The sequence below is a fragment of the Actinacidiphila glaucinigra genome (assembly GCF_900188405.1).
Taxonomy (GTDB): domain Bacteria; phylum Actinomycetota; class Actinomycetes; order Streptomycetales; family Streptomycetaceae; genus Actinacidiphila; species Actinacidiphila glaucinigra.
In genome coordinates this window covers 1-52,147 of sequence record NZ_FZOF01000043.1, presented here as the reverse complement: position 1 = coordinate 52,147, position 52,147 = coordinate 1, and the positions used below count along the sequence as shown (strand labels likewise).

Here is a 52,147-nt window from a genome sequence, read left to right as displayed (position 1 = left end):
CAACCCCGATCTGGTGCTGGCCACCCTGAACGGCAAGGGCAAGCTGGAGATGGAGCTGACCGTCGAGCGCGGTCGCGGCTACGTCTCGGCCGTGCAGAACAAGCAGCAGGGGCAGGAGATCGGCCGTATCCCGGTCGACTCGATCTACAGCCCGGTGCTCAAGGTCAGCTACAAGGTCGAGGCGACCCGTGTCGAGCAGCGCACCGACTTCGACAAGCTGGTCGTCGACGTCGAGACCAAGCCCGCGATGCGTCCGCGTGACGCGGTGGCCTCGGCGGGCAAGACCCTGGTCGAGCTGTTCGGTCTCGCCCGTGAGCTGAACGTCGACGCCGAGGGCATCGACATGGGCCCGTCGCCGGTGGACGCCGCCCTGGCGGCGGACCTGGCGCTCCCGATCGAGGAGCTCGAGCTCACCGTCCGTTCCTACAACTGCCTCAAGCGCGAGGGCATCCACTCCGTGGGCGAGCTCGTTGCGCGCTCCGAGGCCGACCTGCTCGACATCCGCAACTTCGGTGCGAAGTCGATCGACGAGGTCAAGGCGAAGCTGGCCGGCATGGGCCTGGCCCTGAAGGACAGCCCGCCCGGATTCGACCCGACCTCCGCCGCCGACACCTTCGGTGCGGACGACGACGCCGACGCCGGCTTCGTCGAGACCGAGCAGTATTGATCAGACTGCCCCCGGGCGTCCGCCTGGGGGCCCTGACACCGGTACCTGACACGGCCGGTGCAGATTAGAGGAGAAACACCATGCCGAAGCCCGCCAAGGGTGCCCGTCTGGGCGGCAGCGCCGCGCACGAGCGTCTGCTTCTCGCGAACCTCGCGAAGTCGCTGTTCGAGCACGGCCGTATCACCACCACCGAGGCCAAGGCGCGCCGTCTGCGTCCGGTCGCGGAGCGCCTGATCACCAAGGCGAAGAAGGGCGACATCCACAACCGTCGCCTGGTGCTGCAGACGATCACGGACAAGAGCATCGTCCACACGCTCTTCACCGAGATCGCCCCGCGGTACGAGAACCGCCCGGGTGGTTACACCCGCATCACCAAGATCGGTAACCGTCGCGGCGACAACGCGCCGATGGCCGTCATCGAGTTGGTGGAGGCGCTGACCGTGGCCCAGCAGGCCACCGGCGAGGCGGAGGCCGCGACCAAGCGCGCGGTCAAGGAGGCCGAGACCAAGACCGAGGCCCCGGCCGAGGTCGAGGACAAGGCCGAGGCCACCGAGGCTCCGGCCGAGGAGTCCAAGGACGCCTGACGTCCCGACCGGACGGGCCCGCACCCAGATCGCTGGGGGCGGGCCCGTCCGCGTGTTTGAGAGGATCTGCGGGTGAGTGTGGCGAGCGATGACGTGGAGCCCGGGTACGTCCGGGTGCGGCTGGACCTGGCGTACGACGGGGCCGAGTTCTCCGGGTGGGCGAAGCAGCGCACCAGGCGGACCGTGCAGGGGGAGCTGGAGTCGGCCCTCCAGACGGTGCTGCGGCTGCCCGACCCGGTCGCCCTGACGGTCGCCGGGCGCACGGACGCCGGTGTGCACGCCCGGGGTCAGGTCGCGCACGTCGACCTGCCGGAGGAGGTCTGGGAGCTGGAGGGCGGCAAACTGCTGCGCCGGCTGGCCGGACGGCTGCCCTGGGACGTACGGGTGTGGAAGGTCTCGCGGGCCCCGGCCGGCTTCGACGCGCGCTTCTCCGCGATCTGGCGCCGCTACGCCTACCGGGTCGGCGACCAGCAGGGCGGGGTCGACCCCCTGCTGCGGGGGCACGTGCTGTGGCACGACCGGCCGGTGGACGTCGACCTGATGAACGAGGCGGCGCGCAGGCTCCTCGGCGAGCACGACTTCGCGGCCTACTGCAAGAAGCGGGAGGGCGCGACGACCATCCGCACCCTCCTGGAACTGCACTGGGAGCGGGACGCCTCGGGGCTGGCAGTGGCGACCGTCCGGGCGGACGCCTTCTGCCACAACATGGTGCGCGCCCTGGTCGGGTCGATGCTGCTGGTCGGCGACGGCCACCGGCCGGCCGGCTTCCCCGGCGAGGTCCTGGCGGGACGGGTGCGGCACTCGGCGGTCAACGTGGTGCGGCCGCACGGGCTGACCCTGGAGGAGGTCGGCTACCCGGCGGACGAACTGCTGGCCGCACGCAACCGCGAGGCCCGCAACATGCGTACGCTGCCGCTTCCCCGCGCCTGAGGGGCGGCCCCGCGGGCCCGCTTCCCCGCACCGCTCATCTGCGGCGGCGCAGTGCCGTGGCGACCTGGGTGAGGACGTAGCCCGAGCCCAGGGAGGTCAGCACCAGGGGGACCGGGCGGAGCCGGTCGTGGAAGGCGCCCCACCAGGAGAAGCAGGCGGCGGGGGCGAGCAGCAGCAGGTACAGCGCGCGGGTCGCCCACCAGCGGCCCGGCAGGCGCACCGCGGTGTCCCGCGGGGGGAGCGGCATCGCACCGTCCTCCGTGGTGAGGGTGTCCCTGACCCCGGAGAGGAAGCCGCGCGGGGCGAGCACCCGGGCGCCGGGCAGCCCGTCGAGCGCCGCGGGACGCTCCCCGAAGCCCTCCGGCAGCGCCGGCAGTCCGAGGGCCGTCACCGTGTCCGCGAGCCGCCGCCCGGGGGCGTCCATGCCGCGCAGCAGTGCGGTGAGGGGCCGTGTGTCGCGGACGCCGTAGGCCGTGGCGAGGGCGGCGGCGGTGGCACCGGCGGCCTCCAGGGACGGTACGGGCGCCCCCGGTGCCCATTCGTGCGCGGCGACCTTCCTGCCCTTGGCGTACAGCGTGATCCCGTAGCGGTCGCCCGAGCGCTGGAGGACGACCGCGGGCCACTTCTCGCCCGCGGTGAACAGGTCGACCGCTCCCGCCAGGCTGCCCTCCCCGGTCAGCTCGACATGGGTGAAGCCCGCCCCCGCCGGGGCCAGCCGCAGCCCGGTCCGGCACAGCAGCGCCGCCTGCGCGACGGCGGTCAGGGACGCGGACGCCACCGCCAGGGTGCGCGGCGCCCAGTCGGAGGCGCCGACGGGGACGGGGACGGCGGGCGGGGAGCCGAAGAACGGGGTGCGGGTGGCGACCTGCATGCGCACCGCGGTGCGGAAGTCCAGGAACTCCTGGCGGGGATCGGGGCCCAGGTAGGACCAGGGGAAGCCGGTGGCGTGCACGCCGATCTCACGGAGGACGCCCAGGGCCTCCCGCCAGCGGCCCGCGCGCGCCAGCATCAGCGCCAGGTGGTTGCGGAACCCCGCCGCCTCAGGGTCGCCGGGGTCGTACCAGCCGGACAGCTCCAGGGCGCGGTCGAGGGCGGCCGTGACGCGGGTCGGCGCGATCGCGTCCGCGCCGGAGGCGTCGTCGGCGGCGGGTCCGCCCGCGACGATCTCGTACTCGACGGCGGCGAGCAGCGGCAGCGCGTTGATCTTCGAACCGGGCAGGGCCTCCTCGGCGGCCTGCTCGGCGAAGTCGAACATCTCGTGGTGGGTGCCGTACCACTTGGCGCACAGGTACTGCAGGGCGGAGGCGTGGCAGCCGTAGTGGTGCGGGGCGCGTTCGACGGCCTCGGTCCAGTACGCGTCGAAGATCTCCCGCGAGGACTGCATGCCGCGCGCGTGGGTGAGCGCGACGCGCCACGGCACGGGGTCGGCGGGGTTGAGCTCGGCGGCGGCGCCGATCACCGGCACCGCGTCCTTGAGCAGGGTGAAGAAGGCCTTGAACTGCTCCGGCGAGACCTCCGAGGCGCGGGCGCCGCTGCGTATCTCCCAGGCCTGGTGGATGCACAGGTCGGCCTTGACCAGCGCCGCGTCCGGGTCGTCGGGCGCGGTGGCGAGCCAGGCGTCCAGCCAGCCGGGGTTGTGGAGGGCGAACTGCGCCAGCTCGGAGACGTAGGTGTCGCGCAGCTCCCACTGGCAGCCCAGCCGGGTCGCGGACAGCAGTTCCCGGGCGGGCCCGTGGTCGCCGCCGCCCGCCGCGGCGAGCGCGCCGCGCAGCGGGACGTCGGGTACGTCCAGGACGACGGCCTCGTCCGGTGGCAGGCCGACGCCGACGGCGGCGCCGTGGCGGAGCATGCGGGGCAGGGTCAGCAGCGTACGCAGGGAGGGCATGCCGTTCCGGTCCGGGTGGGGTGGGGTCAGTTGGCCGGTGAGGCGGCCTCGGAGGCCATCGCGGCGTCGGCCTGGTCCCTGCCGCGCTGGACGATGCGGTTGAAGGCGTAGTTGAAGCCGTCCTGGCCGGCCTGCCGGGAGGCGGTGTCGGAGCCGGTGGCGGCCTTGCCGCTCTTGGGGCCGGAGATGGTGAAGTACGCGTAGCGGCCCACGGCGCCGGACTTGGACCAGCACGCCACGGCGTGGCAGAAGTCGGCGACGCCGCCGCCGTTCAGCGGGCGCACGAACTTGTTGCTCTTGGCCAGCTTCTTCGCGGAGGCCGTGTCCTTGAAGACGGCCACGCCGACGGTGACCGCGGAGCCGCCGCGGGTGTACGTCACGCGCATCATGCGGGTGCAGCCGTTGCGGGTAAGGGCGGCGGCCAGCGAGCCGGTCGCGGCGTCGGCGCAGTCGCGGTTCTCCTTGGAGGCGCTCTTCACATAGGAGCGGCCGCCGGAGTAGTCCAGCTTCTTGCCGGGGAAGAGGGTTCCGGCGCCGAGCGGGGCGGTGTCCCTGGCGGCGGTGGAGAGGAAGTCGAGCGGGCCGTAGGTCGGGCCGGGGGAGACCTCGGAGAAGGAGGGCTCGGGGGGCAGGGCGACCTCGGAGGAGGGCGCCGAGGCGGTCACGGTGGGGGAGGGGCCGGGGCTGCCGCCGGAGCTGACCACGGCGACCGCGACGATCCCGGCGACGGCGGCGGCGGCGAGGACGCCGCCGCCTATGAGCAACAGCCGGCGGCGTCTGGCGCCGGCCTCCGCCTCGTCGGCGAGCGCCGACCAGTCCGGCTCCTCGGCGGCGCGCGGCGCGGACTGCGGCTGCGCGGGGCCCCGGGTGCCCTGACCGGGCTGCGGTGGCGCCCAGTCGGCCGGCGGGGTCCAGGCGGGCTGCTGGGGCTGGTGGTCGGGGCCCCCGACCACCTGGCCGCGGAGTACCTGGCGCTGTTCCCCGGGGGTGCCCGGGACGCCTTGCTGTCCCGGCGGTGCGGTCCATCCCTGGTTCGGGTTGTACGGCTGCTGCGGCCCGTCAGTCATGGCGCGGAGTCTATAGAGGAGAAAACCCGTTTGGCGGTGGGCGACCGCGCTACGAGAATCCACTCCATGGGACATGTGGACGTTGCGCATCTGGAGTACTACCTGCCGGACGGCCGGGTGTTGCTGGGCGACGTCTCGTTCCGGGTGGGCGAGGGCGCCGCGGTGGCCCTCGTCGGGGCGAACGGCGCCGGCAAGACGACCCTGCTGCGGCTGATCTCCGGCGAGTTGAAGCCGCACGGCGGCACGGTCACGGTGAGCGGCGGACTGGGTGTCATGCCGCAGTTCGTCGGCTCGGTGCGGGACGACCGCACCGTGCGGGACCTGCTGGTGTCCGTCGCGCCGCCGCGGATCCGCGAGGCCGCGGCGGCCGTCGACGCCGCCGAGCTGGAGATCATGGCGCAGGACGACGAGGCCGCCCAGCTGGCCTACGCGCAGGCGCTCAGCGACTGGGCCGAGGCCCGCGGCTACGAGGCCGAGACGGTCTGGGACATGTGCACCATGGCGGCGCTGGGCGTCCCGTACGAGCGGGCCCAGTGGCGCGAGGTGCGGACGCTGTCGGGCGGCGAGCAGAAGCGGCTGGTGCTGGAGGCGCTGCTGCGCGGCACCGACGAGGTGCTGCTGCTGGACGAGCCGGACAACTACCTCGACGTCCCCGGGAAGCGCTGGCTGGAGGAGCAGCTGCGGCAGACCAGGAAGACGGTGCTGTTCGTCTCCCACGACCGGGAGCTGCTGGCGCGCTCCGCCGAGAAGATCGTCAGCGTGGAGCCGGGGCCGGCCGGCTCGGACGTGTGGGTGCACGGCGGCGGCTTCGCCACGTACCACGAGGCGCGGCGCGAACGCTTCGCCCGCTTCGAGGAACTGCGGCGGCGCTGGGAGGAGGAGCACGCCCGGCTGAAGAAGCTCGTGCTGACCCTTCGTCAGCAGGCGGCGATCAGCCCCGACATGGCCTCCCGCTACCGGGCCGCGCAGACCCGGCTGCGGAAGTTCGAGGAGGCGGGGCCGCCGCAGGAGCCGCCGCGCGAGCAGGACATCCGCATGCGGCTGTCCGGCGGGCGGACCGGCATGCGCGCCGTCACCTGCGGCCGGCTCGAGCTGACCGGGCTGATGAAGCCGTTCGACCTGGAGGTCTTCTACGGGGAGCGGGTGGCCGTCCTCGGTTCGAACGGCTCGGGCAAGTCGCACTTCCTGCGGCTGCTGGCGGGTGATCCCGGCGTGCGGCACACGGGGGAGTGGAAGCTGGGCGCGCGGGTCGTGCCGGGGCACTTCGCGCAGACGCACGCGCATCCGGAGCTGATGGGGCGCACCCTCGTCGACATCCTGTGGACCGAGCACGCGCGCGACCGCGGCAAGGCGATGTCCGCCCTGCGGCGCTACGAGCTCGACCGGCAGGGCGACCAGCGCTTCGACCAGCTGTCGGGCGGGCAGCAGGCGCGCTTCCAGATCCTGCTGCTGGAGCTGGCGGGGGCGACGGCGCTGCTGCTGGACGAGCCCACCGACAACCTGGACCTGGAGTCGGCGGAGGCCCTGCAGGAGGGGCTGGAGGCGTACGACGGGACCGTGCTCGCGGTCACACACGACCGCTGGTTCGCCCGCAGCTTCGACCGCTATCTGGTCTTCGGCGCGGACGGTCTCGTCCGGGAGGTGCCGGAGCCGGTGTGGGAGGAGACGCGGGTCGTGCGGGAGCGGTGACCGGGGGCGCTCCCGCGGGCGGGGCAGGGCCGGGGACGGGGCCGCGGGCACGGCTCCGCGCCGGCTGTTTTGACCCGAACGGGCAGGCGCGGGTATTCTGCAGGTTCGTTATGCGTATTGGCTTGCTCGTTCTCACGTGAGAGGCCGCTACGCCGGTCCACCGGGCCGATGACCAGCGTTCGCCTCGCGGTTGCGTCACCGCAGGGCGACAGGGCTGTCGTGATCGTCCGGGTGGCCTTGTCAGTACCCACTCACTGAAGAAGCGAAGGCTACGACCGTGCGTACGTTCAGCCCCAAGCCCGGCGATGTCCAGCGCCAGTGGCACGTCATTGACGCGCAGGACGTCGTCCTGGGCCGTCTGGCGTCCCAGACCGCGTCCCTCCTCCGGGGCAAGCACAAGCCGATTTATGCGCCTCACGTCGACACCGGTGACTTCGTCATCATCATCAACGCCGACAAGGTGCACCTCTCCGGCAACAAGAAGCAGCAGAAGCTCGCCTACCGCCACTCGGGTTTCCCGGGCGGTCTGCGCTCCGTCCGCTACGACGAGCTGCTCGACAAGAACCCCGAGAAGGCCATCGAGAAGGCTGTCAAGGGCATGCTGCCCAAGAACAGCCTGGGCCGCCAGATGCTCTCGAAGCTGAAGGTGTACGCGGGTGCCGAGCACCCGCACGGCGCCCAGCAGCCCGTGCCGTTCGAGATCAGCCAGGTCGCGCAGGGCTAGTCCCGGCCACCATCACACAGAAAGCATCTGAGGAGAATCGTGGCCGAGACCACCGCTGAGACCCCTCTCGTCGAAGACGGCGAGATCGTGGAGACCATCGAGATCCCGGAGGAGTACACCTCCGAGTCCCTCGCGTCCCGCTTCGGCGAGCCCCAGCCGGCCGCCGGCACGGGCCGCCGCAAGGAGTCCATCGCCCGAGTCCGCATCATCCCGGGCTCCGGCAAGTGGACCATCAACGGTCGCACCCTGGAGGAGTACTTCCCCAACAAGGTGCACCAGCAGGAAGTCAACGAGCCGTTCAAGATCCTTGAGCTCGACGGCCGTTACGACGTCATCGCCCGCATCAACGGCGGCGGCATCTCCGGCCAGGCCGGTGCGCTGCGCCTGGGCGTCGCCCGTGCGCTGAACGAGGCGGACGTGGACAACAACCGCGGCCCGCTCAAGAAGGCCGGGTTCCTGACCCGCGACGCCCGTGAGATCGAGCGCAAGAAGGCCGGTCTGAAGAAGGCCCGCAAGGCGCCGCAGTACAGCAAGCGCTAAGCATCACGCGCGCTGCACTGCACGTACGCCCCGGAGGCACTTTGTGCGTCTCCGGGGCGTACGCATTCCGGGGGGTATAGACGTATAACCGGATGAACGCCCGACGGGTACGGGGCGGAGCACGGCAACATCTCGGAGGAAAACGTGGGACGACTCTTCGGTACGGACGGCGTGCGCGGTGTCGCGAACGCGGACCTGACGGCCGAGCTGGCGCTCGGACTGTCGGTCGCGGCGGCGCATGTGCTCGCCGAGGCGGGGACGTTCGAGGGCCACAAGCCGGTGGCCGTGGTGGGACGGGATCCGCGAGCGTCCGGAGAGTTCCTGGAGGCCGCGGTGGTGGCCGGGCTCGCCAGCGCCGGCGTGGACGTGCTGCGGGTGGGCGTGCTGCCGACCCCGGCCGTGGCCTACCTCACCGGCGCGCTCGGCGCGGACCTGGGCGTGATGCTCTCCGCGAGCCACAACCCGATGCCCGACAACGGCATCAAGTTCTTCGCCCGGGGCGGCCACAAGCTCGCGGACGAGCTCGAGGACCGCATCGAGTCCGTCTACGACGAGCACCGCACCGGTGCCCCCTGGGACCGCCCCACCGGCGCCGGCGTGGGCCGCGTGCGCGAGTACGACGAGGGCTTCGACCAGTACGTCGCCCACCTGATCGCCGTCCTGCCGAACCGCCTGGACGGACTGAAGATCGTCCTGGACGAGGCCCACGGCGCCGCGGCCCGTGTCTCGCCCGAGGCCTTCGCCCGGGCCGGCGCCGAGGTGATCACCATCGGCGCCCAGCCGGACGGCCTCAACATCAACGACGGCTGCGGCTCCACCCACCTGGACCTGATCAAGGCCGCCGTCCTCGACCACGGCGCGGACCTCGGCATCGCCCACGACGGCGACGCCGACCGCTGCCTGGCCGTGGACCACCAGGGGAACGAGGTCGACGGCGACCAGATCCTCGCCGTGCTGGCCCTGGCGCTGCGCGAGGCGGACCGGCTGCGGAAGAACACCGTCGTCGGCACCGTCATGTCGAACCTGGGCTTCAAGCTCGCCATGGAGCGCGAGGGCATCGACCTGGTCCAGACCGGCGTCGGCGACCGCTACGTGCTGGAGTCGATGAAGGAGCACGGCTACGCGCTCGGCGGCGAGCAGTCCGGCCACGTGATCATCCTCGACCACGCCACCACCGGCGACGGAACCCTCACCGGCCTCATGCTGGCCGCCCGGATCGCCGCCACCGGCCGTTCGCTGGCCGAGCTGTCCGCGGTCATGGAGCGGCTGCCGCAGGTCCTGATCAACGTGCGGGACGTCGACAGGAGCCGCGTCGAGTCCTCCACCGAGCTGTCCGCCGCCGTGGCCGAGGCGGAGGCCGAGCTCGGCACCACCGGCCGCGTGCTGCTGCGCCCCTCCGGCACCGAGCCGGTGGTCCGCGTCATGGTCGAGGCCGCCGACATCGACCACGCCCGCTCCGTCGCGAGCCGGCTCGCCGACGTCGTGAAGTCCGCACTCGGCTAGGCCGGTCGCGACACCGAACGCCGCCTGCGCTGCATCGCCCAGAAGCCCTTCTGGGCGAGCAGCGTCAGGACGCCCGCGATGACGATGCCCGCCAGGTTGACACCCAACTGCGCCGAGGAGCCCCACAGCTCGCGGTAGTCGCCGTAGGACAGCGCGAGAGCAGCGTTGGCTGCCGCCGGGACGGTCGTGACCGAGATCGCCACGCCGACCAAGGCGCCGGACTTGGCGGAGGTCAGTGAGAGGATCCCGGCGATCCCGGCGAGGAACGCCACTACGAAGGAGCTGGCGTCCGGCTGCCAGATGAACGCGGTCGACGGATGCGGCGCCGTGAAGTCGCTCACGCTGAAGACGCCGAGGACGTCCATCAGATAGTTGAAGCCGCCGGTGAGCACCATCGCCACCGGGAAGCCCACCAGCAGCGCGATCAGTGAGCGCCGGGCCAGCCGCGCGTGGCGCTGTACCAGGCCGGTGCACACGCCCGCCAGCGGTCCGAATTCGGGGCCCACGACCATCGCGCCGACGATCAGGATCGCGCTGTCCAGCATCACGCCGCAGGCCGCCAGCATGGTCGCCAGGGCCAGGAACGCCAGATAGGTGGCGGTGAGGGTGGACTCCTCGTGGGTCGCGTCGGTCAGCGACTCCCACAGCACGGCGTCCGCGCCCTCCCCGGGCGCCTCCTCCTCGGCCTTGTCGGCGCGGGCCGACAGCGACAGGTCGATGTGCTCCACCGCGATCGAGCCCGCGTCGGCGACGCCCATGCGCCGGAGGGCCCGCAGCAGTTCGTCACCCGCCTCACGTGCCACGTCGCACATGACGATGTCCCCGCGAGGGCTGCGGGCCGCTCCGGGCAGCACGGCGAGGTGGGTGGCGCCGACGGTCCCCTCGACGAGGGACACGACCTCGTCGGTGTCCCCCTGCGGGACGATCATCCGTAGATGCAGCATGCGGGGCAGGCTACCCGGAGGTCCGGGGACTACAGCTTGCGCAGGGAGAGCTTCTGCACCTTGTGGTCGGGGCCCTTGCGCAGGACCAGGGTGGCCCGGCCGCGGGTCGGGAGCACGTTCTCCAGCAGGTTGGGCTGGTTGATGGCGCGCCAGGTGTGGCGGCCGTACTCCATGGCCTCCTCCTCGGAGACCTCGGTGTAGCGGTGGAAGTACGACAGGGGGTTCTGGAAGGCGGTCTCGCGCAGCTGGCCGAAGCGCGCCAGGTACCACTGCTCGATGTCCTCGGTGCGCGCGTCCACGTACACGCTGAAGTCGAAGTAGTCGGCGAGCGCGACCCGGGTGCGGCCGTCCTTGCCCGGCAGGGCGGGCTGCAGGACGTTCAGGCCCTCGACGATGAGGATGTCCGGCCGCCGGACCACCAGCTCCTCGTCCGGCACGATGTCGTAGATCAGATGCGAGTAGACGGGCGCGCGCACCTCGTCCTTGCCGGCCTTCACGTCGGCCACGAAACGCGTCAGGGCGCGCCGGTCGTACGACTCGGGGAAGCCCTTGCGGGACATCAGCCCGCGGCGCTGCAGCTCGGCCTTGGGCAGCAGGAATCCGTCGGTGGTGACCAGTTCCACCCGCGGGTGCTCCGGCCAGCGGGCGAGCAGCGCCTGCAGGATGCGCGCGGTGGTCGACTTGCCGACCGCGACACTGCCGGCGACGCCGATGACGAAGGGCGTACCGGTCTGCGAGCCGTGGCCCTCGCCGGTGTCGTCGAGGAAGGTGTTGACCGCGCCGCGCAGGCCGTGGGTGGCGCCGACGTAGAGGTTGAGCAGCCGTGACAGCGGCAGGTAGACGTCGATCACCTCCTCCAGGTCGATGACGTCGCCGAGGCCCCGCAGCCGCTCGACCTCCTCGGCGGAGAGCGGCAGCGGCGTGCGGTCGCGCAGCGCGCTCCACTCGGCCCGCGTCAGGTCGACGTACGGCGTGGGCTCGGCGCGGCGGCGCGTCGGGTGGGGGGAAATGGTCGGCGGCACGGATTCATTGTTGCGCCGGGATGAACGGCGCTCACGCCGGGGTCGTCCGACCGCCGCCGGAACCCTCGTCAGCGGAATGTCAGCCCGTTGTCAGTGGCGTCCGGGACAGTGGTGCGCAACGGAACAACACCGAGCGAACCACGACGGGGAGGACATCGCGGATGAGTTACGCGATCCAGGCGGAGGGCCTGGTCAAAAGCTTCAAGGAGACCACGGCCCTGGCCGGCGTGGACCTGGCCGCGCGCAGCGGCACGGTGCTCGGCGTGCTCGGCCCCAACGGGGCGGGGAAGACCACGGCGGTGCGCGTCCTGGCCACCCTGCTGCGGCCGGACGCCGGACGGGCCCTCGTCGGCGGCCACGACGTGGTGCGGGAGGCGGGTGCCGTGCGCGCCCTGGTCGGGCTCACCGGGCAGTACGCGGCCGTGGACGAGATGCTCACCGGCCACGAGAACCTGCTGCTGATCGCCCGGCTGCTGGGCCTGCCGCGCCGCGAGGCCCGCGCCCGGGCGACGCGGCTGCTGGAGGAGTTCCGGCTCGCCGACGCCGGCGGCCGGGCCGCCAAGACCTACTCCGGTGGCATGCGGCGGCGCCTGGACCTGGCCGCCAGCCTGGTCGGCCGGCCGCGGGTGCTCTTCCTCGACGAGCCCACCACCGGCCTGGACCCGCACAGCCGCAACGAGCTGTGGGACATCGTCCGCGGCCTGGTGGGGGACGGCACGACGGTGCTGCTGACCACCCAGTACCTGGAGGAGGCCGACCAGCTCGCCGACGACATCGCGGTCATCGACCGCGGCCGGGTGATCGCGGAGGGCACCCCCGACGGGCTCAAGGAGCAGGTCGGCGGGCAGGTGCTGCAGGTGCGGCCGATGGCCGCGCAGCAGCTGGAGAAGGTCCACGCGATGGTCTCGGCGGTCGCCGGGCCCGCCACGAAGACCGAGTCCGGCCTGGTCACCGCTCCGGTCAACGACCCGGAGCTGATGCCCGCCGTCGTACGCCGGCTGGATGAGGCGGGGGTGCGGGTGAGCGAACTCACACTGCGCCGCTCCAGCCTCGACGAGGTGTTCCTGTCCCTGACCGGACACCGCGCGGTGGAGGAGACGACGACGGACGAGGACAAGACGGAGGCCCTGGTATGAGCACCGTGACCGTGACCGTGGACGTGACGCCGGCCGCCAAGATCCGGCCCTGGGACGGGCTGCAGCAGACCTGCACCCTCGCCTGGCGCAACCTGGTGCAGATCAAGCACAACCCGATGGAACTCATGGACCTCAGCGTCCAGCCCATCATGTTCGTGCTGCTCTTCACCTACGTCTTCGGCGGCCAGATGGCCGGCTCGCCGGACGCCTACCTGCAGTACGCGCTGCCCGGGATCATCGTGCAGAACGCCCTCTTCGCGACCATGAACACCGCGATGGGCCTCAACATCGACCTCACCAAGGGCGTGCTGGACCGGCTGCGCTCGCTGCCGATCGCCCGTTCCGCACCGCTGATGGGGCGGGTCGTCGCCGACCTCGGCAAGCAGCTGTGGTCGCTGCTGCTGATGCTGGGCCTGGGCATGCTCATGGGCTTCGACGTGGACGGCGGCGTGCCCGGTGTGCTGGGCGCGGCGGGCCTGCTGCTGGCCTTCGCGGTCGCCATGTCCTGGATGACGCTGCTGATCGGGATGCTGGTCTCCGAGCCCGAGAAGGTGATGACCTTCGGATTCGTGCTGGTCATGCCGCTCACCTTCACCTCCAGTGCCTTCGTGCGGGCCGACACCATGCCCGGCTGGCTCAGGGCGTGGGCGGACGTGAACCCGGTCACCCGCCTGGCCGACGCCGTACGGGGTCTGATGACGGGATCCGGCGCGGTCGCCGGGCCGGTGATGTGGTCGCTGCTGTGGGCCGCGGGGATCGCGGTGGTCTTCGTCCCGCTGGTCATGCGCGCCTACCGCGCGCGCAGTTGACCGCACGCCCGGGGTGCCCCGGACCGTCCCGGTCCGGGGTCCTGCGGCGTCCGCCGTCGGGTTCGACGTCCGCCGTTCGCCGCCTAGAGTTCTCCTCATGTGCGGAATCGTTGGATACGTGGGCGGCCAGTCCGCCCTCGACGTTGTCATCACGGGTCTGAAGCGGCTCGAGTACCGGGGATACGACTCGGCCGGTGTCGCCGTCCTCGCCGACGGCGGCCTGGCCTCGGCCAAGAAGGCGGGCAAGCTCGCCAACCTGGAGAAGCTGCTGGACGAGCGCCCGCTGCCGGCCGGCCTCGCCGGCCTCGGGCACACCCGCTGGGCCACCCACGGCGGCCCCACGGACGCCAACGCGCACCCCCACCTGGACAACGCGGGCCGGGTCGCCGTCGTCCACAACGGCATCATCGAGAACTTCGCCGCCCTGCGCGCCGAACTCGCCGAGCGCGGCCACGATCTGCTCTCCGAGACCGACACCGAGGTCGTCTCCCACCTCCTCGCCGAGGCCTACTCCTCCACCGGGGACCTCGCCGAGGCGATGCGCCAGGTCTGCGTCCGCCTCGAAGGCGCCTTCACCCTGGTGGCCGTGCACGCCGACGAGCCGGACGTCGTGGTCGGCGCCCGCCGCAACTCCCCGCTCGTCGTGGGTGTCGGCGACGGCGAGAACTTCCTCGCCTCCGACGTCGCGGCCTTCATCGCGTACACCCGCGACGCCATCGAACTCGGCCAGGACCAGGTCGTCGAGCTGCGCCGCGAGGGCGTCACCGTCACCGACTTCGAGGGTAAGCCCGCCGACGTCCGGCCGTACCACATCGACTGGGACGCCTCCGCCGCCGAGAAGGGCGGCTACGACTACTTCATGCTCAAGGAGATCGCCGAGCAGCCCAAGGCCGTCGCCGACACGCTGCTGGGCCGGATCGACGCGAGCGGCCTGCTGACCCTCGACGAGGTGCGCATCCCCGCCACCGTGCTGCGCGAGGTCGACAAGATCGTCATCGTCGCCTGCGGCACCGCCTTCCACGCGGGCATGATCGCCAAGTACGCGATCGAGCACTGGACCCGCATCCCCTGCGAGGTCGAGCTCGCCAGCGAGTTCCGCTACCGCGACCCGATCCTGGCCCCCCGCACGCTGGTCGTCGCCATCAGCCAGTCCGGCGAGACCATGGACACCCTCATGGCCCTGCGGCACGCCCGCGAGCAGGGCTCCAAGGTGCTGGCCATCTGCAACACCAACGGCTCCACCATCCCGCGCGAGTCCGACGCGGTGCTCTACACGCACGCCGGCCCCGAGGTCGCCGTCGCCTCCACCAAGGCGTTCCTCACCCAGGTCGTCGCCTGCTACCTCGTCGCCCTCTACCTGGGCCAGGTGCGCGGCACGAAGTGGGGCGACGAGATCCTCGCCGTCATCCGCGAGCTCTCCCAGATCTCCCGCCAGGTCGAGCAGGTCCTGGAGACCATGGAGCCGGTCCGCGAACTGGCCCGCTCCCTCAAGGACAAGAACACCGTCCTCTTCCTCGGCCGCCACGTGGGCTACCCCGTGGCCCTGGAGGGCGCGCTCAAGCTCAAGGAACTCGCCTACATGCACGCCGAGGGCTTCGCCGCCGGCGAGCTCAAGCACGGACCCATCGCGCTGATCGAGGAGGACCTCCCGGTCGTCGTGGTCGTCCCGTCGCCGCGCGGACGCTCGGTCCTGCACGACAAGATCGTGTCCAACATCCAGGAGATCCGGGCCCGCGGCGCGCGCACCATCGTCATCGCGGAGGAGGGCGACGAGTCCGTCGTCCCCTACGCCGACCACCTGGTGCGGGTCCCGCAGACCCCGACGCTGCTGCAGCCGCTGGTCGCGACCGTGCCGCTGCAGGTCTTCGCGTGCGAACTGGCCACGGCCCGCGGGAACGAGGTCGACCAGCCGCGGAACCTCGCGAAGTCCGTCACGGTCGAGTGATCACGCCGTGATTATCGGGGTGGGCATCGACGTCGCGGAGATCGACCGCTTCGAGCAGTCCCTGGAGCGCACGCCCGGCCTGGCCGAGCGGCTCTTCCTTCCCGGCGAGCTCCACCTCCCCAGTGGGGCCCGCCGGGGCAGCGCCTCCCTCGCGGCACGGTTCGCCGCGAAGGAGGCGGTCGCGAAGGCGCTGGGGGCGCCCGGGGGGCTTCACTGGTCGGACGCGGAGGTCGTCACGGAGGATTCGGGGCAGCCGCGGCTTGTCGTCCGGGGGACGGTGGCGGCACGGGCGGAGCAGTTGGGGGTACGGGTGTTCCACATCTCCCTCAGCCACGATGCGGGGGTCGCGTCGGCGGTGGTCATCGCAGAGGGGTGACCCTTCCGGGGTGCCCCGGGGTTGTGGTTGCGGTCCGTTGTCGTGTGCGGGTGCGTTGCGCCTGCGGCGGGCTGTCTCCCGCCCGCCCTCCCTCCCCCAGCCTTCGGCCGGGGGGACCCCCACCCGGATGGTTGGTGCGGGCCTCGCGCGGTTCGTGGTGGGCCGGGGTCGGGGCCCCCGGGGCTGGGCATTCTGTACCGCATATTTATGTGCATGGCGGGCACCCGCTCTTGCCGCCCCGGATGCCGCACAACAAATACACGTCAGCGTCCAGAACGCCCACCCTCCCCCAGCCTTCGGCCGGGGGTGCCCCCAACTCTCCCGCCCCCTCCGTATCGATGGGCGACAACGGCCGGAGGATGGTGATGGGAGGGCGCCCCTCTCAGCACAGTTGGCATCTGCCCCGCCAGAGGGGGTCCCCCGGCCGCAGGCCGAGACAGGGTGCGCGCACAGGTGGCCGGGGGCACGGCGAGCGCCGGGGTGGGGGCAGGATCGGCCCGAGCTCCCCGATAGCCCCTCTCGCCCACAGAGCGCCTGACGGCCGTTGGCGTTCGGTGAGGCGTGTGCGGCAAGCCCGGACCGCCTTCTCACCCCCCTCCGGTCGTCAGTCGCCCACACGACCGGAGGGGGTGTGGCGGGGTGCGCCCGGAAACGACGAGCGGCGGACCCGGCGCGGAATGATGTTGGGGTAAACCGCGAGCGTTCTGGGGGTCCCCCCGGCCGAAGGCTGGGGGAGTGCGCCGGCGCGGCCCCGACCCAGCCACACGGTGCGCGGCGGTCACTGACCGCGCCGGGCAATCGGGCGGGAGGGCGGGGACAGCCCGCCGCAGGCGCAAACAACCCGCACCCAACAACCGGCCGCAAGGGGCACCGGGACCGGAACCGCAAACGACCCGCACACACCCACCGGGCAGCCCGGCGCAGCCGCCCGCAGGCGCAAACAACCCGCACACGACAACCGGCTGCAACCACAACCGTGCCGCACACAGACGCCGCACCGCGCGCAACCGCGTGCCCGCGGTGGGAACATGGCCGCATGCGGGTGGCGTACAGCGTGGAGACCGTACGGGCGGCGGAGCGGGCGCTCATGGCGCGGGTTCCGGAGGGGGCCCTGATGCAGCGGGCGGCAGCCGGCCTCGCGGCGGCCTGCGCGAACGCGCTCGGCACCGGGGGCGGGGTCTACGCGGCCCGCGTCGTCGTGCTGACCGGGAGCGGGGACAACGGCGGCGACGCCCTGTACGCGGGCGCGCGCCTGGCGCGGCGGGGGGCGGGGGTGACCGCCGTCCTGCTGGCGCCGCAGAAGGCGCACCGCGGCGGCCTGGCGGCCCTGCGCGCCGCGGGCGGCCGTGCCGTCACCCCGGAGGACGTGGACGCGGTGGCCCTGGTCCACCGCGCCGACCTCGTGCTGGACGGCATCGTGGGCATCGGCGGCAAGGGCGGCCTGCGCCCCGGGGCGGTGCCGCTGGCGGAGGCCGCGCGCGCCTCCCGGGCGGTCGTGGTCGCCGTGGACCTGCCCAGCGGTGTGGACGCCGACACCGGCGAGGTCCGGGGCGCGGCGGTGCGTGCGGACATGACGGTGACCTTCGGCACCTACAAGCCGGGCCTGCTGGTGGACCCCGCCGCCGAACACGCGGGCGCCCTGCGCCTGGTCGACATCGGCCTCGGCCCCGACCTGGACGGCACGCCGCCCGCCCTGGAGGCGCTGCAGCACGCCGACGTCGCCGCCCTGCTGCCGGTCCCGGACGCGGAGAGCGACAAGTACCGGCGCGGGGTGGTCGGCGTCGTCGCGGGCTCGGAGCGCTACCCCGGGGCCGCGGTGCTCGCGGTGGCCGGGGCGCTGCGCGCGGGCGCGGGGGCGGTGCGTTACGTGGGCCCGGGGGCGCAGGCCGTGCTGGCCCGCTTCCCGGAGACGCTGGTGTCGGCGGGGCCGCCGCACAAGGCCGGCCGGGTGCAGGCCTGGGTGGTGGGCCCGGGGCTGGGCGACGGGCCGGAGGCGCGGCGCGCGGTGGACGACGTGCTCGCCTCGGACGTCCCCGTGCTCGTGGACGCGGACGGTCTGCGGCTGCTGGACCGGGACGTCGTGCGCTCCCGCACCGCGGGCACCGTGCTGACCCCGCACGCGGGGGAGGCGGCGGCGCTGCTCGGTGTGGCCCGTGAGGAGGTGGAGGCGGCGCGGCTGGACCATGTACGGCGCCTGGCCGGCGCCTTCGGGGCGACGGCGCTGCTGAAGGGCTCCACGACGCTCGTCGCGTCCCCGGAGCCGGGGGTGCCGGTCCGGGTCAACCCCACGGGGACGTCCTGGCTGGCCACGGCGGGCAGCGGTGACGTGCTCTCCGGGATCACCGGGTCCCTGCTGGCCGCCGGGCTCGCCCCGCGTGACGCGGCCTCGGTCGGCGCGTACCTGCACGGGCTGTCGGCGCGGGTCGCCGCGGGCCCGGTGGGCGCACCGGTCGCCGCGCACGACGTGGCCGCCGCCCTTCCCGGTGCCTGGCGCGACATCAGGTCCTGAGCCGCCGTCAACTGGGCGAAACGGGTGGAGTCCGGCGACGCGGCGTTCCGCCGGGCGCCCGCGGGTCAATTTGTGTGTTCATGGGAACGTATGCCAGAAGTAGGGTCCGGCTGCTCACCGCGGCGGTGATCGCCCTGGCGGCACTCGGTGCGCACACGACGGCCGTCGCGGACGACGGCGACCGGCCGGTGCCGGTCGACCGGCTCGTCCCCGGGGTCCCCTTCGGCCCGGTGGCCTCCCGGCAGGTCGACACCCCCGACCAGGGCGCCCCGCCCCGCCGGATCGGCATGCCGGCCGCCGAGCCCCAGCGCAGTGCCGCGCCCGCCGAGGACGAGGACGAGGACTGGGTGGACCCGCAACTGGTGGAGTTCGTGCCGGCCGAGGACGTCGAGCGGGCCCGGAAGTTCCAGGAGGAGCGGGCGGCAGCGGAGGAGAACCGGGACCCGTACTACGACGAGGAGGACGGGGAGAACCCGGAGGACGGCGAGTACTGCACGTCCTTCACCGGCCCCTACCAGCGCGAGGCGGAGAAGCGGCTGCGGCTGCCCGTGAACGGCGGTCAGTCCGCGGCCGACTGCGCGGAGATCCGGCACTTCCAGAAGTCCAAGGGCATCGTCCCCGCCACCGGCTTCGCGGGTCCCACCACCTGGGGCTACCTCCGCCTCGACGAGGCCACCAGGAAGGGCCCCAACGCCTCGCGCCGGTGCCCGGCCCCGGCACGGGGCAAGCGGATCGTCTGCATCGACCTCAACCGCCAGCTGCTGTGGGTGCAGAGCAGCAGCACCAAGGTCGTCTTCGGCCCGGTCGCCATCCGCAGCGGCCGCAAGGGCTACCTCACCCGCACCGGCCGCTTCTCCGTCTACTGGCGCCACAAGAACCACGTCTCGGACATCTACGACGCCCCGATGCCGTACAGCCAGTTCTTCAGCGGCGGCCAGGCGATGCACGCCACTCCCGGGAGCGTCTACAAGGCGCCCGGATCGCACGGCTGCATCAACCTCTCCAACCGCAACGCGCGCCTGCTGTGGAACGTCCTGAAGATCCAGGAGGCGGTGTACGTGTGGGGCGCCAAACCCGCCACGTGACGGTGGCACAGGGCCGGCCTGAGACACTGGGCGCGATGGATGAGACGAATCTGCGCGCCCAGGCCACGATCGACCTCGCCGCCCTGCGGTCCAACGTCGCGGCGCTGCGCGCCCGCGCGCCCCGCTCCGGGCTGATGGCCGTGGTCAAGGCGGACGCCTACGGCCACGGGATGGTGCCGTGCGCCCGGGCCGCCCTGGAGGCGGGCGCCGGCTGGCTCGGCGCGGCCACGCCCGAGGAGGCGCTGGCCCTGCGCGCGGCCGGGATCACGGCCCCCGTGCTGTGCTGGCTGTGGACGCCGGGCGGGCCCTGGCGGGCCGCCGTGGAGGCGGACCTCGACGTGACGGTCAGCGCGCTCTGGGCGCTGCGCGAGGTCTCGGAGGCCGCCGCGGCCGCGGGCCGTACCGCGCGCGTCCAGCTGAAGGCGGACACGGGCCTGGGCCGCAACGGCGCCCAGCCCGCGGAGTGGCCCGACCTGGTCGCCGCCGCCCGGGCCGCCGAGGCGGCGGGCCTGGTCAAGGTCACCGGGCTGTGGTCGCACTTCGCGTGCGCGGACGAGCCCGGTCACCCCTCCATCGCGGCGCAGCTCGCCGTCTTCCGCACCGCCCTGGAGACCGCCGAGCGCGCCGGACTGCGCCCCGAGGTCCGGCACATGGCGAACTCCCCGGCCACCCTGACCCTGCCCGAGGCGCACTTCGACCTGGTCAGGACCGGCGTGGCGATGTACGGGATCTCGCCGGTCCCGCAGGTCGGCGGCCCGGCCGAGTTCGGGCTGCGGCCGGTGATGACGCTGTCGGCGCGGCTGGCCTCGGCCAAGCGCGTCCCCGGCGGCCACGGGGTCTCCTACGGGCACCACTACACGACCCCCGGTGAGACCACCCTCGCGCTGGTGCCCGTCGGGTACGCCGACGGTGTCCCGCGGCACGCCTCGGGCACCGGCCCGGTGCTGGTGGCGGGCAAGTGGCGGACGGTCGCCGGGCGGGTGGCGATGGACCAGTTCGTGGTCGACCTCGGGGGCGACTCCGCCGACGCCGGCGACGAGGCGGTACTGTTCGGCCCCGGTGACCGCGGTGAGCCGACCGCCGAGGACTGGGCGCGGGCGGCGGGCACCATCGCGTACGAGATCGTCACTCGGATCGGGACCCGGGTGCCGCGCGTCTACGTGGGTACGTAAACGCGTAGCCGAGGGGAAGCAGCGGTACGACCATGACCGAGAGCGGTAAGGCAACGGGGGCGATCGAGGCGGTGGCCGAAGCGGCCGCCGCTTCCGGGCGCTGGCAGCGCGCCGGGATCGTCGGTGCGGCCATCGGCGTCGTGGCGGCGGGCGCCGCCGCCGGTGTGGCGCTGGAGCGGGCCACGGTCGGCCGGGGCATGCGCAAGCGCGCCCGGCTCGCCCTCGACCTGGCCGGGCCCTACGGCTCGCTGCGCGGGATGCCGGGCCGGGCCGTCGCCGAGGACGGCACCGAGCTCTACTACGAGGTCGAGGAGGCGGACCCGGCGGTGGTCGACGCGGCCGTGCCGCCGCGCCGCTGGCAGTTCTTCCGCCGCGGCGGTCAGGCGCCGCCGCTGACCGTGGTCTTCAGCCACGGCTACTGCCTCAACCAGGACTCCTGGCACTTCCAGCGCGCCGCGCTGCGCGGGGCGATACGCGCCGTCTACTGGGACCAGCGCAGCCACGGCCGCTCCGGCCGGGGCAACGACCAGGCGGACGGCGGGCCCGCCACGATCGACCAGCTCGGCCGCGACCTGAAGGCGGTCCTGGACGCCGCCGCGCCGGAGGGCCCGCTGGTGCTCGTCGGGCACTCCATGGGGGGCATGACGGTCATGGCCTTCGCCGACCAGTTCCCCGAGGTGGTCGCCGAGCGGGTGGCCGGCTTCGCCTTCGTCGGCACCTCCTCCGGCAAGCTGGCCAGCGTGACGCTGGGTCTCCCGGCGGCGGGCGCGCGGGCCCTGCGGGCGCTGGCGCCGGGGGTGCTGCGGATCCTGGGCACCCAGGTCGACCTGGTGGAGCGGGGGCGCCGGGCGACGGCCGACCTCTTCGCCGGGATCATCAAGCGCTACTCCTTCGGCTCCGACGTGGACCCGGGCGTAGCGCGCTTCGCCGAGCGGATGATCGAGTCGACCCCGATCGACGTCGTCGCCGAGTTCTACCCGGCCTTCACCGAGCACGAGAAGAGCGAGGCCCTGGACGTGCTGGACGGCCTGCCCGGGCTCGTACTGGCCGGGGACAAGGACCTGCTGACGCCCAGTGAGCACAGCCGGTCCATCGCCGAGCGCCTGCCGGACACCGAGCTGGTGGTGGTGCCCGGTGCCGGGCACCTGGTGATGCTGGAGCACCCCGAGCTGGTCAGCACGCACCTGGCCGCGCTGCTCGCCGAGGCGGCCGACGCCTCGCGCGCGCCGGTCCCGCAGGCGCTGCGCGAACTGGCGGTGCCGCCGCCCGCGGGGCCGGGCAGGGCGGACCGGGTGGCCTCCGGCGGCGCGTAGCATTCGGGCACATGGGCATGGAAGCCATCGGCATGGAAGCGATCCGGGTCACGGTCAAGACCCCTGAACAGATGCGCGAGCTGGGGCGCCGTCTCGCGCCGCTGCTGCGCGCCGGCGACCTCGTCGTCCTCAGCGGTGACCTGGGCGCGGGCAAGACCACGCTGACCCGTGGTCTCGGCGAGGGCATGGGCGTCCGGGGCGCGGTGACGTCGCCGACCTTCGTGATCGCGCGGGTGCACCCCTCGCTGTCCGGCGGCCCGGCCCTGGTGCACGTGGACGCGTACCGGCTGGCCGGCGGCCTCGACGAGATGGAGGACCTGGACCTCGACGTCTCGCTGCCGGAGTCGGTGGTCGTGGTCGAGTGGGGCGAGGGCAAGGTCGAGGAGCTCTCCGACGACCGGCTGCAGCTGGTGATCCACCGTGCGGTGGGGGAGGTCGCGGGGAACGGGCAGGAGGACCACGACGTGCGCGAGGTCGTCGTCACCGGTGTCGGCGCGCGCTGGGCCGGTAAGGACCTGGCGGGGCTCGGCGTCTGAGCGCGTAACCGTTCCGACAAGGTGTCGGGAAGATGTTGCGTGCGGCACGTCCCACGTGTTCTGCTGGAGTCCAGGAGCTGGTTAGGGCTGCCTAACCCGACCCCGTCGGACCCAGGAGGCATCCATGTCGGCCCACACGGCCCCGGAGCCGGAGCAGGGTTACTCGGTGCAGGCGCTGCTCGCGGCGTCCGCGGCGGCGAACGCGGTGTGCACCCCGCCGGGGGAGCACGAGGAGCCGGAACCGGACGCGACGCAGGACGAGCCCACGAAGCGGCCCCAGGCGGACGCGGCCTGAGCGGGAGCGATCCGCACCGCCCGGGCCGGACCGGCCGGGCAGTGGGACGCGGGGTGCCCGCCGCCCGTCGTACGGGCCCCGCGGGCGTTCACTCCTCCGGGGGAAATCAGCGGACGACGACGATCTTGCTGCCGATGGTCGCGAACTTCCACAGCGCCGCGCCGTCCTTCCGCTTCTCGCGGATGCCGCCGGTCTGCTGGCCCGGGGGCGGGGCGTCGGGCAGCGAGCCGTCCTTCGCCGCGCTGAAGCCGATCACCACGCTGTCCACGGTGGTGAACCGCACCACGTTCTCGACGGCCACGCCGTCGCCGCCGACCCCGGAGGCGCTGCGGGAGGCCACGGAGTAGGTGCCGGGGGCGGGGTCGACGGTGCCGGGGACGACCACGTAGGTGGTGCGCGCCTTCCCGTCCTCGCCGACCAGCCACACGCGGTCCGCGCGGAGCGAGTACACGACCCTGGTGCCGCTGCCGGAGGCCGCGGGGAGCTCGTTCTTCCGCTCCGGCGAGGGCGAGGCGGAGGCCGCCGCGGTGGGGCCGGTGTCGCCGGCGGCCGCGGGGCGGACGCCCTCGGGCATCTCGTCGGCGGAGCCGGAAGCCTGGACGGCGAGCACGCCGACGGCGGCCAGGGCGGCTGCGGTCAGTCCGGTCACGATCGTCCCTGAACCGATGCTTGCCACGGCTTTCCTCCGGAGGTGGGCGTCACGCTGGGTTGACGTTAGCAGCCGTGCCGCACGGCGACGGGAGCGCCGTCCCGGGCGTCGGCGGCGCCCCCGTCCTGGCGGGGCCACCCCGGTGAACGCCGTAGGCTGAACGCGTGCTGCTGCTTGCCTTCGATACCGCAACCCCCGCCGTGACGGTCGCCCTGCACGACGGCCGGCGCGTGCTCGCAGAGTCGACGGAGATCGACGCGCGACGGCACGGGGAACTGCTGATGCCCGCCGTGGACCGCGTACTGCGGGAGGCCGGGACCGTACTGGGCGACGTGACCGGGATCGTGGTCGGCGTCGGCCCCGGCCCTTACACGGGGCTGCGCGTCGGACTGGTGACCGCGGTCTCCTTCGCCGACGTCCTCGGCGTCCCCGTCCACGGGATCTGCACCCTCGACGGGCTGGCGTACGCCGCCGCGGTCGAGGGGCCGTTCGTCGTGGCGACGGACGCCCGCCGCAAGGAGGTCTACTGGGCCCGGTACGAGGGCCCCAGGGCCCGGGTGACCGACCCGGCCGTGGACCGGCCCGGCGACATCGCCGACGAGGTCGCCGGGGTGCCCGCGGTGGGCGCGGGCGCCGCCCTCTACCCCGAGGTCTTCACCGACGTCCGGCCGCCCGCCGACCAGTCCGCCGCCGCGCTGGCGGCGCTGGCCGCCGTGAAGCTGGCGGACGGCGAGGACTTCCTCCCCGCGCTGCCGCTCTATCTGCGCCGCCCGGACGCCCAGGTGCCCGCCGGCTACAAGGCGGTCCTGCCGAAGTGACCGCGGCGATGCGCGAGATGCGCTGGTGGGACCTGGACCCGGTGATGGAGCTGGAACACGGGCTCTTCCCGGACGACGCGTGGTCGCGCGGGATGTTCTGGTCCGAACTGGCCGACGCGCGGCACCCTTCGGCGACCCGGTACTACGTCGTGGCCGAGGACGGCACCGGACGGGTCGTCGGCTACGCGGGCCTGGCCGCCGTCGGCGGCACCGGGGACGTGCAGACCATCGCCGTCGCCACCGACCAGTGGGGCACCGGCCTCGGCGCCCGGCTGCTCGCCGAACTGCTGCGCCGGGCCACCGCCTTCGAGTGCCACGAGGTGCTGCTGGAGGTGCGCGTCGACAACGTCCGCGCCCAGCGGCTGTACGCGCGCTTCGGCTTCGAGCCGATCGGCTTCCGGCGCGGCTACTACCAGCCGGGCAACGTCGACGCGCTCGTGATGAGGCTCGGCGAGCTGCCCGCCTCCCCTGACGTACCGGGACTACAAGGAACAGAGACCACCCATGGCTGACGAGCCCCTTGTCCTCGGCATCGAGACGTCCTGCGACGAGACCGGTGTCGGCATCGTGCGCGGGCACACCCTGCTCGCCGACGCGGTCGCGTCCAGCGTCGACGAGCACGCCCGCTTCGGCGGCGTCGTGCCCGAGGTCGCCAGCCGTGCGCACCTGGAGGCGATGGTCCCCACCATCCAGCGCGCGCTGAAGGAGGCCGGCGTCGCCGCCTCCGACCTCGACGGGATCGCCGTCACCGCGGGCCCCGGGCTCGCGGGCGCCCTGCTGGTCGGCGTGTCCGCGGCGAAGGCGTACGCCTACGCGCTCGGCAAGCCGCTGTACGGGGTCAACCACCTCGCCTCGCACATCTGCGTGGACCAGCTGGAGCACGGGCCGCTGCCCGAGCCGACGATGGCGCTGTTGGTGTCCGGCGGCCACTCCTCGCTGCTGCTGGCCCCCGACATCACCGGCGACGTCCGCCCGCTGGGCTCCACCATCGACGACGCGGCGGGCGAGGCCTTCGACAAGGTCGCCCGCGTGCTGGGCCTCGGCTTCCCCGGCGGGCCCGCCATCGACCGCGCGGCCCGCGAGGGCGACCCGGCCGCGATCCGCTTCCCCCGCGGCCTGACCGGCTCCCGCGACCCGATCTACGACTTCTCCTTCTCCGGCCTGAAGACCGCGGTGGCCCGGTGGATCGAGTCCAAGCGCCGGGAGGGCGTGGAGGTGCCGGTCGCCGACGTGTCCGCGTCCTTCCAGGAGGCCGTCGTCGACGTCCTCACCCGCAAGGCGATCCGGGCCTGCAAGGACAACGGCGTCGACCATCTGATGATCGGCGGCGGCGTCGCGGCCAACACCCGGCTGCGCTCGCTGGCGCAGGAGCGCTGCGAGGACGCGGGGATCCTCCTGCGCGTGCCGCGGCCCAAGCTGTGCACCGACAACGGCGCCATGGTCGCGGCCCTCGGCGCGGAGATGGTGGCCCGCGGCCGGCCGTCGTCCACGTGGGACCTTCCGGCGGACTCCTCGCTGCAGGTCACGGACGTGTCCGTGCCCGGGCACACGCACGACCACGGCCACGGTCACGGTCATGACCACGTCCATGAGCTCAGCAAGGACAACCTCTACTCGTGACCGTCGCCCTGATGTGGGAGGCCCGCGCTGTCGAGGGGCGCGGGCCCGAGCTGCTGGCGTGGGCCCGCTCGCGGTTGCTCTCGCCGGCACCGCTGCGCCGGGAGACCTTCTCCGCCCCGCAGGACCGGGTCCTGGTCATCACCTGGTGGGATGCCCCGTACGACGCGCCGCTGCCCGAACTCCCCGAACCGGACGAGGGGCTGGCCCTGCGGGCCGTCCACCGCTGGCGCTTCGAGGCGGTGGGGGAGGGGGCGTAGGCCCTGGTCAGGGGAGGGCCGGTCGTATGATGAGTCCGGCGTCGATCGCAACCGGGTCTCTGTCTTGGCGTCCCCGAGCAGGCGTCCTGCCGGACGGCCGGTGTCCGGGAGGCGTTCCGGCAGGTGGCGAGAAGACCCGATGACCGACTCCGGCTGCGCCGTCCTCTTCGATCTCGACGGCGTCCTCCTCGACAGCCGGCGCGCGATGCGGCAGGCGATCCTCGACGTGGCCCGCGCGGCCCTCGGCGAGCACGTGGACGAGAGCCGGCTGCCGGCCGGACTCGACCACCTTCCCCATCACGAACACCTGGCACGGCTCGGCGTGACCGACGAGGAGACCGTCTTCGGGGCCGCCTGGGAGGACGCGCTCGCCCTCGCCACCTGGGGCGCGTCCCCGTTCCCGGGCGCGGCGGGCGTGCTGCGCGACCTCGCGGCCTCCGGCGCGGCGATCGGGGTGGTGACCATGCAGCCCGCGAGCCGGGTGGCGCGGCTCGTCCCCGCGGAGCTGTCCGCGCACTTCGGCGTGGTGGTCGGGTGGGGCGACGCGGCGCCGAAGCCCTCCGGGGAGGGCATCCTGCTCGCGCTCGACCGGCTCGGGGTGCCGCCGGGGCGCGCCTGCTTCGTGGGCGACAGCCCCTCCGACGTCGCCGCCGCGGCGGCCGCCGGGGTCCCTTCGATCGGCGCGGTCTGGGGGTACACCGGCCCCGCCCTGGGGAGCTGCGGACCCACCGTCCTCGCCGGTGCCCTCACCGACGTGCCGGGCGCCGTGGGGAGCCTTCTGGGGCCCGCGTAGCCGCCGTCAGGCGCGTGCGGGGCCGCTCGCCCCCGCCGGGCTGCCCAGCAGCATGCTCGGGGCGCCCGCGACACGGGTCAGGAAGACCGTGGCCGCGTGCGGGCCCTGGGGCTTGACCCGGCGGCGCACCTCCTCCGGTTCGACGGCCGAGCCGCGCTTCTTCACCGTCAGCACGCCGACCTCGCGTTCGCGCAGCAGTGCCTTGAGCCGCTTGAGGCCGAAGGGCAGCACGTCGGTGATCTCGTAGGCGGTCGCGTACGGCGTCGTGTGCCGCTCGTCAGAGGTGACGTAGGCGATGGTCGGGTCGATCAGCCCGCCGCCGACCCGCGCCGCCACGTCGGCCACCATGTGGGCCCGGATGACCGCGCCGTCCGGCTCGTACAGCCAGCGCCCCACGGGGCGCACCTGCGGGTCGGGGAGCCCGGCGGCGGGCAGCGTGGCACCCGACGGCAGGAGGGTCGCGCGGCGGGTGCCCGGGGCGGTGCCGAACCACAGCACGGCCTCCTTCACATCACCGTGGTCGGAGACCCACTCCGCCTCGGCGTCCTCCGGCACGGCCTCGTGCGGGATGCCCGGCGCCACCTTCAGGGCGGCCAGCGGTGCCTTGCGCGCCGCCGCGACCGCCCACGACAGGGGCGGGGAGTACGCCTCGGGGTCGAAGATCCTGCCCCGGCCGCCGCGCCGGGCCGGATCGACGAAGACGGCGTCGTAGCCGTCCGCCGCGATCTCCGTCACATCGGCGCAGCGCACCTCGATCAGACCGGCCAGTCCCAGCGCCTGCGCGTTCGCCCGCACCACCGCGCAGGTCAGCGGGGAGCGGTCGACCGCCAGCACCTCCACCCCGGCGCGGGCCAGCGGGACGGCGTCCCCGCCGATCCCGCAGCACAGGTCCGCCAGCCGCCGCACCCCGAGGGCGGCGAACCGCTCGGCGCGGTGCCGGGCGACGGAGGCCCGCGTCGACTGCTCGACCCCGTCGGGCGTGAAATACATCCGGTAGGCGTCCTCGCCGAACTTCACCGCCGCCCGCTGCCGCAGCCGCGCCTGCGTGAGCGCGGCCGCCACCAGCCCGGCGTCGTGCTCCCGCCGCAGCCGCGTCGCGGTCGCCAGTTCGGCGGCGGGGTCGTAGTCCCGCAGGGAGGCCAGCAGCGACTGCCCCTCGTCGGTCAGGAGAGCCGAGAACGCGTCAAGATCCACGCCGTCCATTGTCCCGCGGCACCGCCGCGCGCCGGACCGCCTGGGCGCACGTGCGGACGAGGGCGGACGGATGACGGCCGCGCCCCGCCCGGAACGGGACCGCGCACGGCCCCGGCCGGCGGCCCGGCGGTCCTTCGCGGCGACGGTGCCATCCGGTCCACTCCGGGTCGCTCGGCGGCTCGCGGCTCGCGGCCCCGCGCGTCGGCGGTGGCGCGACGCTGCCGGTCCGGCTCCACGCCCGCGCCGTGGACCCGGCCGGGCGGTGCCGGTGCGGTCCGCTCGGGTGGGGTGGCGACCGGCATCCCGCGTGCCGGGCCCGGTGCGTGGCGGGCCCGGAACCGTCCGTCCGGGCACACCGTTGCCCGGAGGGAGAGCGGCTCGTACGGCGCGGCGTTGGCACTCCGCTTGACCGAGTGCTAAGCGCGTCCTAGTCTCGGACCTGGCACTCAGCCATGCCGAGTGCCAGCACAAATGCGACGGGCAGGTCCGGCACCCGCGACGACGGGCCTACCAGGTCGCCACCCAGACAGACACTCCCGTGAGCCCTTTGAAGGGGGAGGTCGGATCGTGACGACCGCCAGCACCAAGGTTGCCATCAAGCCGCTCGAGGACCGCATCGTGGTCCAGCCGCTGGATGCCGAGCAGACCACCGCCTCCGGCCTGGTCATCCCGGACACCGCCAAGGAGAAGCCCCAGGAGGGCGTCGTCCTGGCCGTCGGCCCGGGTCGCTTCGAGGACGGCAACCGCATCCCGCTCGACGTCAAGGTCGGCGACATCGTGCTGTACAGCAAGTACGGCGGCACCGAGGTCAAGTACAGCGGCGAGGAGTACCTCGTCCTCTCGGCTCGCGACGTCCTCGCGATCGTCGAGAAGTAGAACCGGCGCCGCTCTTAACCGAGAAATGCCGTGACCACGCCCCGGGCACACCGAGTCCACGCACGGACCGGGGACCCGGGGCGCGGTCTTTGACGAGAACCCAAAGACGAGGAAATCCGCCGGTATGGCCAAGATCCTGAAGTTCGACGAGGACGCCCGTCGCGCCCTCGAGCGTGGCGTCAACAAGCTCGCCGACACCGTGAAGGTGACCATCGGTCCCAAGGGCCGCAATGTCGTCATCGACAAGAAGTTCGGCGCCCCGACCATCACCAACGACGGTGTGACCATCGCGCGTGAGGTCGAGATCGACGACCCGTACGAGAACCTCGGTGCGCAGCTGGTGAAGGAGGTGGCGACCAAGACCAACGACATCGCGGGTGACGGCACCACCACCGCCACCGTGCTGGCCCAGGCGCTGGTCCGCGAGGGTCTGCGCAACGTCGCCGCCGGCGCCTCCCCGGCCGCCCTGAAGAAGGGCATCGACGCCGCCGTCAAGGCCGTCTCGGACGAGCTGCTCGCCACCGCCCGCCCGATCGAGGGCAAGGAGGACGTCGCCGCCGTCGCCGCCCTGTCCGCCCAGGACAAGCAGGTCGGCGAGCTGATCGCCGAGGCGATCGACAAGGTCGGCAAGGACGGTGTCATCACCGTCGAGGAGTCCAACACCTTCGGGCTGGAGCTGGACTTCACCGAGGGCATGGCCTTCGACAAGGGCTACCTGTCGCCGTACTTCGTGACGGACCAGGAGCGCCAGGAGGCCGTCCTGGAGGACCCGTACATCCTCATCACCCAGGGCAAGATCTCCTCCATCCAGGACCTGCTCCCGCTGCTGGAGAAGATCCTGCAGGCCGGCGCCTCCAAGCCGCTGCTGATCATCGCCGAGGACGTCGAGGGCGAGGCCCTGTCGACCCTGGTGGTCAACAAGATCCGCGGCACCTTCAACGCGGTCGCGGTCAAGGCCCCCGGCTTCGGCGACCGCCGCAAGGCCATGCTGGGCGACATCGCCACCCTCACCGGCGGCACCGTCGTCGCCGAGGAGGTCGGCCTCAAGCTCGACCAGGTCGGCCTGGACGTGCTCGGCACCGCCCGCCGCGTGACCGTCACCAAGGACGACACCACCGTCGTCGACGGCGCCGGCGAGTCCGCGGAGATCAGCGGCCGGATCAACCAGATCAAGGCCGAGATCGCCGCGACCGACTCCGACTGGGACCGCGAGAAGCTCCAGGAGCGCCTCGCCAAGCTGGCCGGCGGCGTGTGCGTCATCCGCGTCGGCGCGGCCACCGAGGTCGAGCTCAAGGAGAAGAAGCACCGTCTGGAGGACGCCATCTCCGCGACCCGCGCCGCGGTCGAGGAGGGCATCGTCTCCGGTGGTGGCTCCGCGCTCGTCCACGCGGTCAAGGTGCTCGACGACAACCTCGGCAAGACCGGCGACGAGGCCACCGGTGTGGCGGTCGTCCGCCGCGCCGCGGTCGAGCCGCTGCGCTGGATCGCCGAGAACGCGGGCCTGGAGGGCTACGTCATCACCTCCAAGGTCTCCGAGCTGGAGAAGGGCCACGGCTTCAACGCCGCGACCGGCGAGTACGGCGACCTGGTGAAGTCCGGCGTCATCGACCCGGTCAAGGTCACCCGCTCCGCCCTGGAGAACGCCGCCTCCATCGCCTCCCTGCTCCTCACCACCGAGACCCTCGTGGTGGAGAAGAAGGAGGAGGAGCCCGCCGAGGCCGGTCACGGCCACGGCCACGGCCACTCCCACTGAGCTGGACCGCGAAGGCCCCCGTTCCCGCCCGGAACGGGGGCCTTCGGGCTGCCAGGGGCCGGTCTCAGTCGCGGGGATAGGCCGGCCCGAAGCGCCGCCCCGCCTTCGCCGAGAACCGGCCGAGCGCCCCGCTCGGTGCCAGCCTGGCCGCGGCCACCGCGGCCTTGTAGCGGGCGTCGGGCACGCTGAGGGAGCGGCCGCGGGCGAGGTCGCGCAGGGCCGCGGCGACCACCTTGTCGGCGTCCAGCCACGCCCAGGAGGGGATGCTGCCGGTGTCCATCCCGGCCCGCCGGTGGAACTCGGTACGGACGAAGCCCGGGCACAGCGCCATCAGCCGCACCCCGGTGCCCGCGAGCTCCCGGGCCACGCCCTGGGTGAAGCTGACGACCCACGCCTTGCTCGCCCCGTACGTGCCGCGCGGCACGAAGGCCGCCACCGAGGCCACGTTGATCACGAAGCCGCGCCCGCGCTCCCGCATGGCACCGGTCGCGGCGCAGGTCAGCCGCAGCACCGCCTCGCAGTGCACCTTGAGCATGGTCAGCTCGTCGGCCGTCGGCACGTCGCCGAAGCCGCCCCGGTTGCCGAAGCCCGCGTTGTTGACCAGCACGTCCACGGGGGACTCGCGGTCCCGCAGCCGCGCCTCGACCGCTTCGATGCCCTTGTCCTCCGACAGGTCGGCGGGCAGCACCTCCACGGTCACCCCGTACGTGTGCCGCAGCTCCCGCGCGCACTCCTCCAGCCGCTGCCCGTCGCGGGCGACCAGGACCAGGGCATGACCGTCCCCCGCCAGCCGGCGCGCGAACGCCGCGCCGATCCCCGCGGTGGCTCCCGTGATCAGTGAAGTCGTCATGCCCCGCAGGCTAGTGAGCCCCCGTGCGTCTGCGGGCCGCGGCGCGCACATCCTCCGGGAGCGCGTCCGCCGCCAGCAGCCGGGGGAGCAGCGCGGGCTCCAGGGTGACCGCGCGGAAGGTCAGCGCGACGGTGACCCCGTGGTCCGGGCGGTGGACGACCTCGACCGGGTCGCCGGCCCGGACCTCACCGTCCTTGGCGACCCGCAGGTAGGCGCCGGGCAGCGCGGCCCGCGTGAACGTCCTGATCCAGCCGCCCTGTTCCAGCCAGCCCTGGAAGGTGGCGCAGGGGATCCGCGGGCAGGACACCTCCAGGACGGCGCCGCCCGGCCCGCCGATCCGCCAGCGCTCGCCGATCAGGGCCTCGTTGACGTCCAGTCCCGAGGTGGTCAGGTTCTCCCCGAACACGCCGTTGCGCAGCGACAGGCCGAGCCGGCGTTCCCAGGAGTCGAGGTCCTCGCGGGCGTAGGCGTAGACCGCCTGGTCGGAGCCGCCGTGGTGCGCCAGGTCGTACACCCGGTCGCCGGCGAGACCGACCGCGCCGGTGCCCTTGGGACCCGGTGCGGTCACCGCCACCGGGCCCGGAACCGGGTGCTTGTCGATGCCGGTCGTCCCGGTCGTCTTCCACGGGTTCGGACGGGGCCGGCCCACGTTCACCGAGAGCAGCTTCATCCTGCGACGGTACGGCGCCCGCCCGGCGCCCGGCGAGGCGTTTTCCGGCTGCCGGGGCCCGTGGATCCTCAGCTCGCGAGCACGCGCAGCAGCCGGTCCACGTCCGCCTCGGTGTTGTACAGGTGGAAGGCCGCCCGCAGGTTCCCCGCGCGGGCCGAGACCCGGATGCCGGCGGCGGCCAGCCGCTCCGCCGCGTCGCCCAGCCCCGGGACGGCCACGATCGCCGAGGCGGCCGCGCCGGACGGCACGGGCTTGTGGCCGAGCCGCAGCAGACCGGCCCGGAAGCGCTCGGCCAGCGCGACGTCGTGGGCGCCGATGGCGTCGACGCCCAGCTCCTCGACCAGTGCCAGCGAGGCCGCCCCGGCCAGGTACGGCAGCAGCGGCGGCATCACGTCGAACCGCCGGGCGGACCGTGCGAGGTGCGCGACCGGCCCGTAGCAGTCGCCCCACGGGTCCTCGGCCGCGTACCAACCGGCGAACTGCGCCGACAGCCCGTCCTCGGCGCCCTCGCGCACGGTCAGGAAGGACACCCCGCGCGGGGCGAGCAGCCACTTGTAGCCGCCGCACACGACGTAGTCGAGGCCGTCCGCGCGCAGCGGCAGCCAGCCGACCGCCTGCGTGGCGTCGACGAGCACGCGCGCGCCGTGCCGGGCCGCGGCCTCGCGGACCGCCGCGAGGTCGGCGACCCGGCCGTCCGCGGACTGCACCGCGCTGACCGCGACGAGGTCGGTGGCGGGACGTACGGCGTCGGCGACGCCCTCCAGGGGCACGGTGCGCACTGTGACGTCGGCGCGGGAGGCGAAGGGGTTGACCAGCGAGCTGAAGTCACCGTCGGCCAGCACCACTTCGGCTCCGGCGGGGAGCGCCGCGGCGATCATGCCGACGTGTGTGGTGACCGAGGAGCCGACCGCGACGCGGTCGGCGGCGACCCCGGTGAGGCGGGCGTAGGCGGCGCGGGCGGCGTCCAGGGCGCGCTCGTCGCGCACCCAGTTGTCGGTGCCGTCGGACCAGGCGGCCACGGCGGTGCGCAGGGCCTCGACGGAGCGGAGCGGGCCGATGCCCGACGAGGCGGTGTTGAGGTAGCTGATCCCGGCGTCCAGCGCGAATTCCCCGGTGATGTCCATGGTTCCTCAGCCTGCGCCCAGGACTGCCCCAAGTCCACCATCGATCACCGAACGCGACCCCCAAGGAACCCTTATGCTCGGAGCGTGTTCGAGGCCCGCCACCTTCGTGTGCTGCGCGCCGTCGCCCGCACCGGCTCGCTGTCGGGCGCCGCGCGGGAGCTGGGCTGCACCCAGCCCGCGGTCAGCCAGCAGATGAAGGCGCTGGAACTCGCCGCGGGCACCCCGCTGCTGGTCCGCGGCGGGCGGACGACCCGGCTGACCGAGGCGGGCGAGGCATTGGCCCGGCACGCGAGCGGCATCCTCGCGGGGCTGGCCGCCGCCGAGGAGGAGGTCGCGGCCATCGGGGGCCTGCGGGCCGGGCGGGTGCGGATGGTGTCGTTCCCGAGCGCGGGCCCGTCCCTGGTGCCCACCGCGCTGGCCGCGATGCGCGCCGCGCACCCGGACGTAGGGATCACGCTGGCCGAGGCGCAGCCGCCGCGCGCGGTGGAGATGCTGCGCGCCGGGGAGTGCGAACTGGCGCTGGTCTACCGCTACGAGGACGACGCCGGCGGGGAGGACGCGGCCGCGTGGGAGGGGTTCCTGGTGCGGCCGTTGCTGGCCGACCGGCTCTTCGCGGTGCTCCCGGCCGGGCACGCGCTGGCGCGCGCCGGCGGGCCCGTGCGGCTGTCCGACCTCGCGGACGAGGCGTGGATCGCGGGCTGCACGTACTGCCGCCGGCACCTGGTCGAGCTGTGCGGGCGGGAGGGTTTCGAGCCGCGCATCGACTTCGCCACGGACGACTACCCGGCGGCCGTCGGCCTGGTGGCGTCGGGAATGGGTGTCTCGGCGCAGCCCGGCCTCGCGCTGGAGGCGGTGCGGCTGCGCGGGGTGGCCGTGCGCGAACTGCGCCCGTCCGTACGCCGCGAGGTGGCGGCGCTGACGCTGCCCGACCTGGCCCAGGTGCCGGCCGTGGACATGATGCTGGGCCGGCTGCGGCTGGCCGCTCTGCGCGACCCGTCGACGGTCTGAGTCCCCGGCACCGCGGGTACCCGGCCGCTTGTGGTGAAACGTTTCCTCGTCGGTTGACGTCCGGTGCGTCAGTGACCGCCGGTGGCGTGCGAGCTCATGACCCGGTTGCGGGACCGGCCCATCATCTCCTCGCGCTCGTCCTCGGTGAGTCCGCCCCAGACCCCGTAGGGCTCGCGGACCGTCAGAGCGTGCGTCGCGCACTCGGCGCGGACGGGGCAGCGCATGCACACCTCCTTGGCCGCCGCCTCACGCGCGCTCCGGGCGGCACCGCGCTCTCCCTCGGGGTGGAAGAACAGGGAGCTGTCGACGCCGCGGCAGGCGGCGACCAGCTGCCAGTCCCAGAGGTCGGCGTTCGGGCCCGGGAGGCGGGAGAAGTCTGCCATTGCTCATCTCCTCGAGAGGTGGGCTGCAGGGACACCGTCCAGGCGCGAAGCTCTGGGAAGGTGCTGTCGACGGTACATCTACTGTCGAAGTAGATGTAAATATGATTCATCACAAAATCGCCAACGAACTCCCGCCATGCGGGTAAAAAGCCTCCAAACAGGCAAAATCTGACATTGCCCCCCGGTCGGCGGCTGCCCTGTGCTGCAAGCGGGCGCCCGTTGTGCCGCTTTCTGGGGCTCGGTGAACGGCTGCGACCTGCGACGTTGCTGATCCGTGTCGGTCCGGGCACGGAGAGTGCGGGAGTCGCCCGCCAAACTCCGTAACTCTTTCGAGTGAGGGTCGTTGAAGGTGCGGAAGTGGTTGGCGGTCGAACTAATCGGGCAGGCGCCCGAGGCCGTCATCCCCACCGGTGAACGATTCGTACAGCCTGGAGGCTCAACGTGACGCGGATCAGCTGCGGAGGACGGTCATGACTTCCGTTCTCGTCTGCGACGACTCCCCGCTTGCCCGAGAGGCCCTGCGCCGCGCGGTTGCGACCGTGCCCGGCGTGGAGCGTGTGACGACCGCGGCCAACGGCGAGGAAGTCCTCCGCCGCTGGGGCGCCGACCGCTCGGACCTCATCCTCATGGACGTCCGGATGCCCGGCCTCGGCGGCGTCGAGACCGTACGGCGGCTGCTGTCCGCCGACCCCGGCGCCCGCATCATCATGCTCACCGTCGCCGAGGACCTGGACGGCGTGGCCCTCGCGGTCGCCGCCGGTGCCCGCGGATACCTGCACAAGGACGCCTCGCGCGCCGAGTTGCGGGCCACGGTCACCCAGGCGCTGGCCGACCCGACCTGGCGGCTCGCCCCGCGCCGGCTGCGCTCGGCCGAGATGGGCGCCGCCCCGACCCTGACCGCCCGCGAGATCCAGGTGCTGGAGGGCATGAGCCACGGCCGCTCCAACGCCGAGATCGGCCGCGAGCTCTTCCTCTCCGAGGACACCGTCAAGACGCACGCGCGACGCCTCTTCAAGAAGCTCGGCGCCTCGGACCGGGCCCACGCGGTGGCGCTCGGCTTCCGCTGGGGCCTGGTGCGCTGAGGCAGCGGCTTTGAGGGCTGAGGGGCCGATGAGCTGTGGGGCGGCTGTGCGGCTGCCCCGCTCGTACCGGTTTCCGCGCCGAGGGCGCATGCTTGAGGTATGGACTCTCGGGGAAACGGTCGGGCGGGGCGGCGGGTGCATGACATGACTACGGCCGGTGCGGCCCCTCGGAACGCTCCGCACGGCACTCCGCATAACGCTTCGGAGCACAACCACGGGTGTGAGCCCACGGAGCGGCCCGCGGCGATGCACTATGGACGGATGCGCGACGAGGCCACCGGCAATGAGACAGCCATAGGGGCACTCGTACGTCGAGCCGTGGAAGGCGACGAGCAGGCGACGCACGATCTGCTCGCCCATGTGCACCCACTCGCCCAGCGCTACTGCCGTACCAGGCTGTCGCGGCTGCCGGGTGACGCGCGCCACTTCGTGGAGGACCTCGCCCAGGAGGTCTGCCTCGCGGTGCTGTGCGCCCTGCCCCGCTACCGGGACCAGGGCCGGCCCTTCGAGGCCTTCGTCTTCGGCATCGCGGCACACAAGGTCGCCGACCTCCAGCGGGCCGCCATGCGCGGTCCGGGCTCGACGGCCGTGCCCTCCGACGAGATGCCCGAGCAGCCGGACGACTCGCTCGGGCCCGAGGAGCGGGCGCTGCTCAGCAGCGACGCGGAGTGGGCGAAGAAGCTGCTCGCCAACCTCCCGGAGCACCAGCGGGAGCTGGTGCTGCTCCGCGTCGCCGTGGGCCTCACCGCGGAGGAGACCGGTCAGGTGCTCGGCATGTCGCCGGGCGCCGTCCGGGTCGCCCAGCACCGCGCGCTGTCCCGGCTGCGGGCGCTGGCGGAGGAAGCGGCCGCGGGCGCCCCCGGGTTGAGCGCCTAGTCCACCCCTGCCCGGCCCCGCCCCGGGGGCGGAATTGGTTTCCCGCGGGAGCCATTAGCATTGAACATCTCGCCGGGCAAGACCATGGGGAAGGTGTCATGACGCTGAACGCCGACGGAGTAGCCGACAAGTTCGGGCTGCTCGGACTCACCTACGACGATGTGCTGCTGCTCCCAGGTGCGTCGGACGTCGTGCCGAACCAGGTCGACACCCGCTCGAAGGTCTCCCGGAACGTCAGCGTGAACATCCCGCTGCTGTCGGCGGCGATGGACAAGGTCACCGAGGCGCGGATGGCCATCGCGATGGCCCGCCAGGGCGGTGTGGGCGTGCTCCACCGCAACCTGTCCGTCGAGGACCAGGTCAACCAGGTCGACCTGGTGAAGCGGTCCGAGTCCGGCATGGTGACCGACCCGATCACCGTCCACCCCGACGCCACCCTCGCCGAGGCCGACGCCCTGTGCGGCAAGTTCCGCATCAGCGGCGTCCCCGTCACCGACGCCTCCGGCCGGCTGCTGGGCATCGTGACCAACCGCGACATGGCCTTCGAGAGCGACCGCTCCCAGCAGGTCCGCGAGGTCATGACGCCGATGCCGCTGGTCACCGGCAAGGTCGGCATCTCCGGCGTCGAGGCGATGGACCTGCTGCGCAAGCACAAGATCGAGAAGCTGCCGCTCGTCGACGACGAGGGCCGCCTCAAGGGCCTGATCACGGTCAAGGACTTCGTGAAGGCCGAGAAGTACCCCAACGCCGCCAAGGACGCCGAGGGCAGGCTGCTGGTCGGCGCCGCGGTGGGCGTCGGCGACGAGTCCTTCGTCCGCGCCCAGCGGCTGGTCGAGGCCGGTGCCGACTTCCTGGTCATCGACAGCGCGCACGGCCACAGCCGCGGCATCCTCGACATGGTCGCCAAGGTCAAGGCCAACATCAGGATCGACGTGGTGGCCGGCAACGTCGCCACCCGTGACGGCGCCCAGGCGCTGATCGACGCGGGCGCCGACGGCATCAAGGTCGGTGTCGGCCCCGGCTCCATCTGCACCACCCGCGTGGTCGCCGGCGTCGGCGCGCCCCAGGTGACGGCGATCTACGAGGCCTCCCTGGCGGCCGGCCCGGCCGGCGTCCCGCTCATCGGCGACGGCGGCCTGCAGTACTCCGGCGACATCGCCAAAGCCATCGCGGCCGGCGCGGACACCGTCATGCTGGGCAGCCTCCTCGCGGGCTGCGAGGAGTCGCCGGGCGAGCTGCTCTTCATCAACGGCAAGCAGTTCAAGTCGTACCGCGGCATGGGTTCGCTCGGCGCGATGCAGTCGCGCGGGCAGGCCCAGTCGTACTCCAAGGACCGCTACTTCCAGGACAACGTGCTCTCCGAGGACAAGCTCGTCCCCGAGGGCATCGAGGGCCAGGTGCCCTACCGCGGCCCGCTCTCCGCGGTGGCCCACCAGCTCATCGGCGGCCTGCGCTCCTCCATGGGCTACGTCGGCTCCGCGACGATCCCCGAGCTCAAGGAGAAGGGCCGCTTCGTGCGGATCACCGCGGCCGGTCTCAAGGAGAGCCACCCGCACGACATCCAGATGACCACCGAGGCGCCGAACTACCACGGGCGCTGACGGTACGAGCGGACGATCCGGAGCCCGCGGCCCGCACGGCCGCGGGCTTCCGGCTGCCCTGCCTGGGATACTGGACGGGCAGGCCACGAAGGAAAGGCATAGCGAAGTGACTGAGATCGAGATCGGGCGGGGCAAGCGCGGCCGCAGGGCATACGCATTCGACGACATCGCCGTCGTCCCGAGCCGCCGTACGCGGGACCCCAAGGAGGTCTCGATCGCCTGGCAGATCGACGCCTACCGCTTCGAGCTGCCCTTCCTCGCGGCCCCGATGGACTCCGTGGTATCCCCGGAGACCGCGATCCGCATCGGCAACCTCGGCGGCCTCGGCGTGCTCAACCTCGAGGGCCTGTGGACCCGCTACGAGGACCCCGAGCCGCTGCTCGCCGAGATCGCCGAGCTGGACGACGCCTCCGTCACCCGGCGCCTGCAGGAGCTCTACGCGGCGCCGATCAAGGAGGAGCTGATCGGGCAGCGCATCAAGGAGGTGCGCGACGCCGGTGTGGTCACGGCCGCCGCGCTCTCCCCGCAGCGCACCGCGCAGTTCTCCAAGGCCGTGGTCGACGCGGGCGTGGACATCTTCGTCATCCGCGGCACGACGGTCTCCGCCGAGCACGTGTCGGGCTCCCACGAGCCGCTCAACCTGAAGCAGTTCATCTACGAGCTCGACGTCCCGGTCATCGTCGGAGGCTGCGCCACCTACACCGCCGCGCTGCACCTGATGCGCACCGGCGCCGCGGGCGTCCTCGTCGGCTTCGGCGGCGGCGCCGCCCACACCACCCGCAACGTCCTCGGCATCCAGGTGCCGATGGCGACCGCGGTCGCCGACGTGGCCGCGGCCCGGCGCGACTACATGGACGAGTCCGGCGGCCGCTATGTGCACGTCATCGCCGACGGCGGCTTCGGCTCCAGCGGCGACCTGCCCAAGGCGATCGCCTGCGGCGCCGACTCGGTGATGATGGGCTCCCCGCTGGCCCGCGCCACCGACGCGCCCGGCCGCGGCTTCCACTGGGGCATGGAGGCCACCCACGAGGAGCTGCCGCGCGGCAAGCGCATGAACCTGGGCACCGCCGGCACGACCGAGCAGATCCTGCTCGGCCCCTCGCAGGCGCCCGACGGCTCCATGAACTTCTTCGGCGCGCTGCGGCGCGCGATGGCCACGACCGGCTACTCCGAGCTGAAGGAGTTCCAGCGGGTCGAGGTCACGGTGTCGCCGACGCACCACCGCTGACCGCGCGGCACGTGCCCGCAGCGTGAACAGTGGCGCCGGCGCGCGCCGAAAATCGAGCGGGCCGGCGCCTCGGTGACGGCCCCGCACTGCCTGGGGGACTTTTCCTGATGCGCAAGGGGTGGATTCGATACGCCCTGTTCGGCGTGGTACTGGGGGTACTGCTGCCACTGATCGGGCCGGACTCGGCGCAGATGGGCGCAGTCGCTGCGCGGCAGATCGTGACGGATGTGCGAGTCCGGGACCCCCAGGCGTCCTCGTCGGCTCGCGCGGTGTACACGATGCTCGCCGGGCTGGAGAACGACGCCCGCGCCGGCCGGCCCACCCACACCGTCATCGGCCAGCACGATGAGCTGCAGAACGAACGCTACAACGCCACCTACGGCGACTACCCGGGCCGCAAGCCGCCTGGCTACTACTACCGCAAACCCGCCGACATCACCGGGCGGTTCCCAGGTTTCCTGGAGGTGGACCTGGGGCCCGGATACCAGCAGTCGTCCTGGGGTGTCGGTGAGCCGCGCCCCTACTCGGCCGCGTGGCCGAGTTGCCGCCCGTACTGGGGCTACACCAACGACGCCGTGGACCTGGCCGCCGGCGTGTGGGAGGGGATGGGCTCCGCTTCCGCCCCCCGCCGGGACTGCTCCGACGGCGCCACGGTGACACTGCCGGGCAACGGTGGTGGCCCGGCGGGCATCGCCGGTATGTCGTTCCACGAGCCCTATCCGGGCAGCCCGGTGAAGGGCTTCACCCACACGTTGTGCCGCAACTCACCCGCAGCCCACGACCCGAAATGGTTTGCCCGGGTGGTGACGCCCGGCACGGCCGAGCAGCATGATCTGCTGGTCGACCTGTCCTTCCTCGCCGACCACCTGTCCTACCTCGCTGCTCGTGATGTACCGGTGCTGCTGCGGCCGTACCACGAGATGAACGCGCGTGACTGCGCCGGCGGATTCTGGTGGGCCGGCCAGCGCCCCGAGTTGTACAGGAAACTGTGGCAGACGATGTACGACTACCTCGTCGGCACCCGAGGCCTGCACAACCTGATCTTCGTCTGGGCGCCCAGTCCCTGGGATGGGAAGCACGGCACCGATCCCTGGGCGTACTACCCGGGCAGTGAATACGTCGACGTGGTGGGAGTCGACGACTACAGCGACACGCCGGAGCGGCCGTTCCGGGGGGAACCGTGGACGCAGATCTGGTACCGGGGGCTGGCGCGCTACGACAAACCGCGCATGATGGCGGAATCCTTCCACGTCCCGCTCTCCGCCGCGCAGCCCGCCACGCTCACGGCGGCGCCATGGGTGATCTGGAGCGTATGGGGCAGCGGACTGACGAAGCACAACTCGCCATCGGATGTGCAGCGGACCTACTACGCGTCGGCCATTCTCACCGGCGGCACTTCGGCACAAGGCGGACGTTTCGACTGGGGATCACTGCACAAGTCCTCGCTTGATCGCTGATCGAGCGCACGGCGCTCATGTGCGATGAGCCGTACAGCGACAACCTGAAAGGGTTGTACGGAGATGGCGTGAAAGTTCTCACGACCCGGGGAATTCGATCAGCGGAGGCCCAAAAGGCCAGGTCACCGAGCTCGCCTCTCGAGCGTCACGTGTATCGTACGGTTAACTTTTGAACACAAGTTCTCCATGGGATTCCCTTGCATGGTGCACGCGTGCGAGGATCGTGCTCCTGTTCGGTCAGTAGTTTCGATGCCTGGGGGGCATCTGACCGCCACTGGCTAAACGTCCGAAAGTCGTTTGAGGGGTGGGGGCTCGGGACGTTGTCGTGGTACGCCCAGCCGTGCCATGACCGGGGTTTTCGCTGCCTCAACGCATTGTCATCTTCAGGGGAGTTCAACAGTCGCCATGGCCGTCACACAGGTCGATGGGGTTGTGCCGCACTCGCGCCACAACGCCAAGTTGGCACAACGCACCGCCGCTTGGAAGCCGGGGATCCTGCCGTTCCTGATCCCCTTCACGCTGCTGCTGGCTTTCGGTCTGTGGTCGTACTCGCCCAGCCGGACCCCGCTCAGTTGGGCGCTGAGCATCGTCTGGTCGCTGCCCGTCGTGGGCGTGCTCGTGGGTATCCAGGGCGCGTGGCTCATCCGGCGGAGGATCAAGCGCAGCGTCAACATGGTGCCGCCCGCCCCTGTCGAGCAGGACTTCCTCATCGTGCTGGTGCCGACCATCGGGCGCCACGACACGTATCCGGCGCTTGAGCGCTCCGTGCTCTCGTACGTCGAGCACCTGCCGGAATGGTTCCCGTACATGCGCGTGGACGTCCTCACCGAAGAGGGCTGCGAGGCCGCGGCGGACATCGACCGGCTGGCCACCGTCCACCCGCTGATCCGTGTCGTCACGGTGCCCAAGGCGTACGCCACGGCCAACGGCACCCGCTTCAAGGCGCGTGCCAACCACTACGCGCACGAGCTGCGCATCGCCGAGGGTGAGGCACTCGACGATGTGTGGGTGCTGCACATGGACGATGACACCGGGGTCGGCCCCGACACCTCGGCGGCGCTCGCGCAGTTCATCAACCGCCAGCGGCGCGCCGGGCCCGACGAAGCCAAGCACATGGCCCAGGGAATCCTCACCTATCCGCGGGAAAGCGCGGTCAACATGTTCACCTGGCTTGCCGACGCCGTTCGGCCGGCCGACGACATCGCGCGGTTCCGGGCACTCACCGGAATGGGAACCCCGGTGGCCGGTGTGCACGGTGAACTCCTCGTTCTGCGGGCCTCGATCGAGGCCACGATCGGCTGGGACTTCGGCCCGAAGGCGATTGTCGAGGACGCGCAACTCGCCCTCACGTTCTGCCGCCTTTATCCGGGGCGTAGCGACTGGTTCAACGGCCGTTGTTATGGCGCATCTCCCGCCACCGCCAAGGATTTCGTGAAGCAGCGCGACCGGTGGGCCTGGGGTCTGGTCGCACTGTGCTTCAACCGGACGATTCCTCTCCGCTACCGGTGGTTTCTTGCCATCTGTGTGGCGACCTGGATCCTCGGCCCGCTCCAGCACATCGGAGCCGTGCTGCTTTTCGGCTGGCTCATCAATGACATGAACACCTCGCCCGTGACCCAGTCCGTGGTCATCCTCTGGGCCCTCAACTTCGCCTATGTCATCTGGACCTACTGGGAAGGTCTGCGGCTGAACGCGGTCGCGTCGACCAGCGGCCGGCGCAAGTGGTGGGAGCCGATCGTCGTGGTCGCTCTCATCCCGGTCTTCTCCGTGATGGAGGGACTCGGCGGCTTCAAGGGCTTCCTGAGGTTCGTCCGGCGCGAAGAGAACAAGTTCGTCGTCATCGCCAAGCCCGTCTGACCGCCCGGAAGACAACTGACATGCGCTCGCGCCTTCCCCTGCTCGCCATCTTTCCGGTGAGCGTCCTCAGCCTCGTGCTGGGCACCCCTTTCGTCCTCGGCGACCATCCGGTTCGCTGGGAGTCAGGCTCGGCGATCCCCAAGATCGCCGTAGGCGACGCCGGGGACTCCGACACTCCGAAGGGCGGCGCCGCCGATACACCGTCGGCGTCCTCTCCGTCTTCTCCCTCGGATTCTCCGGCTTCCCCCGCCGAGGCCCTCCAGGTCGCCAAGCCCTGGAAGAAGGGCATGGCGCAGTGGGGCGTGCAGATCTACTGGGAGGAGGAGAAGCAGAAACGATCCGGCACGTTCATCGAGGCACAGGCCGGCAAGCAGGCGAAGTACCTCATCGGCCTGGGCGCGAACTCGGTGTCGGTCTCGTTCCCGTTCTTCATCGAGAACGCCACGTCCAACAAGCTCTCGGCCGGCGCCAAGACCCCGTCCCCGGAACGTCTCGAGCGCGTGCTGAAGATCTTCAAGGACGCCGGGTTCCGCACCACCGTCCGCCCGATCCTGGACGAAGGCTCCCTGGAGCAGTCGAACGGCTGGCGCGGAAACATCGAGCCCGACTCGCGCTCCGCCTGGTTCGCCTCGTACAAGCAGTTCATCGCCCCGTACCTCAAGGTCGCCCAGGACACGAAGGCGGACACCTTCGTGATCGGTACCGAGCTGAACTCCCTGGAAGGCGACGTGGGCTGGGACAGCCTGGTCACCTACGCCGAGAAGGACTTCTCCGGTGAGGTCGCCTACGACGCCAACTGGGACAATTACGTCACCCGCCGGATCAACATGCCGGTCAGCCACCTCGGCGTCGACGCCTACTTCCCCATCAAGGTGCCGGACACCGCTCCGGTCCGGGACCTGGTCAAGGGCTGGAACGACTGGCTGGACAAGAAGGCCACCGGTCCGCTGCCGAACATCCTCGTCTCCGAGACCGGCATCGGCGCCATGGACGGCGCCTACCACGCCCCCGGCGACTTCTACGTCAAGCGAGCCGTCAACCCCCAGGTGCAGGCCAAATGGTACGACGCCGTCTGCCAGGTCGTGCAGGAACGGAAGATGCAAGGCATCTACTGGTGGTCGCTCTGGTTCGACGACGACCCGAACACCAAGCCCGACGACAAGGTCGCTTCCCGGCTCGACTTCGCCGGACGCCCCCTCTCCGAGAAGGCCATCAAGTCCTGCTTCACCTCTGACTACGCGGGACCCGGTACCGCCCCCACCAGCTGACCGAGCGGAGGCAGTGATGCAAGAAGCCATCATCCTGGTCGGCGGCAAGGGAACCCGCCTGCGCCCGCTGACGAACCACACCCCGAAGCCGCTGCTCAACGTGGCGGGCTCGTCCTTCATCCGGCACCAGATCGCCAAGCTGATGGACGCCGGGGTCGAGCACGTGGTCTTCGCCACCTCGTACCTCGCCAGCCTCTTCGAGGAGGAGTTCAAGGACTTCTCCCGCGATCTGCGGATCTCCTACGCCGTCGAGGACGTCCCGCTCGGCACCGGCGGGGCCATCCGCAACGCCGCGCGCCTGCTGTCGGGCGGCCCCGCCGACCCACCGGTCCTCATCCTCAACGGCGACATCCTGTCGGGCGTCGACCTGCGCGCCCTCCTGGCTCGGCACGAGGAGAAGGACGCGGACGTCACTCTGTACCTCACCCGCGTCGCCGACCCGCGCGCATTCGGCCTCGTCCCCACCGACGAGGACGGCCGGGTTCTGTCCTTCCTCGAGAAGCCGAAGACGGCCGAGGAGTGCGTCACCGACCAGATCAACGCCGGCTGCTATGTCTTCGGCCGGTCCGTGCTGGAAACCATTCCCGCCGATCGCGAGGTGTCGGTCGAGCAGGAGATCTTCCCGCAGCTGGTCGCGCAGGGACGGCGCGTGTTCGGCCACACCACGGATGACTACTGGCGCGACCTCGGTACGCCGCTGGCCTTCGTTCACGGCTCGGCCGACCTGGTCACCGGCAAGGCGACCTCCCCCCTCGTGGAGCGTCCCGCCGAGGCACTGATCCATCCGACGGCCTCCGTCGATCCGACCGCCCTCGTCACGGGCGGCTCGACGATCGGCCCGCACGCCGTCATCGGTCCGCACGTGGTCGTCGACCGCTCCATCATCGGCGCGAACGTGACCGTGTCCGAAGGCGCCCGCATCCGCGAGTCCGTGGTCGACCACGACTCCTCGATCGGCAGTGAATCGTTCCTGCACGAGGTCGTCGTGGGCTGCCACGCCCATATCGGCGCGCAGAACGAATTGCCCGCCCAACTGCGGCTGTCGTGCGGCATCCGCATTCCCGCCCAGGGGGTGCGCGTCAGCGGAACGGCTGCCGCCTGCCCGACGGTCCACTGAAGCAGCCGGTCGGCCCCCGCGGGCCCCACCGGGCATTTTCTGGAGAATCGTGACCACCCACGCCTCAACGGCCGTCAGCCCGCAGCTTCCGCCCCGGCACCGATCGGCGGAGCCCCAGCCGGAGAAGACGGACCGCCTGCGCAAGTACCGCCCGGACCTGCAGGGTCTGCGTGCCGTCGCCATCATGATGGTGGTCGCGATGCACTGCGGCATCATCGACATCCATGGCGGCGTCGACATCAGCTTCGTGCTGAGCGGCTTCCTCATCGGCAGTCAGCTCCTCAGCGAGATCAGCCGGACCGGCAAGGTCTCGATGGGCAAGTTCTGGGCGCGGCGCTTCCGCCGGCTCGCGCCCGGTGCCTCGCTCACCATCGTGGTCACCGCCGTCTTCGCCTGGTTCTTCGCCGGTCCGTTCTCCTTCCGCGACTACATGAAGGACGGCTTCGCCGCCTCCCTGAGCTTCATCAACTGGCGACTCGCCGAGAACGGCACCGACTACTTCGCCAACGACGGAAGCCAGTCCCCCTACCAGCACTTCTGGTCGCTCGGCATCGAGGAGCAGTTCTACGTCGTCGCGCCGATCGCGCTCGTCGTCGTCGCCTTTCTCAGCCGGGTGCTCACCCGCAGCCGCTTCCTGATAGGGCTCTTCCTCGCCGCCGCCATCGCCGGCTCTCTCTACCTGTCGGTCACCCAGACCAAGTCCGACCAGCCACTCGCCTACTTCGGTACCCAGACCCGTGTCTGGGAGCTGGCCCTCGGCGTCTTCGTCGCTCTCAACGCCAGGCTCCTCTCCCGTATGAACGTGTGGTTCGCGGGGTTCCTCTCCTGGGTCGGCATCCTCGGCGCCGTGGGGACCGCGCTGCTCATCAACGAGCACACCCCGCTGCCCGGCTACGCGGTGGCCGGACCGGTGGTGGGCGCCGCGCTGGTGATCGCCGGCGGCTGCGCCGCACCCCGCCTCGGTGCGGAAAAGCTCCTCGACAACCCGGTCTTCGACTTCATCGGCAACGCCAGCTACAGCTGGTACCTGCTGCACTGGCCGCTGCTCATCCTGTTCCCGGAGATCATCGACCGGGAGTTCGGCTACTCCGACCGCTGGCGGGTGGCGGTGATCTCCTTCCTCCTCGCCGTCTGCATGCACTACCTCATCGAGCGGCGCTTCAAGGCGAACGTCCGGATGGTCCAGATACCGTGGCGGGGCATCCTCATGGGGCTGTCCCTGACCGCCACCGCCGCCGTCGTCATGACGCTCGCCGTGCGTGTGGTGCCGCTCAACATCGGGGTGCAGACCACGGCCGGCGCCGTGGCGAAGGGCTACCAGGGCGCCGCGTCCGTCGAGCAGGCGGTGAAGGAACGCGATCATCCGGTGCTCAGCCAGGACACGCTGCTGAAGACGCCCACCGATCGCGGCGACCACGGATGCATCGACCAGTTGCTCGTCACCGAGTTCGTCATGCAGGAAGACTGCGTCACCGGCGACACCTCGGCCAAGAAGACGATGGTCCTGCTCGGCGACTCGCACGCCTTCCAGTGGGGCAACGCGTTCAACGAACTCGGCCTGAAGCTGCACGTCAAGGTCATCACCGTGACCAAGAGCGGCTGCACCCCCGAGGCGTACCAGATCACCCGCGAGGACCTCGGGCGGGAGTACACCGAATGCACCGCGTGGCGGAAGACGGCCCTGGACAAGATCGACGAACTCCACCCCGACGTCATCGTGGTCACCAACCGCGTCCAGTGGACCACCACCCGGGCCGGCGCCGACGAGACGTTCAAGCGGCTCCAGGCCAACGGCGCCAAACTCGTCTACATGACCGACAGCCCGCACCCGAACTTCGCCGTCCCGGACTGCCTCGCCCGGAACTCTGATGGCGTGGCCGCATGCTCTCCCAAATCCGCGGCCATGCTCGACTTTCCCGAGTTCCGCAAGGCGGAGCGCGAGGAGGCAGAGAAGTACGGGTTCGACGTCCTTGACACGGTCCCGGCGTTCTGCGCCGACGGCTACTGCCCGGCGGTGATCGGCGGCGAGGTCGTCTACTGGGACTACAGCCACATGTCCGGGGCCTACTCGACTTCCTTGGAGCCGTACCTGAGGCCCTATTTCAAGAAGTTCCTGGAGAGCTGACCCACTGCCCGTACCGATCGGGGGCCGCGAGGCTCACAGCCGCGCGGCCGCGCCGACCGGGGTGGCGCCGCGGGTGTCCAGCATGAGCTGGGCCTTCGCGGAAAGGCCCTGCATGTCGTACGTGCGGTGGTGCTGGAGGAGCACCGTGAGGTCGGCGTGCGCCGCGGCCTCCCACAGCGAGTCGGCGCGGGGGACCGGGCGGTCCAGGACGCGCCACTCCGGGGCGTAGGGGTCGTGGTAGCTCAGCTGCGCCCCGAGCTCCAGCAGGCGGCCGCCGATCTCCCCGGCCGGTGAGCGCTCCTGGTCCGGCAGGTCCGGCTTGTACGTCACGCCCAGCAGCAGCACCCGCGCCCCGCGCAGCGACTTGCCGTGCTCGTTCAGCAGGGCCGCGGCGCGCTGCACCACGTAGCGCGGCATGCGGGCGTTGACCTCCTGGGCGTACTCGACCAGACGCAGCGGATGGCCGGGCACCCGGCCCTGGTACGGCGGATGCCCGGGGTCCAGCGGCATGGTGTGCCCCCCGACCCCGGGGCCGGGGCGGAAGGCCTGGAAGCCGTGGGGGCGGGTCTCGGCGCACCGGATGACGTCCCAGACGTCCACGCCGATGTCGTGGCAGAACACGGCCATCTCGTTGGCCAGCGCGATGTTGACGTGCCGGTGGTTCGTCTCCAGCAACTGCACGGCCTCCGCCTCGCGCACGCCCCGCGCCCGGACGATCCGCTCGGTGAACCGGCTGTAGAAGACGGCGGCGGCCTCCGTGCACGCGGGGGTGAGCCCGCCGATCACCTTCGGGGTGCCGGGGTGCCGCGCCGGGGCGTACGCCAGGTGGAAGCCGTGGCCGGCCCGCAGTCCCGACCCCGCCTCCAGCAGCGGACGCAGGAAGTCCTCCGTCGTGCCCGGGTACACCGGCGACTCCAGGACCACCGTGCTGTGCGGCCGCAGTTGCCCGGCCAGCGCGCGGGCCGCCTCCGCCAGCGCCGTCAGGTCCGGCTCCCCGCGCTCCCCGAGCGGGGTCGGCGCGCACAGCACGGCCGCCCGCGCCCGGCCCAGGGCGGCGGTGTCCGCGGTCGCGCGGAAGCCCCCCGCGAGCATCCGCCGCACGTCGGCGGCGGCCAGCGCGCCGCAGGGCACCCGGCTGCCGGCGTTGATCGCCTCCACCACGTGCTCGTCCGGGTCGTACCCGATCACCCCGAGGCCGGCGGCGCTGGCCGCCTGCGCGAGGGGCAGGCCGGCGTGGCCGAGTCCGATGACTGCGAGGTCTGCGGGCATGGGGGTCCTCTCCTGCGACGGGGGGGCGTCCTGGTACCCAAATGGCGCGAAATCAGGCTAACCAGACAGGTAGCTGATATGACTGCACGCCACGCGGGGGGCCCTCCGAGGGCGGTTCCGTCGCCTCGGGCCGCGTTCTGTGGGGCCCGGGTCGTTGGTGCGGCGCCGTCGTGGTGGGGGTGCCCCTTGCGGCCCGGGTGCGGGTGCGGGTGCGTTGCGCCTGCGGGCGGCTGCGCCGGGCTGCCCGGTGGTTGTGTGCGGCTTGTTTGCGCCTGCGGCGGGCTGTCCCCGCCCGCCCTCCCGATTGCCCGGCGCGGTTGGTGCGGGCCTCGCGCGGTTCGTGGTGGGCCGGGGGCGGGGCCTCCGGGGCTGGGCATTCTGTACCGCATATTTATGTGCATGGCGGGCGGTACTTGTTGTGCCGTCTGTGCCGCACAACAAATACACGTCAGCGTCCAGAACGCCCACCCCTACGACCCCGCCCCCTCCGTTTCGCTGGGCGACAACGGCGGGAGAGGGGTGATGGGGGACGCCACTCCCCGCACCGCTGGAAGCTGCCCTCACCAGGGGGTCCCGCGGCCGAAGGCCGAGCGAGGGCGCGCGCTCCGGTGGCGCGGCCTACGTGCCGGCATTGAGCCGGATTGTGTGGGCGTTCGGTAAGGCGCGTCCGGCAACCCCGGACCGCCTTCTCACCCCCCTCCGGCCGTCATGCGCCCGAACCCACGGGAGGGGGTGTGGCGGGGTGCGCCCATGGGGGTCCCCCCGGCCGAAGGCTGGGGGAGTGCGCCGGCGCGGCACCGACCCAGGCACACGGTGCGAGGCCCGCACTGACCGCGCCGGATGGGGGTCCCCCCGGCCGAAGGTTGGGGGAGGGAGGGCGGGCGGGGAATCCCCCAACCGCAACCACGACGCACCCGCACACAACCACCGACCGGCACACAAGAACGCACCCCGCCCCGGCGAAAGCCGACGTGCCGCGCGCCACGACACGGGTAACGATCGTGGGGACGGGGAATGCGCTGAGGCGCGACCCCGCGTCACGACGGGAGGCCAGGATGCTGACGGCGACACTGGGACCGGCGGAGCGTTCCTCCGCGCTCGCCCGGATGGCGGAACAGGAACTCGACGTACTCGTGGTGGGCGCGGGCGTCGTGGGCGCCGGGACGGCGCTGGACGCCGCGACGCGCGGGCTGGCGACCGGCATCGTGGAGGCCCGCGACTGGGCGTCCGGGACGTCGAGCCGGTCGAGCAAGCTGATCCACGGCGGACTGCGCTACCTGGAGATGCTGGACTTCGCCCTGGTCCGGGAGGCCCTCAAGGAGCGCGGTCTGCTGCTCCAGCGCCTGGCGCCGCACCTGGTGAAGCCGGTGCCGTTCCTGTACCCGCTGCAGCACCGCCTCTGGGAGCGCTTCTACGCGGGCGCCGGTGTGACGCTGTACGACACGATGGCGCTGTCCTCCGGGCACGGCCGCGGTCTGCCGCACCACCGCCACCTGAGCCGCAAGAGCGCGCTGCGCGTGGCGCCGTGTCTGCGGAAGGAGGCCCTGGTGGGGGCGCTGCAGTACTACGACGCGCAGATGGACGACGCCCGGTACACGATGACCCTGGTCAGGACGGCCTCCGCCTACGGCGCGCTGGCCGCGAACCGGGCCCGGGTGATCGGGTTCCTGCGCGAGGGCGAGCGCGTGGTGGGCGCCCGGGTCGAGGACGTGGAGGCCGGGGGCGTCTACGAAGTGCGCGCCCGGCAGATCGTGAACGCCACCGGGGTGTGGACGGACGACACGCAGGCGCTGATCGGGGAGCGCGGGCAGTTCCACGTGCGGGCGTCCAAGGGGATACACCTGGTCGTGCCGAAGGACCGGATCCACTCCGCGACGGGGTTGATCCTGCGGACCGAGAAGAGCGTGCTCTTCGTGATCCCGTGGGGCCGCCACTGGATCGTCGGGACGACGGACACCGACTGGAGCCTGGACAAGTCGCACCCGGCGGCCTCCAGCGCCGACATCGACTACCTGCTGGAACACGTCAACTCGGTGCTCGCCGTACCGCTGACGCGGGACGACGTCGAAGGCGTGTACGCGGGACTGCGCCCGTTGCTGGCGGGGGAGTCGGAGGCCACCAGCCAGCTGTCGCGCGAGCACACCGTGGCGCACCCGGTGCCGGGCCTGGTGGTGGTGGCGGGCGGCAAGTACACCACGTACCGGGTGATGGCCAAGGACGCGGTGGACGCGGCCGTGCACGGTCTGGCGCACCGCGTCGCGGAGTGCGTCACCGAGGAGATCCCGCTGGCCGGCGCGGAGGGCTACCACGCCCTGTGGAACGCCCGGGCCCGGATCGCGGCGCGCACCGGTCTGCACGTGGCGCGGATCGAGCACCTGCTCAACCGCTACGGGTCGCTCTCCGAGGAACTGCTGCAGCTGATCGAGGACGACCCCTCGCTGGGCCGCCCGCTGGCCGGGGCCGACGACTACCTGCGCGCCGAGGTCGTCTACGCCGCCTCGCACGAGGGGGCGCGGCACCTGGACGACGTGCTCACCCGGCGCACCCGCATCTCCATCGAGACCTTCGACCGCGGCACGCTCAGCGCCCGTGAGGCCGCCGAGCTGATGGCGCCGGTCCTGGGCTGGGACAAGGAGCAGGTCGAGAAGGAGGTCGAGCACTACGAGAAGCGCGTCGAGGCCGAGCGGGAGTCCCAGCGCCAGCCCGACGACCAGACCGCGGACGCCGCCCGCCTGGGCGCCCCGGACATCGTCCCGCTGTAGCCGCCGACGGTACGCCGCGTGAGGCGTGGGCCACGGCTTTGACGGGTTCCGTGGCCCGGCCGGATATCGTTCCTTCTCGTACGTGGCAGGAAGGGGCGCGCGATGTCCGACCTCGGACGCCTGGTGGCCGGGAGGTACCGGCTGGTGGAGCGGATCGGCCGTGGTGGCATGGGCACGGTGTGGCGGGCCGAGGACGAGTTGCTGGGGCGTGCGGTGGCGGTCAAGCGGTTGCATCCGCCGCAGCCGCATCTGCAGGACGACGAGCTGGAGACGTTGTTCGAGCGGACCCGGCGGGAGGCGCGTTCTGCGGCGCGGATCAGTCATCCCAATGTGGTGGTGGTCCATGACGTGGTCGACGACGAGGGTCTGCCGGTGATCGTGATGGAGTACGTGCCGTCGACGACGCTGGGTGATCTGCTGAAGGAGCGGGGTCCGGTGGGGCCGGGGGAGGCGGCGCGGATCGGGCGGGCGATGGTGGCGGCGTTGCGGGCGGCGCACGCGGCGGGGGTGCTGCACCGGGATGTGAAGCCGGGCAATGTGCTGTTGTCGGAGTCGGGTCGGGTGGTGCTGACGGATTTCGGGATCGCGCAGGCTTCGGGGACGTCGACGTTGACGCGGACGGGTGAGTTGATCGGGTCGATCGACTTTCTGGCTCCGGAGCGGTTGACCGGTGGTGTGCCGGGGCCGGGGGCGGATCTGTGGGCGTTGGGGGCGACGTTGTTCCAGGCGGTGGAGGGGCGTTCGCCGTTTCGTCGGGACACGGCGATCGAGACGGCGTA

The 52,147-nt window shown here is 72.2% G+C and carries 47 protein-coding genes; 36 read left to right on the top strand and 11 right to left on the bottom strand.

All coding sequences use genetic code 11. From position 1 onward, the window contains the following. From CHF15_RS41290 to truA, 3 genes are all read left to right on the top strand, one after another. Window positions 1-667 (top strand): DNA-directed RNA polymerase subunit alpha (locus CHF15_RS41290; RefSeq protein ID WP_089229096.1); only part of this gene is annotated, 667 nt, incomplete at its 5' end. 80 nt (window positions 668-747) lie between these two features. Beyond that, entirely contained in the window at window positions 748-1,251 is a 504-nt protein-coding gene (rplQ, locus tag CHF15_RS41285; RefSeq protein ID WP_089229086.1) for a 50S ribosomal protein L17, read from the top strand. Between the two features lie 72 nt (window positions 1,252-1,323). Beyond that, complete coding sequence (gene truA / locus CHF15_RS41280) at window positions 1,324-2,181, top strand: tRNA pseudouridine(38-40) synthase TruA (protein WP_179280216.1); 858 nt, start codon at window positions 1,324-1,326, stop codon at window positions 2,179-2,181. Window positions 2,182-2,215: 34 nt separating this feature from the next. Here the strand turns inward: truA and CHF15_RS41275 are convergent, their stop codons facing one another. Together CHF15_RS41275 and CHF15_RS41270 are read right to left on the bottom strand one after the other, a co-directional pair. Beyond that, window positions 2,216-4,066: a hypothetical protein gene (locus CHF15_RS41275; protein ID WP_179280215.1), complete on the bottom strand. Its 1,851-nt coding sequence runs from the start codon at window positions 4,064-4,066 to the stop codon at window positions 2,216-2,218. Between the two features lie 26 nt (window positions 4,067-4,092). Then, window positions 4,093-5,133 carry a hypothetical protein gene (locus CHF15_RS41270; RefSeq protein ID WP_143681757.1) on the bottom strand — a complete coding sequence of 347 codons (1,041 nt, stop codon included), beginning with the start codon at window positions 5,131-5,133 and terminating at the stop codon, window positions 4,093-4,095. Between the two features lie 66 nt (window positions 5,134-5,199). Between CHF15_RS41270 and CHF15_RS41265 the strand changes: the two genes are divergently transcribed. From CHF15_RS41265 to glmM, 4 genes are all read left to right on the top strand, one after another. Beyond that, complete coding sequence (locus tag CHF15_RS41265) at window positions 5,200-6,822, top strand: ATP-binding cassette domain-containing protein (protein WP_179280214.1); 1,623 nt, start codon at window positions 5,200-5,202, stop codon at window positions 6,820-6,822. Window positions 6,823-7,099: 277 nt separating this feature from the next. Further along, entirely contained in the window at window positions 7,100-7,546 is a 447-nt protein-coding gene (rplM, locus tag CHF15_RS41260; protein WP_089229083.1) for a 50S ribosomal protein L13, read from the top strand. 39 nt (window positions 7,547-7,585) lie between these two features. Then, on the top strand, window positions 7,586-8,086 hold the full coding sequence (gene rpsI / locus CHF15_RS41255) for a 30S ribosomal protein S9 (RefSeq protein WP_089229082.1): 501 nt from the start codon (window positions 7,586-7,588) through the stop codon (window positions 8,084-8,086). A 144-nt stretch (window positions 8,087-8,230) separates the two neighbouring features. Continuing rightward, window positions 8,231-9,589 carry a phosphoglucosamine mutase gene (gene glmM, locus CHF15_RS41250; RefSeq protein ID WP_089229081.1) on the top strand — a complete coding sequence of 453 codons (1,359 nt, stop codon included), beginning with the start codon at window positions 8,231-8,233 and terminating at the stop codon, window positions 9,587-9,589. On the opposite strand, the gene CHF15_RS41245 is transcribed toward glmM, so the two are convergent. Both CHF15_RS41245 and coaA read right to left on the bottom strand, forming a co-directional pair. After that, window positions 9,586-10,533, bottom strand: coding sequence for a DUF389 domain-containing protein (locus CHF15_RS41245; protein WP_089229080.1), 948 nt, complete (start codon window positions 10,531-10,533; stop codon window positions 9,586-9,588). The genes glmM and CHF15_RS41245 overlap by 4 nt on opposite strands. Before the next feature lie 29 nt (window positions 10,534-10,562). Further along, window positions 10,563-11,555, bottom strand: a complete 993-nt coding sequence (coaA, locus tag CHF15_RS41240) for a type I pantothenate kinase (RefSeq protein WP_245939338.1) — start codon at window positions 11,553-11,555, stop codon at window positions 10,563-10,565. Between the two features lie 161 nt (window positions 11,556-11,716). Between coaA and CHF15_RS41235 the strand changes: the two genes are divergently transcribed. From CHF15_RS41235 to CHF15_RS45340, 10 genes are all read left to right on the top strand, one after another. Beyond that, window positions 11,717-12,691, top strand: a complete 975-nt coding sequence (locus CHF15_RS41235; protein ID WP_089229079.1) for an ATP-binding cassette domain-containing protein — start codon at window positions 11,717-11,719, stop codon at window positions 12,689-12,691. Then, the gene (locus tag CHF15_RS41230; protein WP_089229078.1) at window positions 12,688-13,500 is read left to right on the top strand and encodes an ABC transporter permease; all 813 of its coding nucleotides are present in this window, start codon (window positions 12,688-12,690) and stop codon (window positions 13,498-13,500) included. Before CHF15_RS41235 ends, CHF15_RS41230 begins: the two co-directional genes overlap by 4 nt. Before the next feature lie 97 nt (window positions 13,501-13,597). Next, window positions 13,598-15,445, top strand: coding sequence for a glutamine--fructose-6-phosphate transaminase (isomerizing) (glmS, locus tag CHF15_RS41225; RefSeq protein ID WP_089229077.1), 1,848 nt, complete (start codon window positions 13,598-13,600; stop codon window positions 15,443-15,445). A 7-nt stretch (window positions 15,446-15,452) separates the two neighbouring features. After that, on the top strand, window positions 15,453-15,821 hold the full coding sequence (locus CHF15_RS41220; RefSeq protein WP_089229076.1) for a holo-ACP synthase: 369 nt from the start codon (window positions 15,453-15,455) through the stop codon (window positions 15,819-15,821). A 1,036-nt stretch (window positions 15,822-16,857) separates the two neighbouring features. Further along, complete coding sequence (locus CHF15_RS41215; RefSeq protein ID WP_089229075.1) at window positions 16,858-18,330, top strand: NAD(P)H-hydrate dehydratase; 1,473 nt, start codon at window positions 16,858-16,860, stop codon at window positions 18,328-18,330. An 80-nt stretch (window positions 18,331-18,410) separates the two neighbouring features. After that, entirely contained in the window at window positions 18,411-19,415 is a 1,005-nt protein-coding gene (locus CHF15_RS41210) for a L,D-transpeptidase (RefSeq protein WP_143681756.1), read from the top strand. 35 nt (window positions 19,416-19,450) lie between these two features. After that, a complete protein-coding gene (gene alr / locus CHF15_RS41205; protein ID WP_089229092.1) occupies window positions 19,451-20,587 on the top strand; it encodes an alanine racemase in 1,137 nt (378 codons plus the stop codon). Between the two features lie 32 nt (window positions 20,588-20,619). After that, on the top strand, window positions 20,620-21,900 hold the full coding sequence (locus tag CHF15_RS41200; RefSeq protein ID WP_245939337.1) for an alpha/beta fold hydrolase: 1,281 nt from the start codon (window positions 20,620-20,622) through the stop codon (window positions 21,898-21,900). An 11-nt stretch (window positions 21,901-21,911) separates the two neighbouring features. Further along, window positions 21,912-22,436, top strand: a complete 525-nt coding sequence (gene tsaE / locus CHF15_RS41195; protein ID WP_245939336.1) for a tRNA (adenosine(37)-N6)-threonylcarbamoyltransferase complex ATPase subunit type 1 TsaE — start codon at window positions 21,912-21,914, stop codon at window positions 22,434-22,436. Between the two features lie 124 nt (window positions 22,437-22,560). Then, entirely contained in the window at window positions 22,561-22,731 is a 171-nt protein-coding gene (locus CHF15_RS45340) for a hypothetical protein (protein ID WP_179280213.1), read from the top strand. A 106-nt stretch (window positions 22,732-22,837) separates the two neighbouring features. Here CHF15_RS45340 and CHF15_RS41190 read toward each other — a convergent pair whose 3' ends face one another. Then, complete coding sequence (locus CHF15_RS41190) at window positions 22,838-23,407, bottom strand: hypothetical protein (RefSeq protein WP_245939335.1); 570 nt, start codon at window positions 23,405-23,407, stop codon at window positions 22,838-22,840. A 137-nt stretch (window positions 23,408-23,544) separates the two neighbouring features. On the opposite strand from CHF15_RS41190, the gene tsaB reads away from it, so the two are divergent. The 5 genes from tsaB to CHF15_RS41165 all read left to right on the top strand — a co-directional run bounded on the left by tsaB (window position 23,545) and on the right by CHF15_RS41165 (window position 26,868). Next, window positions 23,545-24,198, top strand: coding sequence for a tRNA (adenosine(37)-N6)-threonylcarbamoyltransferase complex dimerization subunit type 1 TsaB (gene tsaB, locus CHF15_RS41185; protein ID WP_089229072.1), 654 nt, complete (start codon window positions 23,545-23,547; stop codon window positions 24,196-24,198). 17 nt (window positions 24,199-24,215) lie between these two features. Next, entirely contained in the window at window positions 24,216-24,710 is a 495-nt protein-coding gene (gene rimI / locus CHF15_RS41180) for a ribosomal protein S18-alanine N-acetyltransferase (protein WP_179280217.1), read from the top strand. Next, a complete protein-coding gene (tsaD, locus tag CHF15_RS41175) occupies window positions 24,703-25,818 on the top strand; it encodes a tRNA (adenosine(37)-N6)-threonylcarbamoyltransferase complex transferase subunit TsaD (RefSeq protein WP_089229070.1) in 1,116 nt (371 codons plus the stop codon). Before rimI ends, tsaD begins: the two co-directional genes overlap by 8 nt. After that, window positions 25,815-26,075, top strand: coding sequence for a hypothetical protein (locus CHF15_RS41170; protein WP_089229069.1), 261 nt, complete (start codon window positions 25,815-25,817; stop codon window positions 26,073-26,075). The genes tsaD and CHF15_RS41170 overlap by 4 nt, the downstream gene beginning before the upstream one ends. 139 nt (window positions 26,076-26,214) lie before the next feature. Next, on the top strand, window positions 26,215-26,868 hold the full coding sequence (locus CHF15_RS41165) for an HAD family hydrolase (protein WP_179280212.1): 654 nt from the start codon (window positions 26,215-26,217) through the stop codon (window positions 26,866-26,868). A 6-nt stretch (window positions 26,869-26,874) separates the two neighbouring features. On the opposite strand, the gene CHF15_RS41160 is transcribed toward CHF15_RS41165, so the two are convergent. Next, on the bottom strand, window positions 26,875-28,071 hold the full coding sequence (locus CHF15_RS41160; protein WP_179280211.1) for a THUMP-like domain-containing protein: 1,197 nt from the start codon (window positions 28,069-28,071) through the stop codon (window positions 26,875-26,877). Between the two features lie 558 nt (window positions 28,072-28,629). Between CHF15_RS41160 and groES the strand changes: the two genes are divergently transcribed. Together groES and groL are read left to right on the top strand one after the other, a co-directional pair. Next, window positions 28,630-28,938 carry a co-chaperone GroES gene (gene groES / locus CHF15_RS41155; protein ID WP_018562788.1) on the top strand — a complete coding sequence of 103 codons (309 nt, stop codon included), beginning with the start codon at window positions 28,630-28,632 and terminating at the stop codon, window positions 28,936-28,938. 124 nt (window positions 28,939-29,062) lie between these two features. Beyond that, window positions 29,063-30,691, top strand: coding sequence for a chaperonin GroEL (gene groL / locus CHF15_RS41150; protein WP_089229067.1), 1,629 nt, complete (start codon window positions 29,063-29,065; stop codon window positions 30,689-30,691). A 64-nt stretch (window positions 30,692-30,755) separates the two neighbouring features. Here groL and CHF15_RS41145 read toward each other — a convergent pair whose 3' ends face one another. The 3 genes from CHF15_RS41145 to CHF15_RS41135 form a co-directional block, all read right to left on the bottom strand. Next, window positions 30,756-31,541: an SDR family NAD(P)-dependent oxidoreductase gene (locus CHF15_RS41145; RefSeq protein WP_089229066.1), complete on the bottom strand. Its 786-nt coding sequence runs from the start codon at window positions 31,539-31,541 to the stop codon at window positions 30,756-30,758. A gap of 10 nt (window positions 31,542-31,551) precedes the next feature. Then, complete coding sequence (locus tag CHF15_RS41140; protein ID WP_089229065.1) at window positions 31,552-32,211, bottom strand: MOSC domain-containing protein; 660 nt, start codon at window positions 32,209-32,211, stop codon at window positions 31,552-31,554. 68 nt (window positions 32,212-32,279) lie between these two features. Next, entirely contained in the window at window positions 32,280-33,335 is a 1,056-nt protein-coding gene (locus tag CHF15_RS41135; RefSeq protein ID WP_089229064.1) for an aminotransferase class V-fold PLP-dependent enzyme, read from the bottom strand. An 84-nt stretch (window positions 33,336-33,419) separates the two neighbouring features. On the opposite strand from CHF15_RS41135, the gene CHF15_RS41130 reads away from it, so the two are divergent. Beyond that, window positions 33,420-34,343, top strand: coding sequence for a LysR family transcriptional regulator (locus tag CHF15_RS41130; RefSeq protein WP_089229063.1), 924 nt, complete (start codon window positions 33,420-33,422; stop codon window positions 34,341-34,343). Between the two features lie 68 nt (window positions 34,344-34,411). Here the strand turns inward: CHF15_RS41130 and CHF15_RS41125 are convergent, their stop codons facing one another. Further along, the gene (locus CHF15_RS41125) at window positions 34,412-34,726 is read right to left on the bottom strand and encodes a WhiB family transcriptional regulator (protein ID WP_018562793.1); all 315 of its coding nucleotides are present in this window, start codon (window positions 34,724-34,726) and stop codon (window positions 34,412-34,414) included. Between the two features lie 470 nt (window positions 34,727-35,196). Between CHF15_RS41125 and CHF15_RS41120 the strand changes: the two genes are divergently transcribed. The 9 genes from CHF15_RS41120 (at window position 35,197) to CHF15_RS41080 (ending at window position 47,337) form a co-directional block, all read left to right on the top strand. Further along, window positions 35,197-35,808, top strand: a complete 612-nt coding sequence (locus tag CHF15_RS41120; RefSeq protein ID WP_003948568.1) for a response regulator transcription factor — start codon at window positions 35,197-35,199, stop codon at window positions 35,806-35,808. Between the two features lie 261 nt (window positions 35,809-36,069). After that, complete coding sequence (locus tag CHF15_RS41115; protein ID WP_322975722.1) at window positions 36,070-36,684, top strand: sigma-70 family RNA polymerase sigma factor; 615 nt, start codon at window positions 36,070-36,072, stop codon at window positions 36,682-36,684. Window positions 36,685-36,782: 98 nt separating this feature from the next. After that, the gene (gene guaB, locus CHF15_RS41110; protein ID WP_089229061.1) at window positions 36,783-38,285 is read left to right on the top strand and encodes an IMP dehydrogenase; all 1,503 of its coding nucleotides are present in this window, start codon (window positions 36,783-36,785) and stop codon (window positions 38,283-38,285) included. 106 nt (window positions 38,286-38,391) lie between these two features. Beyond that, window positions 38,392-39,513: a GuaB3 family IMP dehydrogenase-related protein gene (locus tag CHF15_RS41105; protein ID WP_089229060.1), complete on the top strand. Its 1,122-nt coding sequence runs from the start codon at window positions 38,392-38,394 to the stop codon at window positions 39,511-39,513. 107 nt (window positions 39,514-39,620) lie between these two features. Next, window positions 39,621-40,970, top strand: coding sequence for a glycoside hydrolase family 26 protein (locus CHF15_RS41100; protein ID WP_089229059.1), 1,350 nt, complete (start codon window positions 39,621-39,623; stop codon window positions 40,968-40,970). 345 nt (window positions 40,971-41,315) lie between these two features. After that, on the top strand, window positions 41,316-42,827 hold the full coding sequence (locus CHF15_RS41095; protein ID WP_245939334.1) for a glycosyltransferase family 2 protein: 1,512 nt from the start codon (window positions 41,316-41,318) through the stop codon (window positions 42,825-42,827). A 20-nt stretch (window positions 42,828-42,847) separates the two neighbouring features. Further along, the gene (locus CHF15_RS41090; protein ID WP_089229058.1) at window positions 42,848-44,095 is read left to right on the top strand and encodes a glycoside hydrolase family 113; all 1,248 of its coding nucleotides are present in this window, start codon (window positions 42,848-42,850) and stop codon (window positions 44,093-44,095) included. 16 nt (window positions 44,096-44,111) lie between these two features. After that, the gene (gene manB, locus CHF15_RS41085; protein ID WP_089229057.1) at window positions 44,112-45,212 is read left to right on the top strand and encodes a mannose-1-phosphate guanylyltransferase; all 1,101 of its coding nucleotides are present in this window, start codon (window positions 44,112-44,114) and stop codon (window positions 45,210-45,212) included. A gap of 49 nt (window positions 45,213-45,261) precedes the next feature. Next, a complete protein-coding gene (locus tag CHF15_RS41080) occupies window positions 45,262-47,337 on the top strand; it encodes an acyltransferase family protein (RefSeq protein WP_245939333.1) in 2,076 nt (691 codons plus the stop codon). A gap of 33 nt (window positions 47,338-47,370) precedes the next feature. Here CHF15_RS41080 and CHF15_RS41075 read toward each other — a convergent pair whose 3' ends face one another. Beyond that, the gene (locus tag CHF15_RS41075; protein WP_089229056.1) at window positions 47,371-48,606 is read right to left on the bottom strand and encodes a nucleotide sugar dehydrogenase; all 1,236 of its coding nucleotides are present in this window, start codon (window positions 48,604-48,606) and stop codon (window positions 47,371-47,373) included. 1,055 nt (window positions 48,607-49,661) lie between these two features. Between CHF15_RS41075 and CHF15_RS41070 the strand changes: the two genes are divergently transcribed. Both CHF15_RS41070 and CHF15_RS41065 read left to right on the top strand, forming a co-directional pair. After that, entirely contained in the window at window positions 49,662-51,368 is a 1,707-nt protein-coding gene (locus CHF15_RS41070) for a glycerol-3-phosphate dehydrogenase/oxidase (protein WP_089229055.1), read from the top strand. A gap of 102 nt (window positions 51,369-51,470) precedes the next feature. Beyond that, the coding region (locus tag CHF15_RS41065; protein ID WP_143681755.1) for a serine/threonine-protein kinase at window positions 51,471-52,147 on the top strand (677 nt) is incomplete at its 3' end.

What these genes read in the sequence shown, in the direction of transcription:
- rplQ (WP_089229086.1), top strand. Translation starts at nt 748, where the DNA reads ATGCCGAAGCCCGCCAAGGGTGCCCGTCTGGGCGGCAGCGCCGCGCAC.
- CHF15_RS41275 (WP_179280215.1), bottom strand. Translation starts at nt 4,066, where the DNA reads ATGCCCTCCCTGCGTACGCTGCTGACCCTGCCCCGCATGCTCCGCCAC.
- CHF15_RS41270 (WP_143681757.1), bottom strand. Translation starts at nt 5,133, where the DNA reads ATGACTGACGGGCCGCAGCAGCCGTACAACCCGAACCAGGGATGGACC.
- CHF15_RS41265 (WP_179280214.1), top strand. Translation starts at nt 5,200, where the DNA reads ATGGGACATGTGGACGTTGCGCATCTGGAGTACTACCTGCCGGACGGC.
- CHF15_RS41245 (WP_089229080.1), bottom strand. Translation starts at nt 10,533, where the DNA reads ATGCTGCATCTACGGATGATCGTCCCGCAGGGGGACACCGACGAGGTC.
- CHF15_RS41235 (WP_089229079.1), top strand. Translation starts at nt 11,717, where the DNA reads ATGAGTTACGCGATCCAGGCGGAGGGCCTGGTCAAAAGCTTCAAGGAG.
- CHF15_RS41230 (WP_089229078.1), top strand. Translation starts at nt 12,688, where the DNA reads ATGAGCACCGTGACCGTGACCGTGGACGTGACGCCGGCCGCCAAGATC.
- glmS (WP_089229077.1), top strand. Translation starts at nt 13,598, where the DNA reads ATGTGCGGAATCGTTGGATACGTGGGCGGCCAGTCCGCCCTCGACGTT.
- CHF15_RS41215 (WP_089229075.1), top strand. Translation starts at nt 16,858, where the DNA reads ATGCGGGTGGCGTACAGCGTGGAGACCGTACGGGCGGCGGAGCGGGCG.
- CHF15_RS41210 (WP_143681756.1), top strand. Translation starts at nt 18,411, where the DNA reads ATGGGAACGTATGCCAGAAGTAGGGTCCGGCTGCTCACCGCGGCGGTG.
- alr (WP_089229092.1), top strand. Translation starts at nt 19,451, where the DNA reads ATGGATGAGACGAATCTGCGCGCCCAGGCCACGATCGACCTCGCCGCC.
- CHF15_RS41200 (WP_245939337.1), top strand. Translation starts at nt 20,620, where the DNA reads ATGACCGAGAGCGGTAAGGCAACGGGGGCGATCGAGGCGGTGGCCGAA.
- tsaE (WP_245939336.1), top strand. Translation starts at nt 21,912, where the DNA reads ATGGGCATGGAAGCCATCGGCATGGAAGCGATCCGGGTCACGGTCAAG.
- CHF15_RS45340 (WP_179280213.1), top strand. Translation starts at nt 22,561, where the DNA reads ATGTCGGCCCACACGGCCCCGGAGCCGGAGCAGGGTTACTCGGTGCAG.
- rimI (WP_179280217.1), top strand. Translation starts at nt 24,216, where the DNA reads ATGCGCTGGTGGGACCTGGACCCGGTGATGGAGCTGGAACACGGGCTC.
- tsaD (WP_089229070.1), top strand. Translation starts at nt 24,703, where the DNA reads ATGGCTGACGAGCCCCTTGTCCTCGGCATCGAGACGTCCTGCGACGAG.
- CHF15_RS41165 (WP_179280212.1), top strand. Translation starts at nt 26,215, where the DNA reads ATGACCGACTCCGGCTGCGCCGTCCTCTTCGATCTCGACGGCGTCCTC.
- CHF15_RS41160 (WP_179280211.1), bottom strand. Translation starts at nt 28,071, where the DNA reads ATGGACGGCGTGGATCTTGACGCGTTCTCGGCTCTCCTGACCGACGAG.
- groL (WP_089229067.1), top strand. Translation starts at nt 29,063, where the DNA reads ATGGCCAAGATCCTGAAGTTCGACGAGGACGCCCGTCGCGCCCTCGAG.
- CHF15_RS41145 (WP_089229066.1), bottom strand. Translation starts at nt 31,541, where the DNA reads ATGACGACTTCACTGATCACGGGAGCCACCGCGGGGATCGGCGCGGCG.
- CHF15_RS41140 (WP_089229065.1), bottom strand. Translation starts at nt 32,211, where the DNA reads ATGAAGCTGCTCTCGGTGAACGTGGGCCGGCCCCGTCCGAACCCGTGG.
- CHF15_RS41135 (WP_089229064.1), bottom strand. Translation starts at nt 33,335, where the DNA reads ATGGACATCACCGGGGAATTCGCGCTGGACGCCGGGATCAGCTACCTC.
- CHF15_RS41125 (WP_018562793.1), bottom strand. Translation starts at nt 34,726, where the DNA reads ATGGCAGACTTCTCCCGCCTCCCGGGCCCGAACGCCGACCTCTGGGAC.
- CHF15_RS41120 (WP_003948568.1), top strand. Translation starts at nt 35,197, where the DNA reads ATGACTTCCGTTCTCGTCTGCGACGACTCCCCGCTTGCCCGAGAGGCC.
- CHF15_RS41115 (WP_322975722.1), top strand. Translation starts at nt 36,070, where the DNA reads ATGCGCGACGAGGCCACCGGCAATGAGACAGCCATAGGGGCACTCGTA.
- guaB (WP_089229061.1), top strand. Translation starts at nt 36,783, where the DNA reads ATGACGCTGAACGCCGACGGAGTAGCCGACAAGTTCGGGCTGCTCGGA.
- CHF15_RS41100 (WP_089229059.1), top strand. Translation starts at nt 39,621, where the DNA reads ATGCGCAAGGGGTGGATTCGATACGCCCTGTTCGGCGTGGTACTGGGG.
- CHF15_RS41095 (WP_245939334.1), top strand. Translation starts at nt 41,316, where the DNA reads ATGACCGGGGTTTTCGCTGCCTCAACGCATTGTCATCTTCAGGGGAGT.
- CHF15_RS41090 (WP_089229058.1), top strand. Translation starts at nt 42,848, where the DNA reads ATGCGCTCGCGCCTTCCCCTGCTCGCCATCTTTCCGGTGAGCGTCCTC.
- manB (WP_089229057.1), top strand. Translation starts at nt 44,112, where the DNA reads ATGCAAGAAGCCATCATCCTGGTCGGCGGCAAGGGAACCCGCCTGCGC.
- CHF15_RS41075 (WP_089229056.1), bottom strand. Translation starts at nt 48,606, where the DNA reads ATGCCCGCAGACCTCGCAGTCATCGGACTCGGCCACGCCGGCCTGCCC.
- CHF15_RS41070 (WP_089229055.1), top strand. Translation starts at nt 49,662, where the DNA reads ATGCTGACGGCGACACTGGGACCGGCGGAGCGTTCCTCCGCGCTCGCC.